Origin of the sequence: Micromonospora sp. NPDC023888 (assembly GCF_040639415.1) — a bacterium.
GTDB lineage: Bacteria > Actinomycetota > Actinomycetes > Mycobacteriales > Micromonosporaceae > Micromonospora.
In genome coordinates this window covers 1-56,642 of sequence record NZ_JBEZZW010000022.1, presented here as the reverse complement: position 1 = coordinate 56,642, position 56,642 = coordinate 1, and the positions used below count along the sequence as shown (strand labels likewise).

Genomic DNA, 56,642 nt, shown 5'->3' with positions numbered 1-56,642 from the left:
TCGCCGAGCACGTCCGGCGGACGGATCACCGACAGCACGGCCCGCTCGCCGGTGGGCGCGGTGCGGAACACGGCCACCGCGCCGCGGCGCAACACGATGAGCGACTCACCCGGGTCGTTCTCCACGAAGAGCAACTGGCCCTTGCGGTAGGTGCGCGGGACGGCGGCGGCGATGACGCGCTGCCGCACCTCGGGCTCCAAACCAGCGAACATCTCGACACCCGTGAGCGCGTCACCCGGCTCTGGCAGGCGCATCTCCACGGCCCAACCCCTCCCCGGTCATGGACCACAAACTCGCTCACCGGGTGAACCTGATGGCCCTGACAAGGTGAACTGACACCGATTCGGCATCCGGTAGCGGTACACATCAGATCATGACGGTCCGGTCGCTTGCTGTACACCCCTCGAAGCACTTCCGTGACCGTCGCGAGCTGCCGCGTACCGTCGTTGAAGTGCCGATGTGGCTCGTCACCAGCGGTGCGGCGGCCCCGCCGGGTGCGGCCGGACGGCGGTGGGCGAGGATGGCCGGAATGGTCTACCGCTATTTCTACGACTGTGAGTTCATCGAGGACGGCACGACCGTCGACCTCGTCTCGATCGGTGTCGTCGACGAGTACGGCCGCGAGTTCTACGCGGTCTCCACGGAGTTCGACGACTCCCGTGCCGTGCCCTGGGTCCGGCGCAACGTACTGGACAAGCTGCCGTCCCCGGCGGACCGGGCCTGGCGGTCGCGCGAGCGCATCCGCGACGACCTGTACGACTTCCTGGTCGAGCCGATCCGGGACCGGCCGGGGGAGCAGTTGGAGCTGTGGGCCTGGTACGCCGCGTACGACCACGTGGTGCTCGCCCAGCTCTGGGGTGCGATGCCGGCGCTGCCCCGGGAGATTCCCCGCTACACCAAGGAGCTGCGGCAGCTCTGGGACGACAGTGGTCGGCCGGCCCTGCCGGACGCCGACGCGGCCCGGCACGACGCGCTGGTCGATGCCCGGCACAACCTGGCCCGCTGGCGGGCGATGACGGCTGGCGGACGATGACGATCCGGCCAGCGGTGGTCGTACCGTCGTAGGTTTGACCGGTTCTGTCCCGGGCATCGGTTCGACCAGCCGAGCCGAGGGAGAGTGCAATGAGCAACCAGCCGACCAGCGCCGCCGAGGCGCGGGCCCGGGTCACCGAGCTGGCCCGGGCCGCGCGGATCTGCATGCTCACCACCACCGCTCTGGACGGGCGGCAGGTGAGCCGGCCGATGGGGCTCCAGGAGGCCGAGTTCGACGGCGAGCTGTGGTTCTTCGCCGACGCCGAATCGGCAAAGATCCGCCAGCTCCGGGTCAATCCGGAGGTCAACGTCGCCTTCTCCGACCAGAAGCACAACGCCTGGGTGTCGATCTCCGGCACCGCCACCGAGGGGTTCGACCGGGCGCGGGCCGAGCGGCTGTGGAACCCGCTGCTCAAGGCGTGGTTCCCCGACGGGCTGGACACCCCCGGGCTCACCTTGATCAAGGTGCACGCCAGCTCCGCCGAGTACTGGGACTCGGCCAACAGCGCCGTGGTCAACCTGCTCGGCTACGCGAAGGCAGCCGTCACCGGGCGGCCACCGAAGGCGGGCGAGAACCACGAGGTGACGTTCTGAGCAGCGCGTCCCGGCCCGTCGGCCCGGGGCGCGCTGTCGTCGCACCGGCGGGCCGACTACAGTGCGCAGTGACGGCCCGCCCCGGGCCGGCAACGGCGCCGATGGTCTGATCTGACACATACCCTGGGGCAATTCGGGCTTTACCTGATGCTCCAGGAGGATGAGCGGATCATGCGTATCGGCGTGCTCACCGGCGGCGGCGACTGTCCAGGTCTCAACGCGGTCATCCGGGCGGTGGTCCGCAAGGGCGTCGCCACCTACGGTCACGAGTTCGTGGGCTTCCGGGACGGCTGGAAGGGCCCGCTGGAGGGTCTGTCCCGGCCCCTCGGCATCGCTGACGTCCGTGGCATCCTGCCCCGCGGCGGCACCATCCTCGGCTCGTCCCGGACCAACCCGTTCAAGATCGAGAACGGCGTCGAGCGGATCAAGGACAACCTCGCCACCCAGGGTGTCGACGCGCTGATCGCGATCGGCGGCGAGGACACCCTCGGCGTGGCCACCAAGCTCTACGAGCTGGGCGTGCACGTGGTCGGCGTGCCGAAGACGATCGACAACGACCTCGGCGCCACCGACTACACCTTCGGCTTCGACACCGCTGTCAACATCGCGATGGAGGCCATCGACCGCCTGCACACCACCGCGGAGAGCCACCACCGCACCCTGGTCGTCGAGGTGATGGGCCGGCACGCCGGCTGGATCGCCCTGCACGCCGGCCTGGCCGGCGGCGCCAACGTGATCCTGCTCCCGGAGCGGCAGTTCGACGTCGACCAGGTGGCCGGCTACGTCGAGAAGCGCTTCCAGCACCAGTACGCCCCGATCGTCGTGGTCGCCGAGGGCGCCCAGCCACTGGACGGCCAGATGGTCCTCGCCAACCAGGAGCTGGACTCGTTCGGCCACGTCCGCCTCGGCGGCATCGGCCAGTGGCTCGCCGAGCAACTGGAGGCCAAGACCGGCAAGGAGGCCCGCACCGTGGTGCTGGGCCACATCCAGCGCGGTGGCACCCCGACCGCCTTCGACCGGGTGCTCGCCACCCGCCTGGGTCTGCAGGCCATCGACGCGGTCAACGACGGCGACTGGGGCAAGATGGTCGCCATGCAGAGCACCGACATCGTCCGGGTGCCCCTCGCGGAGGCCACCCGCGAGCTGAAGACCGTGCCGCTGGAGCGGTACGCCGAGGCCGAGGTCTTCTTCGGTAGCTGATCGACGGTTGGCGGCACGGCGGGCCCGCGGGTCCGCCGTGCCGCGACCAGACGTTCGGCGGCGTGGCGGGCCGATGCCCGCCGCGCCGCTACCCGACGCGAGGGGGTACGGGCCGACATGTCAGCCGGGGTGCACACGGTCGCGGTCATTGGCGCGGGCAAGATCGGTGAGCTGATGCTCTCCGGGCTGCTGCGCTCGGGATGGCCGGTGGACCGGCTGCTGGCCACCGCCCGCCGGCCGGCCCGCGCCGACGAACTGACCGCCCGCTACGGCGTACGGGTCGTCGACAACCTGACCGCTGTGGACGAGGCGGCGGTGCTCGCGGTCTCCGTGAAGCCGCAGGACGCCGCCGCGCTGCTCGACGAGATCGGCCCCAAGGTGCCGGCCGACAAGCTCGTCATCTCGCTCTGCGCCGGCCTGCCCACCAGCTTCTTCAACCGTCGGCTGCCCGAGGGCACCCCGGTGGTCCGGGTGATGACCAACACCCCGGCGCTTGTCGACGAGGCGATGACGGCGATCTCGGCGGGCGCGTACGCCACCGGGGCGCACCTGGCGCTGGCCGAGGAGATGTTCAAGCCCCTCGGCCAGACGATCCGGGTGCCCGAGTCACAGCAGGACGCGGTCACCGCGCTCTCCGGCTCCGGGCCGGCCTACTTCTACCTGCTGGTCGAGGCCATGATCGACGCGGGAATCCTGCTCGGCCTGCCCCGGCAGGTGGCGCACGAACTCATCGTGCAGACCGCCATCGGTTCCGCCGTGATGTTGCGCGACTCCGGGGAACACCCGGTCAAGCTGCGCGAGGCGGTCACCTCACCGGCCGGCACCACCATCTCCGCGATCCGGGAGTTGGAGAAGCACGGCGTACGGGCGGCGCTGCTCGCCGCGCTGGAGGCCGCCCGGGATCGCGCCCGGGAGCTGGCGGCCCAGGCCGACTGACCCGCCGGTCGTCGCGGGCTGGATGGCCGCCGGTGCGGGTGGGTGGCCGTCGGGGTGCGTCGTGGGGCCCCGGGTGCCGCATACTGGCCCGGTGTTCACACTTGCCCAGGCCCGGCACCTGGTGGCCACCCTGCAGCCGCGCGTCGACGAGTTGATCCGGGTCCGGGCCGACCTGGCTGAGCTGCGCGTAGACCTGGCCGACCACGGTGTGAGCGCGCTCGGCGGGCTGGCCGAGGTCAAGGGGCTGGAAGCTCGACTGCATGCCGTCGTCGACGAGCTGCACCAGCACGACATCCAGGTCAAGGGCATCGCCCCGGTCCTGCTCGACTTTCCCGGCGAGCGCGCCGGCCGCGCCGTGCTCTGGTGCTGGCTGGAGGGCGACTCCGACGTGCGCTGGTACCACCGCGCCGAGTGCGGCTTCGCCGGCCGCCGCCCAATCTAACGCCGCCCTCAGGATGCCGGGGTTGAGCGCTTGATCCACTCGGAGTCCTGGAAGTCGCGGCATCAGGGCGTGCCGGACACCGCGACCTCCGTGAAACCGAGTTGATCAAGCCGGGCGGCGGGCGGTGGCCCGTGCGGCGGGTGGCGGGTGGCGGCCCGTGCGGCGGGGTCAGCCTGCGGCGGAGTTCGGCAGGACCGGGCTGGCGGCCTCGGTCACCGCGAATACCACGACGTTGTCCCGGTAGTGCCCGCTGCGCCTGTCGAAGTCGCCCCCGCAGGTGACCAGCCGCAGCTCCGCGCCGGGCGTCGGCCCGTAGACCGCCTCCGTCGGAAAGCGGTCCTTGCGGGTACGCAGCGAGCCCGTCACCCGGAACGGCAGCCGCTGCCCGCCGCGCCACACCTCCACCCGGTCACCGGGGCGCAGCTCCCCGAGCCGGGCGAACACCGCCGGTCCGCGCCGCGAGTCCAGGTGCCCGGCGAGCACGGCGGGGCCGGTGTCGCCGGGGGCCGGGCCACCGCCGTACCAGCCGGCGGTGCCGAAGTCGGTAGGTGGGATCAGCGCACCGGCACGGTCCAGGCCGAGCACGGTGAGGGTGGAGTCGACACCGATGCGCGGTACGCGTACCCGCGTGGGTGGACCGTGTGGCGCGGGCGCGGCGGCCGTCGGTGGGCAGCCGTCGGCGCAGCCGGGGTGCCAGGTCGCCACCGCCGTCGGCGGCGGGTCGGCGTCGGCCAGCCCGACTCCGGCGCCGGCGGCCAGGCAGACCGCCGCGCCGGCCGCGACAAGCGCGGCCGGCGGTATCCGGCGGTCACGATGCCGCCGGATCGACGGGTCGGACCCGGTGTTCACCAGGTGGTGCGCCGCCGCCGGCGCCACAGCAGCACGGTCACCGCGACGGCAGCCGCGGCCAACCCACCGGCCACCAGGGGGTACGCGTCGAGTCCGGCATCGGCGGTGCCGCCGGCGCCGGTGTCCACCCCGCCGGCGGGAACGACGGTGCCGCCCTCGGCGTCGCGGCGCAGCTCGGCGGTCAGCCCGCCCTGCTTGGCGTCGAGCACCAGCAGCGAGTAGACCGCACCGCCGGTGAGCCGCACCTCGGCGTTGGTGCTCGGCCCGTCGGCGCCCGCCAGCCGCAGCCGCCAACTGCCCGGCTCGACCTGCTCGTACTCGGTGGTGGTCGCGAACTGCACGTCGTCGGCGATCATCGGGCCGTCGGCGGCGGCCACGTCCAGCACCGGGGTGCGCACGGAGGCCTGCACGACACGCACCTTGGCGCGGCCCTGCGCGGGCGCGCTGAGGTCATCGTTGAGCACCCGCAGACCCAGGTCCGCGTGTCGGCCGACCCCGGCGACCGTGAACGCGTCGCCGCTGGTGACCGCGACTTCGGTGGTGAGCACCGGGGGGTCGCTCGCCGGAGCGCCGGCCTCCCGCATCGCCACCGCGTACCGGCCGGGCGCCAGCTCGAGATAGTCGGAGACCACGCCGTAGCCGACCCCGGGGAAGACCCTTGGCTTCGCGGCGTCCGGCGCGGCCAGGTAGACGTCGACGGCAGGGGTGTCCGGGGACAGGTGGGCGAGCCGGACGTACCCGACGGTGTCCGCGCCGGTCGCGGCGCCGGCCGGGACGGGCGTGCCGGCGGCGGCGAGGGCGGTGCCGAGCAGGAGAGCGCCGGAGCCGGCCAGCAGCCGGCGGGGGGCGGTACGGAGCGTGTACATCTCGCCTCCGGGAGCACGTTTGGTGAGCGGGCGGCAACCCAGAGAACAGGGTCCCGTGCGCGGGACTGCAACGCAAGTTGCCGACGCGATGTTTCTTGACGTGTCCGCGCCGCGGTCCCCGCCCCCCCTCGCAAGATCCGCGCAACTTCGGCGAAACTGCTGCCTCGTTCTGCGCTGAGGCAGCAACTTCAGCGAACCTGCGCGGATCTTGGCGTTTCGACGTGGGCGCGGGACGGGCGAGTTTCGCTACCGCTCCCGGACGGCGAGGAGGCCGAACAGGTCCGGGACTCCGCCCGGGCCTGCCTCGGCCACCCGGACCAGCCGCAGACCGGCGGCCGTGGTCGCGTTGACCAGGTCGGCGAGGGGGATGTGCCAGGCACCCACCCGGACCCGCACGCCGCCGGTGTTCCAACTGTCGAAACTGCGTGACCGGTCGGCGTACCGCTCGTCGACGACCACCCTCGGGTGCTGACCCCAGTCGGCGAACGCACCCACGAAACACGGGTGCACGCCCACGTGCACGAAACGCCCGCCGGGGCGCAGCACCCGGGCGACCTCGCGCAGCAGGGCCGGGTAGTCGGGCATGTCGGTGCTTGACAGCACGCACATCGCGGCCGGCAGCGACGCGGCGACGAACGGCAGGGCTGTCGCGTCGCCCCGGGTCACCGGCAACCGCCCGCTGGCGTGCCGCAACTGCCCGCCGGACAGGTCCACGCCCACCGGAGTCCAACCCAGACCGGCAGGTACGACCGCGTGCGCGCCGGTACCGCAGCAGATGTCGAGGCAGACACCCTCACCCGCGCCGAGCAGGTCCGCCACTGCCGCGTGCACCCGGCGGAGATAGTCACCCCCACCCGAGATGAAGCAGTCGTACCAGTCCGCGTGGGCGTCGTACGCCGGCGTGCTCGTGGTGCCCATGCACCGATGCTAGGAATCGGAGCCGCTGACGCCGTGCCCGTTCTGCCGAGGGCAGAGGCGTCGCCGCCCGGTGTCTGCCGCTGCCGGGCCGCCTCGGGCGGTCGTGCTGCCTTATCCTCGATCGATGCGGGATCGCCGGGTGGCGCTGGTGTGGACGGCCTTCGTCGTCGTCGCGCTGGTGTCCTGCGTGCTCGTCCTGCGGCGCGACGACCGCCTCTCCGACCTGCACATCTACTACGGCGCGCTGTCCGATCTGCGCGCTGGTCGCCCGCTGTACGAGTTCCGGGCGGCCAACGGCGGGCCGTTCACGTACCCGCCGTTCGCCGCGCTCGTGCTCGGCCCGATCACCGCCGTGAGTGAGGGCGTACTCCAGGGGATCTGGCTGGTGGCCACGTGCGCGGCGGTCGTCGCCATCGCCGGGGCGGTCGGTGTCGCGCTGACCACCCGGCGGTCCCGGCGGCCGCTTGTCGTGGCGGTGACCGCCACGGTGCTGATGCTCTCCGCGCCGGTGCAGAGCAATCTGCGCTTCGGTCAGGTGAGCGTCTTCATCGTGCTGATGGCCCTGCTCGACGGGATGGGCGTCGTCCCGCCCCGGCTGCGCGGGGTGGTGGTGGGGGTCGCGGCGGCGATCAAGCTGACCCCGCTGCTGTTCGTTGTCTACTTCCTCGCCACGGGCCGCTACCGCGACGCCGCCCGCGCGCTGGCGACGTTCCTGGCCTGCGCGGCTCTCGCCGCGCTGGTGCTGCCCGCGGAGAGTTGGACGTACTGGACCGAGGCCGTGCGGCAGACCTCGCGGATCGGCAACCTCGCCTCGCTCGGCAACCAGTCAGTGCACGGGATGTTGCTGCGCGTCGGCGTCGACGAGGCGACGTTGCCACTGCTCTGGGCCGGTCTGGTGGCACTCGTGTGCGCGGCGGCGCTGCTGCGGGCCCGACAGTTGGCGGCGGGGGGCCGCCCGGGGCACGCGGCAGTGCTTGTCGGCTGCGCCACCGTCGCCGCGTCCCCGGTGTCCTGGACCCACCACCAGGTGTGGCCGGTGCTCGCCGCGATGCTGCTGATCGGCGCGTCGGGCGTCACCCAGCGGGCCGCCGGCGTGGCGCTGCTCGCCGCCATGGTCGTCTCGTTGGGTGCGGTCCTGAGCCCGGTGTCGACGCGGCCGGGTGTGCAGTTCCTCTTCGAGAACGCCCGCGCGATCGGGGTGAGCCTGCTGTGCCTGGTCGGCTTCGGCAGCGTCGCGGTCGCCGCCAGCCGGACGTCCCGCCGGCCGGCCGGCGGTCGGGGCTGGTTGCGGGTGGGCGTCACGGCCACTGTGGCTGTCGCGTTCTTCGCCGTGCAGCCGCTGCCCGCCGGGGCGGACCCCACCTTCAAGGCGTACGCCCTCGACGACGTGGTCAATCCGCGTTACTTCTTCGTCTGCCGTGGCCCGGACGAGTGCGCCGCCTACGGCACCGGCGCGCCTGTCACCTTCGGCACCCGCGCCGAGAAGACCAAGGTCCGGGTCAACGGCGTGGTCTCCCCGCAGGTCACCCGCCTGGAATACTATTCCGCGCCCGGCGGGTCGCCCCGGGCCATCCCGCTGCTCGACGCGTACCCGGGAAGCCGCATGTTCTCGTTCCGCTCGGCGAACATGGCGCAGGGCCGACTCGTCGCGTACGCCTCGGACGGTCAGCCGATCGCCAGCTACGACGACGAACTCGCCGCCGCCCTCCGGACGGCCACCCGGTAGGTGGTCGCGGGGAGGGCGGCGGCGTGACTCAGCGGGTCGCGGCGGCCAGGGCGGCGCGTAGCTTGTCGGCGTCGGCCGGTGCCGGGTGCTCCCAGTCGGTGGGGCTGGCGGAGTAGAGCAAGCCGTACGCCGGGGTGTCCGGCTGGTAGCGCCATCCCTCGGCGAGCGGGCCGACGTCGACCGTGTCGTAGCCGATCTGGTCCAGGAAGGCCGTCACCTCGGCCTTCGCGGCGGCGTCGTCACCGGCGATCGCGAGGGCGCTGCGGTCGGCGGCACCCGACGGCCGGGGGAGCGCGGCCAGGCCCTTGAAGTAGATGTTGTTGAAGACCTTGACCACCCGGGAGTCCGGCAGGTGCTGCTGGAGCAACTCGCTGCTTGTGGTCTCGCCCGAGTCCAGTTCCGGGAAGGCACCGTCGCGCTGCGGGTAGTAGTTGTTGGTGTCGATGACGACCTTGCCGGCCAGCGGCTCGACGGGCACGGCGCGGTACGCCTTCAGCGGCACGGTGACCACCACCAGGTCGCCGACCTGTGCCGCGTCCTGTGCCGTGCCGGCGCTGGCGTGCTCGCCCAGTTCGTCGACGAGGTCCTTCAGCGTCTCCGGGCCGCGTGAGTTGCTCAGCACCACGTCGTAGCCGGCGTCCACGGCCAGCCGCGCCACGGTGCTGCCGATGTTGCCACTGCCGATCAGTCCCACAGTTGTCATGCTCGTTCCCAACTCCGTCCAACCCACGACGTATTCCCGACCGGTTCGGTGGGTTATTTCGATCGCCCGCTGCCGGGTAGCCGCGCGGACTGCTCGCGACCTCCGCCCACCAGGGCGGGTGCCTGGTCGTGCCGCGAGCCCGTCCAGCCCAACGTAGTGCTCACGCTGGTGCGTCGACCGGCTCTCCGGGCAGGCGCCACTCTCCGGTGACGAACGGTCGCCCGCCCCCAACGTTGATCAAGAGGTTTGCGTCGGAAGCAGGCCCTGGGTTGACGCGAACCTCTTGATCGCCGCCGTCAGGCGGGGAGGGCCTTCTCGATTGCTGCGCGCAGGTCTTCGGCTTCGGGGGTGACGGTGGGGGCGAAGCGGGCGGCGACGGTGCCGTCCGGGGCCACCAGGAACTTCTCGAAGTTCCACCGGACGTCCCCGGTGTGCCCGTCGGCGTCCGGGGTGTCCACAAGCGCGGCGTAGAGCGGGTGCCGGTTCGGGCCGTTGACGTCGACCTTCTCGGTCAGCGGGAAGGTCACGCCGTAGTTGACCTGGCAGAAGTCGCTGATCTCGGCGGCGCTGCCCGGCTCCTGCCCGGCGAACTGGTTGCACGGCACGCCGAGCACCACGAGGCCGCGCTCGGCGTACGTGTCGGCGAGCGTCTGGAGGCCTGCGTACTGCGGGGTGAGACCGCAGCGGGAGGCCACGTTGACGACCAGGAGCGCCTTGCCGCGGTAGCGGGCCAGCTCGGCGGGGCCGCCGTTGAGGGCGTCGATCGGGATGTCGAAGACGGTCATGGCCCGAGGCTACGCGCCGACCGGGCAGCGGCCCGGAGGCGGGCGGAGCGGGTGCAATCCACGCATCAGGAGAAATCGAAACATGCACATCTTGACGAAGTGATGACGCCGTGAGTACCGTCTCACCATCTCTTTTGGAAAGTTTCCTAACAGTTCGGGAGACGCCTCATGAAAAGATCGCTCCGCCGGGCCCTCTGGGCCGGTGCCGTGGTCGCCGTGACCGTCGCAGCGGTACCGATGACCACCGCGTTCGGCGCCGGCAGTGTCACCACCACGTTCGCCAGGGCACAGGACTGGGGGACCGGTCACGAGACGAAGGTGACGGTCACCAACGGGTCGAGTGCCACCGTCAGCACCTGGCGCGTCGAGTTCGACCTGCCGTCGGGCACCACCATCAGCAGCGCCTGGGACGCCGACGTGACAAGCAGCGGCAACCACTACGTCGCGGTCAAGAAGAGCTGGGCCGGCGGCCTCGCCCCGGGCGCCTCGTTCAGTTGGGGTTACAACGGCACCGGCGCCTACAAGGCACCGCTGAACTGCACAGTCAACGGCGCACCCTGCGGCGGCGGCACCCCGACCAGCCCGCCGACCACGAGCGCGCCGACCACCGCCCCGCCCACCACGGCGCCGCCCACCACCGCACCACCCACCACGCCGCCTCCGACCACCACCCCGCCGAACCCGGGTGGCAAGAAGGTCGTCGGCTACTTCGCCGAGTGGGGCGTCTACGGGCGCAACTACCACGTCAAGAACATCCAGACCAGCGGCTCCGCCGCCAAGCTGACCCACATCCTGTACGCCTTCGGCAACACCACCGGCGGCCGCTGCGCCATCGGTGACAGCTACGCCGACTACGAGAAGGCGTACACGGCGGCGGAGAGCGTGGACGGCGTCGCCGACACCTGGGACCAGCCGCTGCGCGGCAGCTTCAACCAGCTCCGCAAGCTCAAGCAGTTGAACCCGCACCTCAAGGTGATCTGGTCGTTCGGTGGCTGGACCTGGTCCGGCGGCTTCACCCAGGCCGCACAGAACCCGGCCGCGTTCGCCGAGAGCTGCTACAACCTGGTCGAGGACCCCCGCTGGGCGGACGTCTTCGACGGCATCGACGTCGACTGGGAGTACCCGAACGCCTGCGGTCTGACCTGTGACACCAGCGGCCCGAACGCGTTCAAGAACGTGATCGGCGCGCTGCGGTCGAGGTTCGGGTCCAGCGCCCTGGTCACCGCGGCCATCACCGCGGACGGCAGCAACGGCGGCAAGATCGACGCCACCGACTACGCCGGCGCCATCGGCAACCTCAACTGGCTGATGCCGATGACCTACGACTACTTCGGGGCGTTCGCCGCCCAGGGTCCGACGGCGCCGCACTCGCCGCTCACCTCGTACACCGGCATCCCGCAACAGGGCTTCAACTCCGACGCGGCGATCCAGAAGCTCAAGAGCAAGGGCGTCCCGGCCAGCAAGCTGTTGCTCGGTATCGGCTTCTACGGCCGCGGCTGGACCGGTGTCACCCAGGCCGCACCGGGTGGCAGCGCCACCGGGGCGGCGCCGGGCACCTACGAGGCGGGCATCGAGGACTACAAGGTCCTCAAGAACACCTGCCCGGTCACCGGCACGGTCGCCGGCACCGCGTACGCCAAGTGCGGCAGCAACTGGTGGAGCTACGACACCCCGTCGACCATCAACGGCAAGATGACGTACGCGAAGAACCAGGGCCTCGGTGGCGCGTTCTTCTGGGAGCTCTCCGGTGACACGAGCAACGGCGAGCTCATCGGCGCCATCAAGGGCGGTCTCGGCTGAGCCGGAGGCCGGCGCACCACCCACACGGCGGGGAGGGGCCCGCACCGCTCCTCCCCGCCCGTGATCCGACGGCCCGGTCGACGCCAAGCGTCGGCCGGGCCGCCGTCGTTGGGGTCGGGTCAGCTCGATGTGGCAGACTCGCGGCTCGGCAGGTCTCGATCTCACAGTCGACGGAGGTGGTCATGCGCCCGACCCACCGCAGGCTGGCGGCAACCGTCGCCGGGCTGGTGCTGCTGCCGGTCGCCCTGGTCGGCTGCGGCATCGGCGACGGCGCCGAGGACGAGCCGCCAGCCAAACCCTCACGCGCCCCCGCCGAGGAGGCCGCCGCCCGCTCCCGGGAGCGCGTGCAGGCGTACCTCGACGCGATGACCGCGAAGGACGTCGCCGCCGGCCGCAGCCAGCTCTGCGCGCTCCTGCACGACGGCTTCGACCTGGCCGCCACCGGCCCCAACGGCGACTTCGCCGATCACTTCCAGGTGCCCGAGGCGGCCATCACCGACATCCGGTCCGGTCCGCTCGGTCAGGAGGTCAGCGTCTCGGTCTCGGTCACCGCCGGTAAGCGCACCGTCGCCCGGCCGCTGGTGTTCACGGTGACCCGGCAGGGCAGCGACTGGTGCATCGCCGGCGAGTCACCGGGCACGCCGGCCGCTCCGTCGGCATCGCCCCCACCGCGTCCTGAGGGGTCGCCCCTACCGCGTCCCAAGCAGAGCCCGGGTGTTTGATCTCCCATCTGCCGGAACCGTCCCCCTCGCCCCCCGAGCACCCCGACCGTCGCCGTAGGCTTTCTGTCATGCGCCATGAGTGGCATCAGCTGAGCCATCCCGCGGTGGGCAGCCCGGGCCTGCAGACCAGCCGACCGACAGTCGACTCCGCCGAGGACGCCGCGCTCGGCCTGGACCGATGGCGGGAGCTGCCGCGCGAGCAGGTCCCACCGTGGTCCGACCCGGCGGCCGTCGCGGCGGTCTGCAAGGTCCTCGACACCGTGCCGTCGGTCGTCGCGCCCTACGAGGTGGACCAGCTCCGGCAGAAGCTCGCCCTGGTCTGCGAGGGCAAGGCGTTCCTGCTCCAGGGCGGTGACTGCGCGGAGACGTTCGTCGACAACACCGAGAGCCACCTGCTGGCCAACGCCCGCACCCTGCTCCAGATGGCGATCGTGCTCACCTACGGCGCGTCGCTGCCGGTGGTCAAGGTCGCCCGGGTCGCCGGGCAGTACACCAAGCCCCGCTCGCTGCCCACCGACGCGCGCGGCCTGCCCGCCTACCGCGGCGACATGATCAACTCGCTGGAGGCCGACCCGGTCGCCCGGGTTGCCGACCCGCAGCGCATGATCCGGGCGTACGCCAACTCGGCGGCGGCGATGAACATGCTCCGGGCGTACCTCGCCGGTGGGCTCGCCGACCTGCACGCCGTGCACGACTGGAACAAGGGCTTCGTGAGGACCTCCCCGGCGGGGGAGCGCTACGAGGCGATCGCCCGGGAGATCGACCGGGCGCTGGCCTTCATCCGGGCCTGCGGGATGACCGACGACGAGGCGCTGCGGACCGTCACGCTCTACTGCTCCCACGAGGCGCTCGCCCTGGAGTACGACCGGGCGCTGACCCGGGTCTCCGACCGCCGGGCGTACGGGCTCTCCGGGCACTTCCTCTGGATCGGCGAGCGCACCCGGCAGATCAGCGGCGCACACATCGACTTCATCTCCCGGATCGCCAACCCGATCGGCGTCAAGCTCGGCCCGACCACCTCCCCGGACGAGGCGATCGAGCTGTGCGAGAAGCTCAACCCGGACAACATCCCCGGCCGGCTCACCCTGATCAGCCGGATGGGCAACCACCGGGTGCGCGACGCCCTGCCGCCGATCGTCGCCAAGGTCACCGCCGCTGGCGCGAAGGTGGTCTGGCAGTGCGACCCGATGCACGGCAACACGCACGAGTCGTCGAACGGCTACAAGACCCGGCACTTCGACCGCATCGTCGACGAGGTGCTCGGCTACTTCGAGGTGCACCGGGGGCTGGACACCCACCCCGGCGGCCTGCACGTCGAGTTGACCGGCGAGGACGTCACCGAGTGCCTCGGCGGCGCCCAGGGCATCGAGGACCTCGACCTGCCCGACCGGTACGAGACCGCCTGCGACCCCCGACTGAACACCCAGCAGTCGTTGGAGTTGGCGTTCCTGGTCGCGGAGATGCTCCGTGGCTGACGCGAGGAGTGAGGACGACCGTGGCTGACCTGTTCGTGGACCTGCGCTCCGACACGGTGACCCGACCCACCGCCGGGATGCGGGAGGCGATGGCCACCGCCGAGGTCGGTGACGACGTCTACGGCGAGGACCCGACAGTCAACGCGCTGGAGGCCGAGGTCGCCGCGCTGTTCGGCCACGAGGCGGCGCTGTTCGCCCCGAGCGGGTCGATGGCCAACCAGATCGCCCTGCAACTGCTGGTGTCGCCCGGCGACGAGCTGCTCTGCGACGCCGACGCGCACGTGGTCACGTACGAGATCGGCGCCGCTGCCGCGTACGGCGGCATCTCCTCCCGGACCTGGCCCGCGGTCGGCGCGGACATCGACCCGGAGAGGGTGGCCGCGATGATCCGGCCGGACGGCTACTTCGCCGTCCCCACCCGCGCGATCGCCGTCGAACAGACCCACAATCGCGGCGGTGGTGGGGTGATCCCGCTGGACACGCTGCGGGATCTGCGCGAAGTCGCCGACGACGCGGGTGTCGCGTTGCACTGCGACGGCGCCCGGATCTGGCACGCGCACGTCGCCGACGGGGTGCCCCTGATCGAGTACGGCCGGCTCTTCGACACGCTGTCGGTGTGTCTCTCCAAGGGCCTCGGCGCTCCGGTCGGCTCGCTGGTGGTGGGCAGCGCGGAGAAGATCGAGCGGGCCCGGATGATCCGTAAGCGGATGGGCGGCGGCATGCGGCAGGCCGGCATCCTCGCCGCCGCCGGCCGGTACGCGCTCGCGCACCACATCGACCGGCTGGCCGACGACCACGCGAGGGCGGCCCGGCTCGCCGAGGCCGTCGCGCCGTTCGGCGTGCTGGCGACCACGGTCCGCACCAACCTGGTCGCACTGGACCTGACCAAGCACGTCCTTGACGCGCGTGCCCTGGCCGTCGCCGCGCGGGCCGAGGGCGTCCTCGTCTCGGTGCTCGGCCCGCGCACCGCCCGCCTGGTGACCCACCTGGGCGTCAGCGACGCGGACATCGACCGCGCGGTCGCGACCCTGCCCCGCATCCTCGCCGCGTCCTGACCCCCAGCCGGCACCCGTCCACCACCGGCTGATCCGGCGTCCTCCCACGACCCGGTGATCAAGAGGTTCGCGTCAGATTCCGGCCTCCGGATGACGCAAACCTCTTGATCACCGAGGTGGGTCAGGGGTGGGGGGTCAGGGGGCCGGGGTCAGGCGGGTGAGGGTGGTTATGTCGGCGGTGTGGCCCAACTGCTTCTCGCTCGGGGTCTCCACCACGATCGGGACGCCGGCGGTGGCGGGGTGGGCCATCAGCTCGGCGAAGGCGGGCTCGCCGATGGTGCCCTTGCCGATGTTCTCGTGCCGGTCCCGGGTGGAGCCGCACAGATCCTTCGAGTCGTTGGCGTGGACCAGCCGCAGCCGGTCCGCGCCGACCGTGGCCACCAGGGTGTCCAGGGTCGCCGTCATGCCACCCTCGGCGGCTAGGTCGTGGCCGGCGGCCCAGGCGTGGCAGGTGTCGAAGCAGACCCCGAGCATGGGGTGCCGGTCCACCGCGTCCAGGTAGGGCCCGAGCTGCTCCACCCGGGAGGCGAGGGACCGACCGCCGCCGGCGCTCGGTTCGACGAGCAGCATGGGCCCGCCGGCGTCGGCGGCCCAGTCGAGCAGCGGCAGCAACTCCCGGCGGACCTGTCGCATCGCCGCCTCGGCGTACCCCTCGTCCACCGAACTGCCCGCGTGGAACACCACCGCCCGCGCGCCGATCGCCACGCCCCGGCGAAGGGCATGGGCCAGGGTCTGCGCCGACTTCTCGACAGTGGCCGGGGTGGGCGAGCCGAGGTTGACAAGCAGCGAGGCGTGGATGAACGCCGGAATGCCCCGCTCGGCGCAGCCGTCGCGGAACAGGGCGTCCTGGGCCGGGTCACCGCTGGGCAGCGCCCAGCCCCGCGAGTTGGAGACGTAGACCTGCACCACCTGGGCGCCTGTCGCGTCGGCGTACGGCAGGGCGGCCTTGGCCAGCCCACCCGAGGTCGGAGTGTGCGCGCCCACCGGACGCGAGGTGACCGCCGGCATCAGAAGCACGTGAGGGTGACCTGGGTGCCCGGCGGCACCTGCGAATTCTCGCCCGGGATCTGGATCCGGACCACGGCGTTCGGGTTGATCGCGACCGTCACCGGGAAGCCCTGGCTCTCCAACGCCTGCTTGGCCTGCTGACAGGGCAGGTCGATCACCCGGGGCACGACGATCGCCGCCGGGCCCTTGCTGACGTCCACCTTGACCTGGGTGCCCTTCTCCACGCCGGCCCCGTCGGCCGGGCTCTGCCCGAGGATCTCGTCCCTGGGCTTGTCGGAGTCCTTGTACGTCTCCACCAGCACCAGGTTGAGCTGGGCCAGGGTGGCGCGAGCCTCGTTGAGGTTCTTACCGACCAGGTTCGGCACCGTCACCGGCGCCCTGCCCCGGCTCAGAATGAGGGTGATCTTCGCGCCCGGTTTGACCTCGGCGCCCACCTTGGGGGAGGTGTCCAGCACGACGCCGGCCGGCAGGCTGTCGTCGTAGCGGGGTGCTCCCTTCGCCACCACCAGCTTCACGTTCACCAGGTCCGCCTCGGCGAGTTCGAACTCCTTGCCGATCACGTCCGGCACGGGGAAGCGCTCCGGGCCGAGCGAGAGGGTCAGGGTGATCGTGCCACCCTTGACGATCCTGGTGGCGGACGCCGGGCTCTGCCCCAGCACGCTGTCCTTCGGGGCCTGCTCGTCGAAGCGTGGCTCACCGTACTTCAGGGTGAGCCCGGCGCGGTCGGCCTGTGCCTGCGCCTCGGCCTTGCTCAGGCTCACCAGTTGCGGGGCGTCCGTGTAGCGGCCGACGCCGAACCACCAGCCCCCGATCGCCGCCACCAAGCCCAGCGTCACCACCACCGCCGCGACGGTCAGCCGGCCGCGCGGGCTCGCCATCAGCGTGCCGCGCAGCGCAGCGAGTCGGGGCCCCAGGCCCTCCGCGGGCTCCGGGGCGGCCCGCCGTCGACCCGGCCCCTGGCTGCTGGCCCCCTCGGGCAGCCGCGCCCAGGCCGGGCGGTCGGACGGGCGGACCGTCGCCACCACCATGGTCGGCTGGGAGAGTGGCTCGCCGCTCACCGGGCGGAGCACCGCCGTGTGGCTGTTGGCGTCACCCAGGCGATCCCGGGCGACCTGCACCTCGGCCAGCAGCGCGCCGGCGTCGGCGGGCCGCGCGTCGGGATCGCGCCGAGTGGCCCGCTGCACCAGCTCGTCGAGGACCGGCGGCAGGCCGGGCACCAGCGTCGAGGGTGCCGGCACGTCCCGGTCGACGTGCTGCCAGGCGACGTCCACCGGGCGGTCCCCGTCGTACGGCACCCGGCCGGCGAGCATCTCGAACAGCACGATGCCGGCCGAGTAGACGTCGGTGCGGGGATCGGCGCGACCCTCGGTGACCAGTTCCGGGGCGACGTACGCCACGGTGGCCATGAGCTGGTTGCCCTGTTCCTCGTCGGCGCTCGCCTCGACGGCCCGGGCCAGCCCGAAGTCGGCCACCTTGACGACGCTGTCGACCAGATTGGCGACACCGCCGGTGGGGGCCTCGGCGACAAGCACGTTCTCCGGTTTGACGTCGCGGTGCACGAGCCCGGACCGGTGCGCGGCGGCGATCGCGGCGAGCATCTGCTCGGCGATGGCCAGCGCCTCGTCCGGGTTGAGCCGGCGTCGCTCGGCCAGCACGTCGCGCAGCGTACGGCCGCGCACGTACTCCATCACCAGGTACGGCAGACCGGCGTGTGTGCCCTGGTCGTAGACGGCCACCACGTTCGGGTGGGTCAGCCGGGCGATGGTCTTCGCCTCGTCGGTGAACCGAGCCACGAAGTTGGTGATCCGGGCCCGGGCCTCGGGGGCCTGGGTCGGATGAATGATCTTGACGGCGACGGTGCGCTCAAGGCGTTCGTCGGTGGCGGTGTACACGGTCGCCATGCCACCACGGGCCACGCGACCGCGAATGCGGTAGCGCCCGTCGATCAGCGAGCCCAGCAACGTGTCGGCGACCTGAGTGTCCATCGGCAGCGAGTCTATGTGTCCAGGAGGTGAAGGTTGAACAGGATGCTACAGCCGGACGCCGAACGGGTCCGTCCCGCTGCGCTCAGCGTTGCCTCACCCGCAGGTCAGCGACGCTCGGGAAGCGGGCTCCGCTCGGTCGTCCGGGGTGCCGGTGGCCCGTCGCGACGGTGGCGTGGCAGGGTGGTCGGGTGACCGAACCCGTACCCGACCAGGCCGTGCCCAGCCTGGAGCTCGCCGGACCCGCCGACCCGGCCGGCTGGCTGACCCTGCCCGACGTCGCCGAGCGCCTCGACGTGTCGATCAGCAAGGTGCACCAGATGATCCGTGACCGGGAGTTGCTGGCGGTCCGCCGCGACGGCGTCCGGCGCATCCCGGCGGACCTGGTCGCCAACCAGACAGTGCTCAAGCACCTGCCCGGCGTGCTCAACCTGCTCACCGACAACGGCTACGACGACGAGGCCGCCCTGCGCTGGCTGTACGAGCCGGACGACACCCTGCCCGGCGGCACCCCGGCCACAGCCCTCTCCGGCGACCAGGCCCGCGAGGTGAAACGCCGAGCCCAAGCCCTGGGCTTCTAACCCCCCAGGCCCCCCCAGGCCCCCCTCTCTCCGTTGATCATGAGGTTGGCGACGCGACACGCCGACGCGGAACGCCGCCAACCTCATGATCAACGCGTAGGGGGGTGGGGGAGGGGGGTGGGGTGGGGTTAGTCGGCTCGGCGGGTTGCGGCTATGGCCAGGTCTACCAGGGCCTGGCGGGCCTCGGTGTCGAGGTCGACGGCGGCCAGCGCCGCCAGCGCGGCGTCGGTGAGCGTGATGATCCGCTGCTCGGTGCGGGCGAGCGCCCCGCTCGCGGTGATCAGTTCGCGGAGCCGAGCCACCCCCTGCTCGTCCAGCTCAGGGTCGCCGAGTTGGCTGAGCAGCAGCTCGCGGCCGGCGTCGTCGGTGGTCTCCACGGCCGCCGCCACCAGGTAGGTGCGCTTGCCCTCGCGCAGGTCGTCCCCGGCCGGCTTGCCGGTCAGCGCCGGGTCACCGAAGACACCAAGCACGTCGTCACGGAGCTGGAACGCCTCACCCAGCGGCAGCCCGTACGCCGAGTAGGCCGCCCGGACGTCGGCCGTCGCGTCGGCAAGCGCGGCGCCGAGCAGCAGCGGACGCTCGACGGTGTACTTCGCCGACTTGTACCGGGCGACCTTGCTTGCCCGTTCCACCGAGGTGTCGCCGGTGACCTGCGTCAGCACGTCGAGGTACTGCCCGACGGTGACCTCGGTGCGCATCTCGTCGAAGACCGGTCGGGCCCGCGCCAACGACCACAGGTCCAGCCCCGCGGAGTGCAGCAGCTCGTCGGACCAGACCAGGCACAGGTCGCCGAGCAGGATCGCGGCGGCGTCACCGAAGCCGTCCGGGTCACCGCCCCAGCCGGCCTCCCGGTGCCGGGCGGCGAACCGCCGGTGCACCGCGGGCTCGCCGCGCCGGGTGTCGGAGCGGTCCATCAGGTCGTCATGGATCAGGGCGCTGGCCTGGACGAACTCCAGCGCGGCAAGGGCCGTGAGCACCTGGTCGCCGTCGAGCCCGCCCGCGCCCCGGAACCCCCAGTACGCGAATGCCGGGCGGAGCCGCTTGCCGCCGCCGAGCACGAAAGCCTCGATCGCCTCGGCCACCGGAGCCAGGGCGTCGTCCACGGCGGCGAGCCGAACCCGTTGGCCGGTCAGGAACTCGCTGAGGGCTTTGTCGACCCGCTGCCGTAGGCCGGCACGGTCGACGGGAGAGACGGGGGCAGCGTGGGTCACGCACCGACGCTAGCGGGTCGGCGCGGTCCGCGCCCTACCGCCACGCGTGGTCCCGTCGGCGCGGCCGGGACCGGTGCGCCCCGCCGGTCGCGTGCCGACCGCCGCCGTGCGGCCCGGTCCGGGGGCTCGCGTCGAGCCGGCCCGGCGGGTGGCCGCGGCGGCCTCGGCGAGCGCCACCAGCGGCACGTCCAGGACGACGGCGAGCCAGCCGAGCCAGAACCCGCCGGGAACACGACGCTGTCGTTCCCACCGGGACACCTCGTGCCGGCTCACCGTCGGCACCCCGGCGGCGGCGCACAACTCGGCGGCGGCGCGTTGCTGGCTCCAGCCACGGGCCAGCCGGCGCCGGGCCAGCAGTGGGCCGAGCTGCGCCGGGCGCGGCGATCGGGGCGGGGTCATGGGTCCTCCTGGCGGGCGTCGGCGCGGTGTCGCCCCGCCCGCCCACAACCCGGGTGGGACCGGCGTCACCGCGTGCTGCTGACCCCCGCGCGGACCCGGGCGCCGCCCCCGCCGCCCCTCCCACGCCACCCATTCCTACCTCCGGGGTACGACGCCTTCCGCCCGCCGGAACCGGCAGGCGGTGCGGTAGGTGACCGCGAGGTGGAAAGCTCCTGGGCCGTGGTGGCGTCGCCCGCTAGAGTCGGGTCGTGGCGCTCGGTCTTCCCTCGGTACTCCCCAATCCGCAGCCGGCGATCGGGGAGCTCATCCGTGAGCGCCAACCGACCTTCTCGTTCGAGTTCTTCCCGCCCAAGACCGAGGCGGGCGAGACGCTGCTCTGGCAGGCCATCCGCGAGCTGGAGTCGCTGCGCCCGTCGTTCGTGTCGATCACCTACGGTGCGGGCGGTTCGACCCGGGACACCACAGTGGCGGTGACCGAACGGATCGCCACCGACACCACCCTGCTGCCGATGGCCCACCTGACCGCGGTCAACCACTCCGTCGCCGAGCTGCGGCACGTGATCGGCCGGCTCGCCGGGGTGGGGGTGCGCAACGTGCTGGCGGTGCGCGGTGACCCGCCGGGCAACCCGGGCGGTGAGTGGATCCGCCACGCCGAGGGCGTGGACTACGCCGAGGACCTGGTCCGCCTGGTCCGCGACGCCGGTGACTTCAGCGTGGGCGTGGCGGCCTTCCCGTACAAGCACCCCCGCTCACCCGACGTGGCAAGTGACACCGCGCACTTCGTCCGCAAGTGCCGGGCCGGCGCCGAGTTCGCGATCACGCAGATGTTCTTCGACGCCGACGACTACCTGCGGCTACGGGACCGGGTGGCCGCCGCCGGCTGCGACACCCCGATCCTGGCCGGGGTGATGCCGGTGACCCAGATCGGCACCATCGAGCGGTCCGTGCAGCTCTCCGGTGCGCCCTTCCCGCCGGCGCTGGCGGCCCGCTTCGAGCGGGTCGCCGACGACCCGGAGGCCGTCCGCCGGCTCGGTGTCGAGCAGGCCAGCGAGATGAGCCGCCGACTGCTGGACGAGGGCGTGCCGGGCATCCACTTCATCACCCTCAACCGGTCCACCGCGACCCGCGAGGTCTGGCAGAACCTGAAGGCCGGCGCGCGGGTGTGAATGCCCAGCCCGCGACACCTGATGCCCGGCACGACGGTTGATCCGTGGTGGGCACACAGCTGAACTGGGACCAGTACGCCACGGCATGGGCACGGCTGCACGGCGGGTTCGACCCCCGGGTCGCGGCGCCGGTGGTCCGCGCCTGGCTGCGGTTCGCGTACCACGTCGGGTACGTGCTGGGGAGGCTGCGGGTCAGCCCCACCGCGGTCACCGTGGTCGGGGTGCTGCTCTGTTTCTGCGTACCGTTGCTTGTCACCCGGCCGGGAGACGGGCCGTTCCTCGGCGCGTTGTTCGTGCTGCTCGCCGCCGTGGCGGACAGCGTGGACGGTGCGGTGGCGGTGTCCACCGGCCGCACCACCCGGCTCGGCTACGTCTACGACTCGGTCGCCGACCGGCTCGGTGAGGTGGCCTGGTTGCTGGCGTTCTGGCTGGTCGGCGCGCCGGGCGCGCTTGTCGTCGCGGGCGGTGCGCTGTCCTGGCTGCACGAGTACGTGCGGGCCCGGGCGGTCGCCGCCGGCATGCGCGACATCGGCGCGGTCACCGTCGGGGAACGCCCCACCCGGGTCTCGGTGGCGCTGGCCGGCCTGGTGGTCGCCGGGCTGGCCGGGCTGATCGAGGCGGACCTGGCCGCCGGCACCATCACCATGGCGACCGCGGTGTGGGTGCTGCTGGCCGGCTTCGGCCTCGGGCAACTGCTCTCCAGCATCCGGCGCGCGCTGCTCGACGCAGGCTGAGCGGCGGGCCCTACCAGGCGGGGCCGATCTCGTCGGCGACGATCTGCGCGGACAGGGTCACCATCGGCAACCCGCCGCCCGGATGGGTGGAGCCGCCCACCAGCCACAGCCCGTTCGCCGGGCCCCGGTTGGCGGGGCGGAGCAGCCCGCCGGCGGTGCCGTAGATCGAGCCGCCCGGCGCGCCGGTCGCCGCGCCCAGGTCGGCGGGGGTGCGGATCTCGCGGAACAGCAGCCGGTCGCGCACGTCCACGCCGCGCCGCGCCAGCACCTCCAGGACCCGGTCGGCGTACGCGTCGGCCAGCCCCGGGCGTCGCCAGTCGACAGCGCCCGCCGCGTTGCCGTGGCGGGGCGCGTTGACCAGCACGAACCACGCCTCGTGTCCGGCCGGACGGACCATCGGGTCGTCGGCCACGGTGACGAACACCGTCGGGTCGACCGCCGGCCGGGCCCGTACGCCGCGCCCGGGGTTTCCGAAGACCGCGTCGAACTCCGCGTCGTAGTCGTCGGGGAAGAAGACGGTGTGGTGGGCCAGCCCGGTGCTGCCGGAGACACCGAGCAGCAGCACGAAACCGGCGAGGCTGCGGTCGGTCAGCGCGGCCAGCCGACGCGGATGCGGCAGCAGGTCACGGTAGACGGTGAGCGCGTCCACGTTCGCCACCACCACGTCGGCGGGCACCGGCGCGGTGACGCCGGCGAGGCGCACCCCGTGCACCCGGCCGCCGGTGGCGTCGATCCGGGTGACAGTGGCGTCGGTCTGCACCACCACGCCGAGGTCCAGGCAGCGGGTGAGCAGCGCGTCGGCGAGTGTGCCAAGCCCACCGCGCAGGTACCAGCCGCCGAAGGCCAGCTCGGCGTACGGGACCGCGACAAGCGCCGCCGGCGCCCGGCGGGGGTCGGCGCCGGTGTAGGTGGCGTACCGGTCCAGCAGCATCCGCAGCCGCGGGTCGGACAGGCGTCCGCGGCCCAACCCGCGCAGGGTGCGACCCGGGGCGATGGCGGCCAGGTCGCCGAGCCGCCAGGCCAGCGACGCGAGATCGCGGGGGGAGTCGACGCTACGGCGCAGAATGTCGCGCTCGGAGGCCCGCCACACCCGTTCGGCGCGGCGCCACAGCCGCTGCCAGTCGGCCGCCGCCCGGTCGCCGAGGGCGGCACCGATCCGGGTGGTGAACTCCACCGGGTCGGCGCAGGAGTCCAGGGTGGGGCCGCCGCCGGGAAAGACGTGCCTGACGATCGGGTCCAGCGGGACCAGGTCCAGGTATTCGTCGAGCTTCGCCCCGGTCGCCTCGAACAGGTCGTGGAACACCTCGGGCAGGGTGAGCAGGCTCGGCCCGGTGTCGAAGTGGAACGGGCCGGCCGGGGTGTCGTGCGCGTACCGACCGAGCTTGCCGCCGACCGTGTCGGCGGCCTCGAAGACGGTCACCTGGTGCCCGGTGGCGGCCAGCCGGGCGGCGGTGGCGAGGCCACCCACCCCGGCGCCGACGACCACGATCCGCGCCATGCCGCGCCCTCCTAGCTGACCGGGCGGCCCCGCCAGGTCAGGCGGCGTCGCTTTCGCAGATGGTACGACCGCAGAGTCAACCAACCGAGGACCACGACCGACACGGGGTGTGCGAGCGCGTCGGGCCACCACCGGCCTCCGGTCGCGCGGGCGGTGAGCACCCGTCCGGCCACCCCGAGCAGGTAACCGGCCAGGCCCACGGCGGCCACCCCCGGCGCGCCGGCCGCCACACCCCCGAGCGCGATCAGCGGTGGGGCGGTGTACAGCAGCAGCAGCGCGGCCACCACGACCGCCGCGGCGCCCGGATGCCCGAACGACGCCCAGAGCGACTTCGAGTACCCGTCGCGTAGCTGCGGCCAGTCGTCGTACATCCGGCAGGTGGCCAGCCGTGAGCCGTCGGCCAGGGCGATCCGCCCACCGGCCCGCTTGACCGCCCGGGCCAGCTCGACGTCCTCCAGGACCCTGTCGGCGACCGCCGCGTGCCCGCCGGCGGCGGTGTAGCCGGCCCGGTCCAGCACCAGGAACTGGCCGCCCGCCGCGGCCAGCGACGGCCGCGACGAGCGCTCCATCGCGCGCAGCGGCAGGAAGGTCAGCCAGAGCCACTGCAACAGCGGCTGCACCAGCCGGTCGGCCGCCGTCGCCACCACGATCCGGGGGTACGGCGACAGCAGCGTCACGCGGGCGGCGCGCAGCTCGGTGACGGCCGCCGCGACCGCGTGCGGGGCGAGCACCACGTCGGCGTCGACGAAGACCAGCGCTGTGGCGTCCGGGTCGGCCCGGGTGGCGAGCTGCCAGCAGGCGTGCGGCTTGCCCAGCCAGCCCGGCGGCGGGGCGACCCCGGTGAGCAGCGTGACCCGGGGGTCGTCGCCGGCCACCGCGCGGACCACGTCTGCGGTGCCGTCGGTGGACCCGTCGTCGAGGACCACGACGCGCAGCCCCGGCACGCCACGCTGGGCGAGCAGGGCGCGCAGGCAGGGCGTGACCCGGGCGGCCTCGTCGCGCAGCGGCAGCAGCACGGCCACCGGCTCGTCGACGTCATCCGGCCGGTTGGTGGGTCGGCGCAGCCATCCGGCGGCGTTGACCCAGGTGTGCCCGGTGAGCGCGGCGACGACGAGCAGCAGGGCGAGCAGGACGGTCATCGGGTCGCGTCGACGCCGGGGCGGTGCGGCTGGTGGTCCTCCCGGCGGGTGTCCCGGCCCCGGTGGGCGCGCAGCAGGGTCACCGTCAGCGGGACGGCGGTCACCGACATGCCGGCGGCCCCCCAGAGCGCCGACGCGGGCAGGTCCAGGAAGACCGCGTGGGCCAGGATGCTGGAGAAGTACGTCCACAGGTAGAGCCCGACCATCGGGTCGTCCCGCCGGTCGGTGTGCTCGGCGGCCGGCCCGGCCAGCGGGCGCAGCGCGCTCATCATCAGCACCGCGAAGAGCAGCCAGCCCAGGTAGTTGCTGACCGGAACGCCGGCCAGGCCGGGCAACGCGGGGGTGGCGTCCCGCCACAGCCAGTAACCCTCGGCCACCATCTGCGGGTCGAGGAAGAGGTCCCAGGCGGCCAGCCCCACGGTGGCCAGCGCGATCCTCCCCACCCAGCGGCCGGCGCTCGCCCCACCGCCGGCCGGTGCGCTGCCGCCGGTCAGCCGGACCGCCGCCAGCCAGGCCGGCCAGGCCATCCAGGTCCAGGCCAGCGGAATGATCAGCGGCACTCCGGCCAGCTTGGGGCCCAGCTCGCCGGAGTAGTCGTAGCTGCCGAACGGCACACCGGTGGCGACCCCGATCGCCTCGATCGCGAACCCACCGCCGGTGGCCACGGTGACCAGCGCCGCCGCGACCCGTGGACCCCGGCTGAGCAGCGCGTGGCCCACCGAGAGCAGCCACCCGAGCACGACGGTGGCGACGGTGAGCCCGGCCCTGGTGGCGCCGGTGGTGAGCGGGTAGCAGATCTGGGCGAGCACCAGGACGGCGAGCAGCGTCCAGGAGATCCGCCGGGTCATGACGCCGGTGGCTCGAGTGGCAGATCCCGACCGAGTACGCCGAACGGTCGCTCGTCGCCGGGGAAGTGGAAGTTGCGCAGCACGTCGACGAAGCCGAAGCGCCGGTACAACCGCCAGGCCCGCGAGGTCTGCTCGTCGGCCTCCGGGGTGGACAACAGCGTGGTCTCGCCCTCGGCCATGCCGAGCAGCGCGCGCAGTTGGCCGGTGCCCAGGCCGTGGCCCTGCGCCGGTGGCCGGACGTGCAGCTCGACCACCTCGAAGCAGTGGGTGAGCCAGCGTTCGCGGGTCGGGGCGTCCAGTGCCCGGTGCACCTGGTCGTGCCACCACTGACCGGAGGCGCCCAGGTAGCCGTAGCCGAAGCCGGCGAGGTGCCCCTCGCTGGTCAGGCTGGCGACCGCCCGGAAACCCGGCCGGCGGACGTGGGTGGCGATGTAGCCGCGCCGGGCCTCCAGCAGGTCGGTGCGGTATCCCATCGCCTCGCCGTAGACGGCCACCACGTCGTCCAGCCGCCGGACGAGATCGTCCGGCGTCCAGCGCACCAACCTCATGCCCGTCCACCCTTCACCGTTTCGGGGCGACCGTCGGCCACCCAGCCGAGCACCGTCCGGTCGCCGACCACGTCGCGCACCTCGAACCGGGCGAACAGTTCCTCGGCGTACCAGCCCGCGGCGGGGGTTCGCATGATCGCCGCCCGATGCTCCGGGTGACGGTACGCGAACGCCACCAGGTCTGTCGGGTCGCGCCACACGCTCACCGTGCCCTGCCAACCCAGCGGTGCCTCCCCGACCCCGAACCGGGCCAGCAACCCGGGCGCGTCGCGCAGGGCGGCGGCCACCGGTGGGATCGCCCGCCAGAAGGTGGCCGCCCGGCGGACCCGCAACCGGGCCCGGGTCAGCGCCAGCACCGGGCCGGTGACCCGACCGCCCGCGGGCTCGCCGAACGGTCGTTGGCCGGACCACTCGCCCCGGCTGGTCAGCGGACGCAGGTCGACCCGGGCCTGGGCGCGGGCGATGCGGGCCCAGGCGCGGCCGACCGGCGAGTCGTCGAAGCCGGCCGCCGCGGCGGGGGAGTCCCAGACGGTCAGCGCCGCCCACCGGGTCAGGTCGGCGTCGCCGGGCCCGAAGCCGGTGCCGGTCCCGGTGCCCAGCAGCTTGCCGAACCGGGCGCCCGGGAGGGCCCGCAGCCGGCGCGGGTCCACCGCCATCCGGGTCAGCGCCCGGGGCAGCGTGCCGGGGGAGGTCCGCCAGACGTGCAGGGTGACCAGCTCCGGCGCTGTGCTCACGTCACCGCTTCGCGGCGGGGGCGCCTCGCTGCTGTCCCTGCTCGTCGGCTCGTTCACGCCACCTCGGCCGGGCTGCCGGCGGTGACCCGCAGCAGCTCGGCGTAGGTGGTCGGGAAGACCGCCTGCGGTACGCCGCCCGCGGCCCAGATCTCGGGGTACGTCGCCAGCGCCGTGTCCACCAGGGTGCGCAGCGGGTGCGGGTGCCCGAGCGGGGCGACCCCGCCGATCGGCTGCCCGGTGTGCGCCTGGACGAACGTCGGGGTGGCCCGGCGCAGTCGGGTGACCCCGATCGACGCGGCCAGGCCGGCGGTGTCCACCCGGTGCGCGCCGGAGGTGAGCACGAGCAGCGGCGTGTCGTCCGCGTCGAAGATCAACGAGTTGGCGATCTGGCCGACCTCGACGCCGAGCGCCTCGGCGGCGGCTGCCGCGGTGGGCACCGCGTGGGGCAGCAGGCGGATCGTGCTGGGCTCACCGGCGCCGTCGAGCGTGCCGGCGGCGGTGAGCGCGTCCTGCACCGCCCGTACGTTCGGGTGTGGCTGCATCCCGCCATTCTTCCCGGTCCGCTGGGGCCCGGTTCAGCCGGCCGGCACGGCCGGCGCGTCACACGTTGCATTTTCGTCGGTGGGGAGGTGTACTGTCAGCAGCAGTTAGAACGAGTGTTCGATTGCCTCGAACGCCCGTTCCAACCAGCCGGAGCGCGGCGTTTCGCGGCGCCAGCTCTGGGCGGTGCGGCTCCGCGGGCCGCACCTGGGTTTCCGGGCAGTCGCGAGCCTGGTCCCGACAGGCAGGAGCGTCGCCCGCCGCCCACGACCCCCGGGCAGCGGGCGACGCACCCGCCGGTACGCCGGCCGGGTGTGGTGTGGGGAAGCGTCCACACCCGGCCGGCCACACCCGGTGCGTCTTCCTCCGCACCACCCGACCTCGGCGTCTCGTCGGCGGCACCAATGCGCCGAGGCGACGCCCGGCCACGTGGAGGAGACACCCATGCCGACCAACCCGGCCCAGGCACCGACGGTGCCGGCGCACGTGCTGCCGCACCGCACCCCCGCCCAGCTCCTCATGTTGGCTCGGCGCGGGCTGGTCGAGGCCGGCCAGACCCGACCTGACGGTCTGCGCTACGCGGCTGCCCACCTGGCGGCGCTGCGCGCGGCGGCCGCCCTGCTCGCCGCCCGGGCCCGGCCCGCGCCGAGCCGGCGCAACCGGATCACCAGCGTCTGGGTCCTCCTCTGCGCCGTCGCTCCGGAGCTCGACGAGTGGTCCCGATTCTTCGCCGCCGGGGCCAGCAAGCGCGCCGCCGCCGAGGCCGGCATCCCCCGGGTGGTCAGCGCCCGGGAGGCCGACGACCTGCTCCGCGCCGCCGAACAGTTCGTCACGGTGGTGGAGACCGCGCTGGGTATGGCCCACCAACCGGCCCTGGACGGCCTCGCCGCATGATCCCGCCGTGCCACCGACCGCCCCGCGGGGGGAGCCGGGCGGCCGGTGGCACGGCGTGCCGGTCCTGAATGTGATCCACAGCAACGACGGGGGGTTGGTCCAATGGCGGGCCGCATGGTGGTCGGTTCCGCCGCACTTGCCGATCTGGTGCGCCCGGCGAGCGCACCCGACCCGGTCGGTGGCCATCGGGTGCTGCCGGTGGCACCCGAGCTGACCGGTCTGCTGCCCAACCGCGGCCTGCGCCGGGGGAGCACCATCGCGGTTGCCGCCGGCCAGCCCCAGCGCAGCGGCGGCACCTCGCTGATGCTGGCCCTGCTCGCCGAGGCGTCCCGGGCCGGCTCGTGGTGCGCCGTGGTCGGTGTGCCGACGTTCGGTGCGGGTGCGGCCGCCGAGCTGGGCATCGCCCTGGACCGGTTGGCCCTGGTGCCGAATCCCGGCCCGGAGTGGGCCACCGTGGTCGCCGCGCTTATCGACGGGGTGGACGTCGTGGTCACCACAGTGCCGGCCACGGTCTCCGCCTCGGTCGCCACCCGGTTGGCCGCGCGGGCCCGGCAGCGCGGCAGCGTGCTCGTCCCGTATGGCCGGTGGGACGGCGCGGACGTGACACTGCAGGTGGTCCGTGGAGTGTGGGAAGGGCTCGGTCAGGGCCGGGGGCGGCTGCGCCGCCGGGAGGTCACCGTCTCGGCGCGTGGGCGCGGTGCGGCCGCCCGACCCAAGGAGATCAAGGTCTGGCTCCCGGGTGACGAGCTGACCCGGGTCATTCCCCGCTCGGTGCCCTCGACCGTGGGCCGACCGGCCACGCCGCTCGCCCTGGTCGGTCGGGGGTGACCGGTTCTCCGGCACGCACTCTGTTGTTGTGGTGCCCAGACTGGCCGGTGCTCGCCGCCGAGATCGTCGACGGGGTGCCGGCGACCGGCCCGGTCGCCGTGCTGCACGCCAACCGGGTGGTCGCCTGCTCCGAGCGGGCCCGCGCCGAGGGGGTACGCCGAGGGCTGCGTAAGCGGGAGGCGCAGGGTCGTTGCCCGCAACTCACAGTCGTGGAGTACGACCCAGGCCGGGACGCCCGGGCGTTCGAGCCGGTGGTCGCCGCGGTGGAGGAGTTGGTCGCCGGCGTGGAGGTGGTCCGTCCGGGCGCCTGCGCGGTGGCCGCCCGGGGGCCGGGCCGTTACCTCGGCGGCGAGGAGGCGGCCGCCGAGCGGATCATCGAGCATGTCGCCCAGTCGTGCCTGGTGGAGAGCCAGGTCGGCATCGCCGACGGGGTGTTCGCGGCCGGGTTGGCCGCCCGCGCCGGCCGGGTGGTGGCACCGGGCGGGACACCGGAGTTCCTGGCCGGGTTGCCGGTCGAGGCGCTCGGCCGGTCGGCGCTGGCCGACCTGCTGCGCCGGCTGGGGGTGCGTACCCTCGGCGACTTCGCCGCGTTGCCGGCCGGCGACGTGTTGGCCCGGTTCGGGTTCGACGGAGCGTTGGCCCACCGGCTCGCGGCCGGGCGTGACCACCGCCCGCTCGCGGTCCGGCAGCCACCGGCCGACCTGACGGTGACCGCTGGGTACGACGAACCGATCGACCGGGTCGACGCGGCGGCGTTCGCGGCCCGCGCGCTGGCCGAGCAGTTGCACGAGGGGCTGGCCGGGCACGGGCTGGCCTGCACCCGGCTCGGCATCGAGGCGGTCACCGAGCACGGTCAGGAGTTGCACCGGGTGTGGCGGCACGACGGCCTGCTCACCGCCGCGGCCATCGCCGACCGGGTGCGCTGGCAGCTCGACGGTTGGCTCTCCGGCAGCAACGGTCGTACCGGGGCCCGACCGGCCCGGCCGACGGCCGGCATCATCCGGTTGCGGCTGGTCCCGGCCGGGGTGATCGCCCAGGCCGGTCTCCAGGCCGGCCTGTGGGGGGAGGCCGGCGAGGAGCGGGAACGGGCACACCGGGCGTTGAGCCGCGTGCAGGGCATCCTCGGCCCGGAGGCGGTGGTCACCGCGGTGCTCGGCGGTGGTCGCTCCCCGGCCGACCAGGTGCGACTGGTGCCGTGGGGCGACGAACGCCTCCCCACCCGTCCCGGCCCGGCGCGGCTGCCCGGCGAGCCGATCCCGCGTCCCGGCCCGGCGCGGCTGCCCGGCGAGCCGATCCCGCGTCCCGGCCCGGCGCGGCTGCCCGGCGAGTCGATCGCCAGCGGCGGTGGCCGGGCCGTCGGTGCCGGTCGGCCTGCCGACCGCGGTGCGGGCGGGGTGCCGCCGTGGCCCGGCCGGCTGCCGGCGCCCGCACCGGCGGTGGTGCTGCCCAGCCCGCTCGCCGCGACGGTGCACGACGCCGCCGGCGAGCCGGTGGTGATCAGCGCGCGGTTGGCGGTGAGCGCCCCACCGGCCCGGCTGGTGGTCGGTGCCGGCCGGCCGGCGGAGATCGTGGGCTGGGTCGGCCCGTGGCCGGTGGACGAGCGGTGGTGGGCCCCGGCCGAGGCGCGGCGGCGGGCCCGGTTCCAGGTCTGCCTGGCCGACGGCGCCGCCCTGCTGCTCGCCGTCGAGGCCGGGCAGTGGCTGGTGGAGGCGATCTATGACTGAGCGTCCAGCCGGGCTTGATCGACTCGGCATTCCGGAAGTCGGGGTGTCCCGCCGCCCCGGACAGCCCGACTTCCCGGAGGTCGAGTCGATCAGGGCGGGGGTGCGGGAATGAGCTTCCACAACCCGAAGATGCCCTGGTCGGAGCTGGAGCGGGTGCTCTCCGGGCGGGCCGGCGGCGGCTCCGGCGGGTCGGGCGGCTCCGGCGGCGGGCGGTCGCGCGAGGAGCGGCACCTGCACGTGGTGGACCCGCTCGCCGTGGACGCCGACGGGGGCGACTCCCCGGCCTGGAGCCGTCGGCGCGAGCAGTACCAGCCACCGGAGCTGACCCGCCCGGACGAGGTGGTGCCCTACGCGGAGCTGCACGCGCACACCAACTTCAGCTTCCTCGACGGTGCCAGTCACCCGGAGGAGCTGGCCGAGGAGGCGGCCCGGCTGGGGCTCACCGCGCTCGCCGTCACCGACCACGACGGCTTCTACGGGGTGGTCCGGTTCGCCGAGGCGGCTCGCACCTTGGGCCTGCCGACCATCTTCGGCGCGGAGCTGTCCCTCGGACTGCCCGGCCCGCAGAACGGCGAACCCGACCCGCACGGCGCGCACCTGCTGGTGCTCGCGCACGGCCACGAGGGGTACGCCCGGCTGGCGACCACCATCGCCCGCGCCCAGTTGCGCGGCGGGGAGAAGGGCCGCCCGGTCTACGGAGACCTGGAGGAGGTCGCCGCCGAGCTGCGCGACCACGTGCTGGTGTTGACCGGCTGCCGCAAGGGGCACGTGCCGGGGGCGCTGCTCACCGAGGGGGTGGACGCGGCGGCCCGCGAGCTGGACCGGCTGACCGCGCTCTTCGGCGCGGAGACGGTCGCGGTGGAGCTGACCGACCACGGTCATCCCATCGACGCCGACCGCAACGACGCGCTCGCCGGGCTGGCCGCCGCGGCCGGGTTGCCGACGGTGGCCAGCAACAACGTGCACTACGCCAGCCCTGGCCGGCGTCGGCTGGCCACCACCGTCGCCGCCGTCCGGGCCCGCCGCAGCCTGGACGAGATCGACGGGTGGCTGCCCGCCGCGGCCACCGCCCACCTGCGCAGCGGCGCGGAGATGGCGGCCCGGTTCGCCACGTACCCGGGTGCGGTGGCTCGGGCCGCCGAGTTCGGCGCCGAGTTGGCCTTCGACCTCCAGCTCGTCGCGCCGCAGTTGCCGGCGTACCCGGTGCCGCCGGGGCACACCGAGATGAGCTGGCTGCGCAAGCTGACCGCCGACGGTGCGCACGAGCGCTACGGGCCGCCGCAGGCGCACCCGGCGGCGTACGCGCAACTCGACCACGAGCTGAACATGATCGAGGAGTTGGGCTTCCCCGGCTACTTCCTGGTGGTCTACGACATCGTCACGTTCTGCCGTGAGCAGGACATCTACTGCCAGGGTCGGGGTTCGGCGGCCAACTCGGCGGTCTGCTACGCGTTGCGGATCACCAATGTGGACGCGGTCCGGCACCGGCTGCTCTTCGAGCGGTTCCTCGCCCCGGAACGCGACGGCCCACCGGACATCGACGTGGACATCGAGTCCGACCGCCGGGAGGAGGTGATCCAGCACGTCTACACCCGCTACGGCCGGGAACACGCCGCCCAGGTCGCCAACGTCATCTCCTACCGGCCCCGGTCGGCGGTGCGGGACGTGGCCAAGGCGTTCGGCTTCTCACCCGGGCAGCAGGACGCCTGGAGCAAGCAGATCGACAGGTGGGGCTCGGTCGCCACGGTCGACGTCGAGAACATCCCCGAGCAGGTGGTGGAGTACGCCAACGAGTTGCAGACGTTCCCCCGGCACCTGGGCATCCACTCCGGCGGCATGGTGATCTGCGACCGGCCGGTGATCGAGGTCTGCCCGGTGGAGTGGGGGCGGATGCCCGGGCGCAGCGTGCTCCAGTGGGACAAGGACGACTGCGCCGCGGTCGGCCTGGTCAAGTTCGACCTGCTCGGCCTCGGCATGCTCTCCGCCCTGCACTACGGCTACGACATGATCGGCGAGAGCCTCGACCTGGGTGACATGACCCTGGACGACCCGGAGGTCTACGACATGCTCTGCCGGGCCGACTCGGTCGGGGTGTTCCAGGTGGAGAGCCGCGCCCAGATGGCCACCCTGCCCCGGCTCAAGCCCCGCGAGTTCTACGACCTGGTGGTCGAGGTGGCGCTGATCCGGCCCGGCCCGATCCAGGGCGGTTCGGTGCACCCGTTCATCAGGCGCAAGAACGGCCAGGAGCCGGTGACGTTCGCGCACCCGCTGATGCGCAACGCCCTGGAGAAGACCCTGGGTGTGCCGCTGTTCCAGGAGCAGTTGATGCAGCTCGCCATCGACCTGGCCGGCTTCGACGCGGCCGAGGCCGACCAGCTTCGCCGGGCGATGGGCGCCAAACGCTCGGTCGAGCGGATGACCCGCATCGCCGACCGGCTCTACGCCGGGATGGCCGAGCGGGGCATCACCGGCGAGCTGGCCGACGACGTCTACCGCAAGCTCACCGCGTTCGCCAGCTACGGCTTCCCGGAGAGCCACGCGATGAGCTTCGCCTACCTGGTCTACGCCAGTTCCTGGCTCAAGCGCTACCACCCGGCGCCGTTCCTGGCGGCGCTGCTCAACGCCCAGCCGATGGGCTTCTACTCGCCGCAGACCCTTGTCGACGACGCCCGCCGGCACGGGGTGGAGGTCCGCCGCCCGGACATCAACGCCAGCGGGGCTCTGGCGGTGCTGGAGTCCACCCCGGACACCCGGTGGGGCAGCGGGCCGGGGGAGCCGCCGCACGCCTGGGGGCTGGGCGGCCCGGCCGTCCGACTCGGCCTGTCCAGCGTACGGACCCTCGGCGCCGACGTGGCCGAGCGGATCGCGGCCGAGCGGGACGCCGGTGGGCCGTACCGGGACATGCCGGATCTGGCCCGGCGGGTCGGTCTCACCGCCGCGCAACTGGAGGCGCTCGCCACCGCGGACGCCTTCGCCTGTTTCGGGCTGACCCGGCGGGAGGCGCTCTGGGCTGCCGGCGCGGCGGCCCAGGACCGGCCGGGCCGGCTGCCCGGCACGGTGACCGGCGCGGCGGCGCCCACGTTGCCCGGGATGGAGGCGGTGGACCGGCTGGTCGCCGACGTGTGGGCCACCGGGCTGTCCCCGGAGAGCCATCCGGCCCGGTTCATCAGGGGTCAGCTCGACGTGCTCGGCGCGGTGCCGATCGCCCGGCTGGGCCGGGTGGAGCCGGGGCAACGGATCCGGGTCGGCGGCATCGTCACCCACCGGCAACGTCCGGCGACCGCGGGCGGGGTCACCTTCCTCAACCTGGAGGACGAGACGGGGATGCTCAACGTCACCTGCTCGCCCGGGCTGTGGCAGCGCTACCGGCGGGTGGCCCGGACCAGCGCCGCGCTCGTGGTGCGGGGGCGGTTGCAGCGGCACGAGGGGGTGACCAACCTGGTCGCCGACCGACTGGACGCCATCGAGCCACCGGTCAGCCCCGCCTCCCGTGACTTCCGGTGACCGCGCGCCTACCCAAATATCACGTTTGAGGTTCGCGTAATGAGGAGAAGTGCAGGTCACGCGGGCGATGTGGCGCGCGTGGACTCGGGAGGACGCATGGCACGGACACTGCGGGCGACCGCGTTCGCCGGGGTGCTCACCCTGGCGCTCGCCGGCTGCGGAGGAGTCGGCGGCGGTGGCGGCGACACGGGAGGCGGCACCGCCACCAAGGGCGCGCTCAGCACCATGGGTTTCGGCTTCTCCGACGAGATCGCCACCACCCGGGTCGACGCGTTCAAGCGGGACCATCCCGACGTCGACCTGAAGGTCACCGAGGGGGCCTTCGACGAGCAGCAGTTCCTCTCCGCAGTCGCCTCCGGAAACCCGCCGGACCTGGTCTACATGGACCGCAAGCTGATCGGCACGTACGCCAAGCGCGGCTCGATCCAGCCGCTCACCGACTGTGTCAAGAAGCAGGACATCAACCTGGACCAGTACCGCCCGGCGGCCCGCGCCCAGGTCACCCTCGACGACACCGTCTACGGCATTCCGGAGTTCTCCACCGTCCGGGTGGTCTACCTCAACGAGGGGTTGCTCAGGCAGGCCGGCCTGACCGCCGACCAGGTCAACCTGGCCGACTGGGCGGCGCTGCCCGCGCTCAACGCCCGGTTGGCCGCGGTCTCCGGGGGTCGGCTCTCCCGGATCGGCATCGACCCGAAGGTCCCGGAGTTCCTCCCGATGTGGGCCAAGGCCAACGGTGTCGACATGCTCTCCGCCGACGGCCGCACCGCCAGGCTGGACGACCCCAAGGTGATCGAGGCGCTGACCACCGGGGTCAACCTCATCCAGCAGCAGGGCGGCTGGGGCAAATTCAAGTCCTTCCGGGACACCTTCGACTTCTTCGGCGCGCAGAACCCGCTGTCCAAGAACCAGATCGTGGCGTGGCCGATGGAGGAGTGGTTCCTCAACCAGGCCGCCAAGAACAGCCCGAACGCCGAGTTGGTGGTCAAGCCGTTCACCGACCGGCAGGGCAAGCCGCTGACCCAGTCCGGTGGGCAGGCCTGGGTGATCACCAAGGGTGCGAAGAACCCGGACGCGGCGTGCGCGTTCGTCAAGCAGATGACCGCCACCGACACCTGGGTGGCCGCCGCGAAGGCCCGGGTGCAGGCCCGCAAGGCCGCCGGCCAGCCGTTCACCGGCGTCTACACCGCCAACGCCGAGGCCGACAAGAAGATCTTCGACGAGCTGTACCAGCCGACCGGCAACAAGCGCTTCGACGACGCGGTGGCGACCATCCGCTCGGTGCAGGACGTCGCGTTCGCGCTGCCCGCCTCACCGGCCGGCGCCGAGTTCGACAAGGCGTACTACGACGCGGTCAACCGGGTGCTCGCCGGCCAGGCCCAGCCCGCGCAGGCGTTGCAGCGAGCCCAGCAGGAGGCCACCGCGGCCCTCGACAAGGCCGCGAAGTAGCCAAAGATGGCCACCGTCACCGCTCCTGCCCCGGGCCGGCGTCGTCGTACGCCGCTGGCCCGGCGGGAGGCCCGCTGGGCGTACCTCTTCCTGGCGCCCTGGATCATCGGGTTCCTGATCTTCTACGCCGGGCCGATGGTCGCCAGCCTCTGGTTGAGCTTCACCGAGTACGACGTGATCAACCCACCGGAGTACACCGGGCTGGACAACTACCGGGAGCTGATGAGCGACCCGGCGGTCGCCCGTAGTCTCGGCAACACCGTCTACTACACGGCTCTGCACGTGCCGCTGGTGATGCTCATCTCGCTGGGGCTGGCGCTGCTGCTCAAGCGGGTCGGCCGGCTGCAGGGCTTCTTCCGGACGGTCTTCTACCTGCCGGTGATGACCCCGGCGGTGGCGGTCGGCATCCTCTTCCTGCTGCTGCTCAACACCCAGGACGGCCTGATCAACCGGGCGCTGGGCCTGGTCGGGTTCGACGGTCCGAGTTGGACCACCGACCCGCACTGGGTGATGCCCGGCATCATCCTGATGAGTCTGTGGAGCCTCGGCTCGACGGTGATCATCTATCTGGCCGCGTTGCAGAACGTGCCCCGTGACCTGTACGAGGCGGCGGCCATCGACGGCGCCGGCCCGTGGGCGCGGTTCCGTTCGGTCACCCTGCCGATGATCTCCGGCGCGCTGTTCTTCACGCTGATCGTCAACACGATCGCGTCGCTGCAGATGTTCACCGAGGTCTACACCATGTACTTCGGCAACCGGCAGACCCAGAACTCCTTCAACAGCGACGCGGCCAGTTTCTACGTCATCCACCTGTTCCAGGAGGCGTTCCAGTTCCTGCACATGGGCTTCGCGTCGGCGATGGCGTGGCTGCTTTTCGTGATCATCTTGATCATCACTCTGATACAGGTGAAACTCAGCAACCGGTTCGTGTACTACGAGGGAGAAGACAAGTGACGGGCATGATGGGCCACAACGGCGTGGCCAACGCGCGACGCACCCGACTGACCGCCGGCTGGGTGCCCGAGCAGCACCTTGAGCCGCGCGAATACCAGGTCACCGACGGCCCGGTCGCCAACGCTCGGCGGTCCCGGGCCGAGGAGGACCCGGCGGCCGGGGCCGTGTCGTGACCACCGCCGTCGAGCGGGGCGCCGCGTCGCCGGTGTCCGGCATCTCGCCGGGCCGGCCGGCGGCGCCCCGGTCGGCGGCCGTGGAGGGCCGTCGGCCTCGCTGGCAGCGAGCGCTCTTCGTGGTGACGCTCGTGGGTGCCGCGGTGGTCTTCATGCTGCCGTTCGTCTGGCTGGTCAGCGCCTCGCTACGCCCCCGCGAGTACGTCTTCGCCCCGGGTTTCCTGCCCACCCCGTTCGCCCCGGAGAACTACGCCGAGGCGTGGCAGGCGGTGCCGCTGCTGACCTGGTTCGGCAACAGTGTGGTGGTCGGCGTGGCCGCCGCCGCGGCGGTCACCCTCTCCAGCGCCTGGGTGGCCTTCGGCTTCGCCTACTTCCGGTTCCCCGGCCGCAACCTGCTCTTCGGGCTCGTGCTGGCGACCATGATGCTGCCGTTCGCGGTGACCATGATCCCGACGTACCTGATCTGGTCGAACCTGGGCCTGACCGACACCCAGGTGCCGCTCTGGGCGGGCAACCTGTTCGGCTCGGCGTTCTACATCTTCCTGCTGCGGCAGTTCCTGCTGTCGCTGCCCCGGGAATACTTCGAGGCCGCCCGGATGGACGGGGCGAGCTACCCGCAGCTCTTCTGGAAGCTGGCCTTCCCGTTGATCCGGCCGGCGCTGCTCGTCGCCTTCGTCTTCGAGTTCAAGGCGAGCTGGACGGACCTGCTCAAACCGCTGATCTACCTGCGCAACGAGCAGCTCTACACCCTGCCGCGCGGGCTCAAGGTCGTGCTGGACCGGTTCGGTTACGGCGGCGAGCAGCAGTGGGAGATCGTGCTCGCCGGCAGCGTGCTCGCCACCATCCCGATGATCATCCTGTTCTTCCTGGCCCAGCGGCACTTCGTCGAGGGCATCGCCACCACCGGCCGTAAGGGCTGACTGGACCGGGTGACTAGGCTCGTCCGGGTGGAGCAGACCCGAGGCCGGTTCGCCGGGCCGCCGCTGACACCCCGTACCGCAGTGATCTGGTCGGTGCTCCGCGCCGAGCTGGACCGACGCGGCGACGCCGAGCTGACAGTGCTCGACGTGGGCGGCGGCACCGGCGGTTTCGCCGTCCCGCTGGCCCGCGCCGGGCACCGCGTCACAGTGGTCGACGCCAGCCCCGACGCCCTCGCGGCGCTCACCCGCCGGGCCGCCGAGGCCGGGGTGGCCGACCGGATCGCCGCCGTGCAGGGCGACGGTGACGCCCTCGCCGGGCTTGTCGAACCGGCCGGCGTCGACCTGGTGCTCTGCCACGCCGTGCTGGAGGTGGTCGACGACCCGACGCCTGTGGTGTCCGCGCTGGCCACCGCGCTGCGTCCCGGCGGCGCGGCAAGTGTGCTGGTGGCCGGCCGGGCCGCCGCCGTGCTGGGCCGGGCGATGAACGGGCACCTGGACGTGGCGACCGCCCTGGCCGCCGATCCGGCCGGCACCGCCGGGCCGCGCGACACGCTGCGCCGGCGCTACGACGCCCCCGGCGCCGCCGCGCTGCTCAGCGCCGCCGGGCTGGTCGTCGAGGAGATCCACGGGGTACGCGTGCTGGCCGACCTGCTGCCGGCCGCGGTCGCCGACGGCCAGTCCGCCGCGGTGGTCGAGCTGGAACGCGCGTTGGCCGCCCAACCGCCGTACCGGGACCTGGCCGCCCAACTGCACCTCTTCGCCCGCCGACCGGCATGAGCGACTCGCCGACCCCGGCGCCGCTGGCCGTCCTCGGGCCGGACCACGGCGGCGGCCGTCTCGCCGACGTGCTGCCCAGCGCGCTCGCCGTGCTGGGCGTGCCCGGCTCGGCCGACCCGCTCGGGCTGGCCCCCACCCTGGCCGGGGTACGCCGGATCGCCGTGCTGCTTGTCGACGGGCTCGGCTGGTACCAGGTGCCGACCGCCGCCCCGTACGCGCCGACGCTCGCCGGGCTCGCCGCGACGGTGGGCCGGCCGCTCATCGCCGGGTTCCCGTCCACCACCCCGACGAGCCTGGTGTCGCTGGGCACCGGCGTGCCGGCCGGCGCGCACGGGGTGCTCGGCTTCACCGTGCGGGTGCCCGGCGCGGACCGGGTGCTCACCCACACCGACTGGGCCGGGGATCCGTCGCCGCTGAGCTGGCAGCCGGTGACCACCCAGTTGGAGCGCGCCCGCGCCGCCGGTGTGACGACGACAGTGGTGAGTCGGCCGGAGTTCGGCGGCAGCGGGCTGACACTGGCCGCCAACCGGGGTGGCGACTTCCGGGGCGCCGCCGGCGGGGACGCGGTGGCCGCCGCCATGCTGGCCGCGCTGGCCGCTGGCTCCGGGCCGACGCTGGTCTCCGGCTACCACGCCGACCTGGACCGGCACGGCCATGTCAGCGGCGTCGACTCGGTGCCCTGGCGGGTCGCCGCCACCGAGGTGGACGCGCTTGTCGCCCGGCTGGTCGACGGGCTCCCGCCGGACGCGGCGCTGCTGGTGACAGCCGACCACGGCCAGCTCGACATCCCCGCCGCGCACCGCTTCGACCTGGACACCGACAGCCGCCTGCGCGACGGGATCCGGGTGGTCGCCGGTGAGGCCCGGGTGCGGTACCTGCACGTCGTGCCGGGCGCGCTCGACGACGTGGTGGCCGCCTGGTCGGCAGTCCTCGGCGACGCCGCGCGGGTACGCACCCGCGACGAGGTGGTGGCCACCGGCTGGTTCGGGCCGGTGCCCGAGGACCACCTGGGTCGCATCGGCGATGTGGTGGTGACCTGCAACGACACCTACGCGGTGATGGCCAGCCGCACCGAGCGGCCGATGGCGTCGAAGCTGGTGGCGTACCACGGGTCGGACACCGCCGCCGAGCTGACCGTGCCGCTGCTCGTCGTGCGCGGCTGACCGGGGTACGGCCCGGCCCGTCGGCGGCTGGTGGTGTCGTACCTCCGGGTTAACCTGCCGGGATGGGCCGCAGTCAGTCGTTGCCCCGGGGTGGCGGGGATCCGCGCTTCGGGCCGGATGCCGACGACTCGGGCAGCCCGATCCTGCACGTCGACATGGACGCCTTCTTCGCCGCCGTCGAGGTGCGCCGTCGCCCCGAGCTGCGCGGTAAGCCGGTCATCGTCGGCGGGGTAGGGCCGCGCGGGGTGGTCAGCTCGGCCAGCTACGAGGCCCGCCGGTACGGCGTCCGCAGCGCGATGCCGACCAGCCAGGCTCGGGCGCGCTGCCCGCACGCGGTCTACCTGCCACCGGAATTCGCCGCCTACACGGCCGCCTCCCGGGCGGTGATGCAGATCTTCCGGGACGTCACCCCGCTTGTCGAGCCGCTCTCCCTCGACGAGGCGTTCCTCGACGTCAGCGGCGCCCGCCGGCTCTTCGGCTCCCCGGCCACCATCGCCCGGCTGATCCGCCGACGGGTCGCCGAGGAGCAGGCGCTCACCTGTTCGGTCGGGGTGGCGCCGAGCAAGTTCGTGGCCAAGCTCGGTTCCACCCGGGCCAAGCCGGACGGCCTGCTGGTGGTGCCCCCGGGCCAGGTGCTGGAGTTCCTGCACCCGCTGCCGGTGGACGCGCTCTGGGGGGTGGGGGAGCGGGCCGCGGAGTCGCTGCGCCGGCTCGGCCTGTCCACCGTCGGCGACCTCGCCGAGGCCCCGCTGGGCATGCTCCGCAAGGCGGTCGGCGCGGCGTCGGCGGCCCACCTGCACGAGCTGGCCTGGGGACGGGACCCGCGCCGGGTCAGCCCCGAGCACGTCGACAAGTCGATCGGCGCCGAGGTGACCTTCGACGTCGACGTGGCCGACCCGCTGGAGATCCGCCGCGCGTTGCTCGCGCTCAGCGCCAAGGTCGGCGTCCGGTTGCGCGGCTCCGGGCAGGTCGGGCGCACCGTCGCCCTCAAGGTGCGGCTTGCCGACTTCCGCACCGTCAGTCGTTCCCGCACCCTCGACGTGCCCACCGACACCGCCCGCGAGATGTTCGACACGGTCTGGGCGCTCTACACCGCACTGGACCCGGGCGAGCGGATCCGGCTCGTCGGTGTCCGGGTGGAGGGGCTCGCCCCGGCGCAGGGCGCCCCCCGGCAGCTCACCCTCGGCGCGCCCGAGCGCGGCTGGCGGGAGGCGGAAGCTGCCGCCGACGCCGCCGCTGCCCGATTCGGGCGGTCCGTCATAGGTCCGGCCAGTCTGATGGGCGACCGTGACGCTCACCGAAAGGAAAAACCATCCCACCCGTAGGTCGTCCCGCTTTCCGACGCGCGAGCCCCCTCGTAGACTTGCGGGTAAGCAGCCGGTTGGCTGCCACGGTCTGTCGGCCCGAGTGGGCCCGACCAACGTGACCGGGGAGGAGTGCCGTGCCGCTCTCGGAGCACGAGCAGCGGCTGTTCGAGCAGATCGAGCGGTCGCTTGCCGAGGACCCCAAATTCGCCTCGGCCGTGCGCGCCAGCGATCCGCGCTTCCATGCGCGGCGTCGCCTGCTCGTCGCCGCCGGCGTCGTCATCGCTGGCTTGGCTCTACTGGTCTACGGGGCGGTGATCAAGACTCCACCGCTGGCGGTGGCGGGCTTTGTCGTCATGCTGGCCTCGGCCGCGTACGCGGTGCAGTCGCACCGACGGGCGCAGTCACCCGACCTGCACGTGGTGGGCGGCACGACGAGTCGTCGTCGCCCCCGCGGTGGCCGGTCCGGTCGCAAGTCGTCACTCCTGGACCGCATGGAGGACAGGTGGCGGCAGCGCCCGGAGGGGCACCGCTGAGTCGGTTCCGCCGCTGAGGCGGGCCGAACGCCGCGACGAGCGGGTCGCCGGGCACAGGCCCCGGCGACCTCGGTCGTATCCGCGCGCCCTTTTCCGCTGAGTGACCCATCGCTGCCCGCAGCTGCGCCGTTGTGCGCGTTCGCGGGCCGCTGGCACGTGCTCGCGTGCTGGGTTGCCGATGCCTTGATCAAATGACGAAAAGTAGACCTGGCGATGCTCCCCGACCTACTTCTCATCACTTGATCAAGCCGTTGGGCGGGGCGGGGCGGGCGTAGCCGGGGCGGGGTGGCGGTTGGTGGACCGCCCACCCCGCCCCGGAACGGATGTTGCTCAGCGGGCCGCTCGGTCCGCCAACAGCCGTCGAGGGTTCCAGCGCAGCAACCGATACCGGGCTCGCCCGGTCAGCGCCACCATCCGGCCGGACGTGTCCGCCATGCTGGTCCGCCACCGCAGCAGCACCGACGGCGGCAACACGGCGGCGACCAGGCGGGTGCGTCGGTCGGCCCGTGCGGCCAGCGCCCCACGGACCGCGCGTAGCGCCGGCAGCAACCGCTCACCGGTGAGCGGGTCCCGTGCGTAACGGGCTCGCTCCTCGGCCTGGCCGAGCAGCCGCGCCGACCCGGTCGCGGCGGTGTCGTCGCCGAGGGTGTCCCGGACCAGCCGGTCCGCGGTCGCCCGGGGCGTCTCGGTCAGGTCGACCGGCACCCGGAAGTCCACCATCGTGTCGAGCAGCTCCGCCCAGGCGGCGTGTGCGTCCGCGCGGGCCCGGTCGGCGTCCACACCGACCACCACCACCCGCGCCCCCGGCTCGACACCGTCGCCGAGGGCCGCCGTGGAGGCCGCCTTGGCGCTCGCCGGCTGGACACCGCGTCGGCGGCGCAGCGCCAACCGGCGCAGCGCGGGGATGGCCAACAGTGCCAGCAGGGCCAGCAGCCCCGCCGTCCACCAGGGCCAGACCGGTGGCTGCTCGGTCGGCGTGGTGCCGCCCAGGGACAGCCCGTCGTCGATGTCCCGGTCGGCGTTGTCGGGCCCGGCCGGGCCGGCCGACGCCTCGGGGCCCGTCGGGGTGTCCGTGACGCCGGTGCCCGGGGCGGTTGGTTCCGGCGCGTCAGTGTCCGGTGCCCAGGCCGATCGGGTGGCCCCCGGCACCCCGTACGTCGGGGTGGCGTCGAACGGCACCCAGCCGACCCCGGCGAAGAAGACCTCGGTCCAGGCGTGCAGGTTGAGGTTGGTGAGCGTGAACGTGTCACCGTCGCGTTTGCTGCCGTTGGTGAACCCGAACGCCACCCGGGCCGGGATGCCCGCCGCGCGGACCAGCCACGCCATCGCGGCCGCGTACTGCTGGCAGTAGCCGACCTTGTTGGTGAGGAAGTTGACGATGTCCTGCCCGCTGCTGCCGCTCTCGGTGCTCAGCCGGTAGCTGAACCCGTTGTCCGACGAGAAGTGCTGGTAGATCGCCAACACCCGGTCGTAGTCGGTGCGCTTGCCCTCGGTCAGCCCCTTGACCAGCTCCTCCACCTCGGGCACCGGCCCGGGGGTGGCGGTCATCTGCCGGTTCAGGGGGTGGTCGGCCGGCAGCGGTGGGGTGGCCCGCAGCGTCGCCGGCGAGTACGTCGAGCGGACGTAGTCGAAGGAGTACTTCCGGCCCCGGGAGTTTTCCCGGTTGGAGAAGACGACCTGCTGGTTGGGGTCGTAGAGCCAGTTGCCGCTGAGGTCGTCGGTGCGCACCGGCTCGGCGTACACCGGCATCAGCGCCATGCTCAGGCTCTTGGTGACCTCGACGGTGGCCCGGTAGGTGGTCTGCTGCACGCCGGGGCGGACCCGCTCGGCCGGGTTGGGCAGGTCCCGGTTGGCCGGCCGGCCGCTCGGGTTGCGCGCCTGGAAACCGCTCGGGCGCAGCTCGTCGGCGACCGCGTAGCGCAGGTAGAACGGGTCGGGCTCGGAGGTGGTGACCTTGACCAGGTCGGCCACCTGGGACTGGTTGAGCTGACCGGCGAGCGAGGCGAACAGGTCGATCCGACCCGACGTGCCGCCCGGACCGGACCCGTTGCCGGTGCCGTTGCCCTGACCTCGGCTGAGGGAGTCGAGGAGCCCACCGCTCATGCCGGGCACCGCCAACGGCAGCGCCACCGCCAGCACCACCCCGACCACCGCGAGCCGACGACCGGCCGACGCCAGCGGCGAGGACTCCCACACGTCGACGTCGCGGCCGTCGCCGGTGAACCGGCGCCCGAACCTGCGTACCCGGTCGACGTTGTCGGTGACCAGCAGCCAGAGGTAACCGGCGGCGCCCACCACGAACGGCGTCGCGGGCACGCTGTCCACGTAGACGGCGACCGGCACCGAGTAGATGGCGAGCATCGGCAGCCCCGCCAGCGCGGGCCGGCGCAGCCCCACCGCCAGGACGTCCACCAGTACGGCGACCGCGCCGACGCCGAGGACGGCGATGAACAGCAGCGGGTCGGTGTCCGGGACCTCGACTCCGTACGAGCGCATGTCCTGCAACGAGCCGTTGAGCAGGTCGGCGAAGTGCGCGAACGTGCCCGGCGTGGGCAGGATGCCGAGCAGTTCCTCGTTGCTGGGGAACAACCAGGTCAGGGCGAGGGCCAAGCCGGCAAGCATGCCCAGCACCTGACCCCACAGTGGTGCCCGGACGAGCCTGGTCAGCGCGGCCGCACCGGCCACCACGGCGACCGCGATGATCGACTCGACGAGCCACGTCCAGCTCTGGAAGATGGCCGACAGCGGCGCGGCGGCCAGCAGCGTGGCCGTGGCCGCGACCAGGCCGATGTTCCGACTGGCGATCATGAGGGGACCTCTCCGTTCATCGCACGCCGCCGGCGACCGTCTCCGCCAGTGCGGCGCGCAGGGCGAAGCCCTGGGAGCCCCGGCCGGCCTGCGGCCACAGCGCCGGCAGTCGGGCACCGTGGTCGACGCCGACGACGCGCCAGCCACTCTGCAACATGGCGAGGACGGCGGCGCCGTGCGCGTGTTCCGCCTCGGCCCGGGCCTTCTCCGGCAGGCTGAGCCAGGTGGAGCTGTTCAGCAGGAAACCGATGCAGGTCGCGCCGTTGCCCCGCAGCCCGGCCAGCAGCTCCGCCTCGGCCACGCTCACCGTGCCGAACAGCCCGATGATCAACCCACCGTCGGCGCGTTGGCGGACCCGCTGCACGAGACCCGTCACGTCGGCGCGCTGATCCAGGCGCACCTCCGCGAGGTGGTCGAGCAGCGCACCGTCACCGCCGGCCTCCGACGCGTCCACGTCGACGCCCGAGCCGGTGACCAGGCGCAGCTTGTAGCCGGCCTGTCGAAGGTGGACGGCGACGCTCGCGGCGGCGGACACGGCCCACTCGAAACTGGCAGTCGGCCCCTCGCCGCGGTGGCCGTACGCCCGGGTGTCCAGAACGACGGTGGCCCGGCTCTCCCACGGCTGCTCCTCGCGGCGCACCATCAGCTCACCGGTACGCGCTGTGGACTTCCAGTGCACCCGGCGCAGGTCGTCGCCGCGCCGGTACTCCCGGGTCGCCGCATCGTCCTCGCCGTGCACCGCCACCGACCGGGCGCGGCTGTCGCCGCTGCCCGCGTACTCGCCGGGAAGCCGGACCGACGGCAGGGGGGTGACCTGCGGGATGACCGTGAGGTGGTCGGTGCTGGGGAAGGACCGGGTGAGTTCGCAGAGACCGAACGGGTCGGTGATCCGGACCACCAGCGGGCCCACGTCGTACCGGCCCCGCACATCGGCCCGCACCGTGTACGCCACGGAACTGGCCTGGTGCGCGCCGAGCCGCTCCAGCACCACCCGGGGCCGGCTGCCCAGCGCGTAGGGCAGCCGGTCCTCCAGCAGGAGGGTGCCGGTCGGAAGCCGGGAGAGGTTCTGCAAGCGCAGCACCACGCGGGAATTGGCGCCGACCGGAACCCGGTGCGGGTCCAGTGACCGGTTGCAGGCCAGCTTGTAACGGCTGCGCCCGACGTAGGCCGCGGCCAGCAACGGCAGGATGGCCAGCAGCACAGCCACCCGGAGCAGGTCCTTCTCGCCGAGGATGCCGGACGAGAGCGCCGCCGCGACCGCGGCGGCGAGGAAGGAGCGCCCGCGGGTGGTCAGCCCGCGCAGCCCGGCACGCACGTCATGGCCTCCGCGGCTCGTAGGGCGCGCGGCCGTTGCCGGAAGCGGGCCGGGTGTCGTACGGGTTGCGCTGCCGGTCGTGCGGCAGCGGCAGGCGGTGCACCAGCTCGGAGACGATCGCGTCGGTGGTGCGTCGGGCGAGCTGCGCGTCGGCGGTCGGGATGATCCGGTGCGCGAGCACCGGCACCGCCAGGGCCTGGAGGTCGTCGGGGAGGACGTAGTCGCGGCCCTCCAGGGCGGCGACCGCCCGGGCGGTGCGCAGTAGCTGAAGGGTGGCTCGGGGGGAGGCGCCGAGCCGCAGGTCGGGGGCCTCGCGGGTGGCGGTGACCAGGTCGATCGCGTACTGCTTGACCGCGTCCGCGACGTGCACCTGCCGGACGGTGGCGATGAGCTGCCGGACGATGGCCGCGTCGGAGACCGCGCGCAGCTCGTTCAGCGGGTCGGTGGCACCGTGGCCGTCGAGCATGGCCAGCTCGGCGTTGGAGTCCGGGTAACCCATCGCGATGCGGGCGGTGAACCGGTCGCGCTGCGCCTCGGGCAGCGGGTAGGTCCCCTCCATCTCGATCGGGTTCTGGGTGGCGATGACCATGAACGGGGTCTGGAGCTGGTACGTCACCCCGTCGACGGTGACCTGCCGCTCCTCCATGCACTCCAGCAGCGCCGACTGGGTCTTCGGCGAGGCCCGGTTGATCTCGTCGCCGACCACCAGGTTGGCGAAGACGGCACCCGGGCGGAACTCGAAGTCGTGCGTCTCCTGGTTGTAGACGCTGACCCCGGTGACGTCGCTGGGCAGCAGGTCGGGGGTGAACTGGATCCGTCGTACCGTGCAGTCGATGGACCGCGCGAGGGCCTTGGCCAGCTTGGTCTTGCCGACACCGGGGACGTCTTCGATCAGGAGGTGACCCTCGGCGAGCAACACGGCCAGGGCGAGCCGCACGGTGGCGGTCTTACCCTCGATGACCTGCTCGATGTTGGCCACGATGGCCTCGCTGGCGGCGCGGAACTCGTCGTGCGGCAGTAGACCGCCAACCTCGTCCCAGGTCTGTTGTGTCACGGGCCTCCTCCTCGTCGCTGTCACGGCAGCTCTCTAGAGAGCACCTGGACCCGCCGTTGGGTTCGCGACGTCGAGCCTCGTTTGCCGCAGGATTCTCACTAGCCTCTCAGGCTAACCATGTTTGTCGTTATCGCCGACCCCCGCAGGTAGTCCGTCGGTTACGCCCCGATATTCGCCGCCTCGGGGGATCGTGCCCCGGCGCACCCCTGCGGCCCGCGGGCCGAACCGACGGCGAGGTACACTGCCGAACATGGCCGGAGTCTTCCTGCTTCTTACCGGGCCGTGCTGATGCGCTGAACGCGCGACAGCACGGCGGCCCCTCCTGTGCGAGGGGCATTTTTGTGCCCGCTGCCGGCCCGGCCCGGCGACGCCGAGACGAAGCGAAGCGAAGCGAGGAGAGACGATGAGTGAGGCAGCCGCACCGGCGGGCGACATCCCCCCGTTCCGGTACACCGCGGCCCTGGCCGACGAGATCGAGATCCGTTGGCAGGACACCTGGGCGCGCGAGGGCACCTTCCACGCACCGAACCCGACCGGCCCGCTGGCCGACCCGACCCACCCCCGCGCCGGCGCGGACAAGCTGTACGTGCTGGACATGTTCCCGTACCCGTCCGGAGCCGGCCTGCACGTCGGGCACCCGCTGGGCTACATCGGCACCGACTGCTACGCCCGCTACCAGCGGATGGCCGGTCGCAACGTGCTGCACGCGATGGGCTTCGACGCCTTCGGTCTGCCCGCCGAGCAGTACGCGGTGCAGACCGGCACCCACCCCCGGACCACCACCGTGGCGAACATCGAGCGGTACAAGGCGCAGTTGCGTCGGCTGGGGCTGGCGCACGACGAGCGCCGCTCGGTGGCCACCATCGACACCGACTTCTACCGCTGGACCCAGTGGATCTTCCTGCAGATCTTCAACTCCTGGTACGACCGCGACGCCGGCCGGGCCCGCCCGATCGCCGAGCTGATCGCCGAGTTCGAGGGCGGTAACCGCCCCACCCCGGACGGTCGGGCCTGGGCCGAGCTGAGCGTCGCCGAGCGCCGCCAGGTCGTCGACGACCACCGCCTGGCGTACGTCTCCGAGGCCCCGGTCAACTGGTGCCCGGGGCTGGGCACCGTGCTGGCCAACGAGGAGGTCACCGCCGACGGTCGCTCCGACCGGGGTAACTTCCCGGTCTTCAAGCGCAACCTGAAGCAGTGGAAGATGCGGATCACCGCGTACGGTGACCGGCTGCTGGACGACCTGGACAGCCTGGACTGGCCCGAGCCGATCAAGCTGATGCAGCGCAACTGGATCGGTCGCTCGCAGGGCGCGCACATCGACTTCCCGACCGAGCGGGAGCCGATCCGGGTGTTCACCACCCGCCCGGACACCGTCTTCGGCGCCACCTACATGGTGCTGGCGCCCGAGCACGAGCTGGTCGACGCGCTGGTGCCGGCCGCCTGGCCGGACGGGACGAGGGACGCCTGGAGCGGCGGGCACGCCAGCCCCCGGGCGGCCGTCGAGGCGTACCGCAAGGCGGCGGCGGCCAAGACCGACGTCGAGCGGCAGGCCGACACCAAGGAGAAGACGGGCGTCTTCGTCGGGGCGTACGCCACCAACCCGGTCACCGGTGGGCAGATCCCGATCTTCATCGCCGACTACGTGCTGGCCGGCTACGGCACCGGCGCGATCATGGCGGTGCCGGCTCAGGACGAGCGGGACTGGGCGTTCGCGGAGGTCTTCGAGCTGCCCATCGTGCGTACCGTGCAGCCGGCGGAGGGCTTCGACGGCACGGCGTACACCGGGGACGGCCCGGCGATCAACAGCGCCGCGCCCGAGCGCGGCCTGGACCTGAACGGCCTGGGGGTCGCCGACGCCAAGGCGGCGATCATCGCCTGGCTGGAGGCGAACGGGCACGGCACCGGCGCGGTGACCTACCGGCTGCGCGACTGGCTGTTCTCCCGGCAGCGTTACTGGGGTGAGCCGTTCCCGATCGTCTACGACGAGACCGGCGCGGCCATCGCCCTGCCCGAGGAGATGCTGCCCGTCGAGCTGCCCGAGGTGGACGACTTCTCCCCGAAGACGTTCGACCCGAACGACGCGGACTCCAACCCGGAGACCCCGCTGTCGCGGCGACGGGACTGGGTCGAGGTCGAGCTGGACCTGGGTGACGGGCCGAAGCGCTACACCCGCGAGACGAACGTGATGCCGCAGTGGGCCGGCTCCTGCTGGTACGAGCTGCGCTACCTGGACCCGACGAACAGCGGGCGGTTCGTCGACGCCGAGAACGAGCGCTACTGGATGGGTCCGCGCGGCGAGGGCGACTGCGGCGGCACCGACCTGTACGTCGGCGGGGCCGAGCACGCCGTGCTGCACCTGCTGTACGCGCGGTTCTGGCACAAGGTGCTGTTCGACCTGGGCCACGTGTCGTCGTTCGAGCCGTTCCGCAAGCTGTTCAACCAGGGCATGATCCAGGCGTACGCGTACACCGACTCGCGCGGCAGCTACGTGCAGGCCGAGGAGGTCATGGAGCGCGACGGCGCGTACTACCTGGGCGACCTGGCGGTCAACCGCGAGTACGGCAAGATGGGCAAGTCGCTGAAGAACGTGGTGACACCCGACGACATGTGCGCCGCCTACGGCGCGGACACCTTCCGGGTGTACGAGATGTCGATGGGCCCGCTGGAGGTGTCCCGCCCCTGGGAGACCCGGGCGGTGGTGGGCTCGTACCGGTTCCTGCAGCGGGTCTGGCGGGCCGTCGTCGACGAGCAGACCGGCGCGCTGCGGATCACCGAGGACCCGGCCGACGAGGCGACCCGCCGGCTGCTGCACAAGGTGATCGACGGGGTCCGTGGCGACATGGACGGCATCCGGTTCAACACCGCGATCGCCAAGCTGATCGAGCTGACCAACGGGCTGACCCAACTGTCGGCCACGCCCCGCGAGGTGGCCGAGCCGCTGGTGCTGATGGTGGCGCCGTTCGCCCCGCACCTGGCCGAGGAGCTGTGGCGCAAGCTGGGCCACGACACCTCGTTGACGTACGCGGACTTCCCGACCGCCGACCCGGCGCTGCTGGTGGCCGACACGGTGACCTATCCGGTGCAGGTCAACGGCAAGGTCCGGGGCCGCATCGAGGTGCCCGCCGACGCCGCCGAGGAGACCGTCCGCGCGGCGGCCCTGGACGCGGTGACCGCGACGCTGGCCGGCAGGGAACCTCGCAAGGTCATCGTGGTGAAGGGTCGGATGGTCTCGGTCGTCGTCTGACACCGCCGGCCCCCGCCTGAGCGCGACGTCGGTCGCAGCGGACGCCGCAACGAGCGTGATGACTCTGAGGCATCGTGATGCCTCACAGTCATCACGCTCATCCGGCACCTCGCGCCCCGACCGAACACGCCCAGGCCAGGCAGCAGCCGTCCGCGCGCCCTGCCCAGTCCGGGGTGGAGCGGCCCTCAGCACGTGGGCAGGCACCCGGTCCGGCGGCCGGTGACGCGTCCCGCCCCGAGCCTGCCGCCGGTCAGGCCTCGAGCGCGGCCGCCACGACCCCGCGCTGATTGCGCAGCCACTCCTGCCAGCGGCGTATCCCGTCCACCACGCCCTGGTCGCGCAGCCGACGCATGCCCGGCTCGTCGCGGTCGGCGCCGGCGTCGATGCCCCGCCAGGTGCTCTCGATCTGGTCGAGCATCACGCCCACCAGCTCGGCCCGCGCCAGCGTGGCCGGTGCGGTCGCGGTCGACGCCGCGTCGTAGGCGTCGCAGAGGAGCCGGCAGCGCCTACCCAGCTCGGCCGGGTCGGCGCCCTCGCCCAACGCGGCCCAGTGCCAGCCGGCGAACGCGACGTCCTCGATCCGGCGGCCCGGGCCGGCCAGGTCCCAGTCGAGGAAGGCCACCGGCAGCGGCCCGGCGGGGGAGTCCCGGTACACCGTGTTCTTGGGCGACAGGTCGCGGTGGCACACCGTCTCGGCGTCGCCCGCCAGCGCGGTGCCCGCGCACGCGTCGTGCAGCCGCCGGATCAGCTCGGCCAGCCGCGCCAGCGCCGCGTCGGTGAAGAACGCCGGATCCTCCCGGACCCGCCACGGCACCCGCCCCGCGACAAAGCTGAGCACCTGCCGACCCTGGGCGTCGACGCCCAGGTGCCGGGGCGCGAGGTCCGCGCCCACCCCGGCCAGGTGGCGAAGCAGCGCGCCGACGAAGTCCAGGTTGGCGGGCGGGGTACGTCGTACCGTGTCGCCGATCCGGACCACGTCGGCGACGAACCCGCCGGACAGCGACTCCTCGGCCGGGCTGGCGGTCGGCTCGGACACCGTCATACCGGCATGGTGCGGCGACGTCGCTCGGCGCGCCACCATCGGTGGACCAGCACCAGACTGGCGATCAGGCCGAGGCTGGACGGGGCGGCGGCGTACCAGTTGATGTGGCCGGGTGAGCTGACCGACGCACCGATCGCCGCGTAGCCGAAGGCGGTCGGCGCGGACGCGATCACGCTTCCGGCCAGGAACGGCAGCACCCGGGCGCCGGTCGTGCCGTAGCCGTAGCTGACCAGCCCGAAGCCGGCGATCGGTAGCAGCCGGACGGTGATCACACCGACCACGCTCTGCCGGGCGAACCAGCCGTCGAGGCGGGCCAGGCGGCCACGCACCCGTTCGGCCACGAACTCCCGGCCGAGCAGCCGGCCGACAGTGAACCCGATCGCCGCGGCCACCAGCGCGGCGCCGAGGGCGTACGCGGCGCCCTCCAGCGGGCCGAAGATCGCGCCCGCGGCGAGCGTGATGAAGGTCCGGGGGACCAGGGCGACAAGCAGCAGCGCGCCGCCGAGGATGGCCGCCACCGGGGCGAGGTCGCCCAGCCGGTCGGCCAGCAGCGGAAGCTGCTCCGGATCGGGTCGGGGCACCAGGAACAGCAGCAGCCCGCAGCCGCCGATCAGCAGCACGAGCAGGGCGAACCGGGCGGCCGACGGCTGCCGGAGCAGCCGCCGGACGGCACGGATCATGCCCGGGCGGCGGCCACTGCGGAGCGGCGCTCGTTGCGGAGCCGGTCGGCCCAGGTGTCGTCCAACGGCGGGAGCTGGTGTGCCCCGGTGGCCCAGCGCAGCAGCAGGTCGGCCAGGGCGGGGTTGCGGGCCAGCGCCGGCCCGTGCGAGTAGGTGCCCAGCAGCTTCCCGCGCCACGCGCCCTCGGTGGCGCCGTTGTTGCCCACCCCGGCGGTGACCCGGGCCAGCGGGGAGACCTCCGGACCGAGGTGGGTGCGGCCGCCGTGGTTCTCGAAACCGGTGAGTGGGGGCAGGCCCAGCCGGGGGTCGATCTCACCGGCCAGTTCGCCCACGGCCCGGCTCTCGCCCCGGTCGGACTGCAGGTCGAGCAGCTCCAGCCCGCGGCACTGCACGCCCTTGGCGAAGAACGACGTGCCGAGCAATTGGTAGCCGGCGCAGACGCCGAACACCACCGAACCCTGCGCGACGGCGCGGTGCAGGCCGCCGTCGGCGAGCAGCCGCTGGGCGCCGAGCGCCTGTGGGCCGTCCTCGCCGCCGCCGACCAGGTAGATGTCGGCTGTCGCGGGCAGCCGCTCGTCGGAGCGGACCTCCAGCACCTCGACGGGCATGCCGCGTTGGCGGGCCCGGCGGGCGAGGATCAGGGCGTTGCCCCGGTCGCCGTAGGTGGAGAGCAGGTCGGGGTAGATCCAGACGATGCGCAGGCTCTCAGTTGACACGGTCCAACTCCGCTCGGATGTCCTGGAACGCGGTGTAGTTCGCGATGACCTCCAGCCGCCCGGGCGGGACCGACCGGAGCGCGTCGTCGAACGTGCGGACGTGCTGGAACGGCACGTCGTTGACGTCCAGTCGGACGGCCAGGTCGTATGCCCGGTCACCGGTGATCAACACCTGCCGGCCCCGGAGCGGGGCGAAGTCGACGTCGTAGAGCCAGGAGGTGTCGAGGCCGTCGGGGTCGCGCGCGTTGATGGAGAGCAGGGTCGGGGCCTCGTCGGCCATGTCGAACGCCTCCAGCCAACTGGCCGGGTTCTTGGCGAGCAGCAGCCGGATGTTGCGCCCGTCCTTGTCGACCTGCGCGTAGCGGCCGGCGACCGAGGTGACGATGCCGAGGCGGGACACCGCGTCGACCGGGCGGACGCCGAACTCGGCGGCCACCGCCAGCGCGGTCGCCGCGTTGCCGAGGTTGACCTTGCCGGGCAGTTGGAGGGAGACCTTGTGCCAGGCGCCGGTGGGGTCGAGCACGCCCTCGTCCTCGACGACCCAGTGCGGCTCCGGTCGGCGCAGCGGGCAGCCGGTGCACCACCACTGCTCGCCGGAGCGCTGGATGGTGGAACCGCACTCCGGGCAGACCCAGGAGTCGTCGTGCCAGCGCTGGCCGGCGCTGAACCAGGTCACGTGCGGCGGGTTGATGCCCCGGGCGGGGTCGCCCGGCGGGGTGGCGGCCCAGACCACAAGTGGGTCGTCGGCGTTGGCCACCACCCGGACGTTCGTGTGCCGGACCAGTGCCGCACGCCAGAGCTGCGCCATCATGGCGACCTCCTTGGCGCGGTCGAGCTGGTCGCGGGAGAGGTTGAGCAGCGCGACCACGTGCGGCTCGGTCGCCTCCAGCACCTGGGCGAGGTAGTGCTCGTCCACCTCCAGCACCGCGTACGGGGTGCTGCCGGCCTTGGCCAGTGCCGAGGTGTGCCCGCTTGGCATGTTGGCGCCGAACGAGTTGGTGGCGACCCGGCCGAGCACGCCGACCGCGGCGGAGGTCAACCGGGTGGTGGTGGTCTTGCCGTTGGTGCCGGAGACGAGCGCGATCGCACGCCCGGCCGACAGGTGGGCCAGCAGGTCCGGGTCGATCTTCAGGCCGATCCAGCCGCCGATCACCGAACCGTCGCCACGGCCGGCGGCCCGGGAGAGCGCCGCGGCGGTCCGTGACACGGAGCTGGCCACCTTGGCCCGTAGGGGCATTTTCGCGTCCGTCACGCGAGCGAGGTTACCGGACCGTCCGTCCCGCCAGATCGCCGCCGACGGTGAACCGTTCGGCCGTGGCGGCGGCGCGGGCGGCCGGGAGGGCCTCCACCGGACGGAGTCGATCTATGTCGGAAAGCGGACCACGCCGGCCGACCGCTGCGGCCCTCCACTCCGCTCCACCCCTTGTGACGTGCTGTTTTGCCGCCCGATCGGACACGCCACGCGGGCCAATCTGGTTGCAGGTGGAGGGAAGTGGAGTAGAGTGGGGGCCAATGGTGAGGCCGGGAGGGCTCACCGGCCCGGGGGGTCAGCGGCGCCGCGAACGCCGCTCAGGGGCGAGGGGGTTGGGCCGGTGTTTCTCGGCACCCACACTCCACGCCTGGACGAAAAGGGCCGGTTGATCCTTCCGGCCAAGTTTCGGGATGAGCTGGCGGGGGGTGTCGTGGTCACCAAAGGGCAGGAGCGCTGCCTCTACGTCTTCCCGACTCCTGAGTTCCAGCGGATCGCGGACCAGTTGCGGGCGCAGCCCATGACGCACAAGGCGGCCCGGGCCTACAGCCGGGTCTTCTTCGCCAGCGCGCACGACGAGGTTCCGGACAAGCAGGGTCGGGTAACCATTCCGGCCCACCTGCGGGCGTACGCCGCGCTGGACCGCGACCTCGTGGTGATCGGCGCGAGCACGCGGGTGGAGATCTGGGACAAGGCCGCCTGGGAGACGTACCTCGCCGACAGTGAGGACGACTTCGCCGACATCTCGGAGGGGGTGCTGCCCGGCGGTCTGTAGGGCGGAACGGCGCCCGACGTACTGCGAGATCTCCAGCCGCTTTCGAGTTCCTGGCACCCCTTCCCCGGTGCCAGGCGCACGATCCAGTCATCGGGCGACGGTCCGGTGCCCGGCGGGAGCGGATGGGGATCTGGCGGTACGACGGCAGCGCCGTCCGACGACAGGCGCACGAGGAGAACGGACGTTTCAACCAGTGGGGGTCAACATGGGGGAGTTGCGCGGCACGCACGTGCCGGTGCTGCTCGAGCGGTGTCTTGAGCTGCTGGCCCCCGCGCTGGGTCGAGGCGGCCGGACGGTCCACGTCGACGCGACGCTCGGCCTGGCCGGGCACGCGGAGGCGGTGCTCGAGGCGCACCCGGAGACGGTCCTGATCGGGCTCGACCGGGACACCGAGGCGCTCGCCCACGCGCGGGTCAGGCTGGCCCGGTTCGCCGATCGGGTGCATCTGGAGCACGCCGTCTACGACGAGCTGCCCGAGGTGTTGGACCGGCTGGGCTATCCGGGCATCGACGGCGTCCTGTTCGACCTGGGTGTGTCGTCGTTGCAGTTGGACGCGCCCGACCGCGGGTTCGCGTACGCCCAGGACGCGCCGCTGGACATGCGGATGGACCAGACCCGGGGGGTGACCGCCGAGGAGGTGGTCAACACCTACGCCCATCCGGACCTGGCCCGGGTGCTGCGGGTCTACGGCGAGGAGAAGTTCGCCGGCCGGATCGCCTCGGCGATCCTGCGGGAGCGGGAACGCGGCCGGATCACCTCGTCCGCGCGGTTGGCGGAGCTGGTCCGGGAGTCCATTCCGGCACCAGCCCGACGAACGGGCGGTCACCCGGCAAAGAGAACGTTTCAGGCTTTACGGATCGAGGTAAACAGAGAGCTGGCGGCGCTGGAGTCAGCGCTGCCATCCGCGCTCGACGCACTGACCGTGGGCGGTCGCATGGTGGTCCTGTCCTACCACTCCCTGGAGGACAGGCTCACCAAGGTGGCGCTCGCGGACCGGGTCCGCAGTAAGGGCCCGGTCGACCTCCCGGTCGAGCTTCCCGGGTCGGGTCCGACGTTCCGGCTGCTCAGCCGGGGCGCCGAACTCCCCGGGGAGGCGGAGGTCGCCGCGAACCCGCGGGCCGCCTCGGTGCGGCTGCGGGCCGCGGAGCGACTCGACCCGAACGCGACAGAGCAAGGGCGGACCGACCGCGAACGGTCTCGCCGACGGGTGAAGGGAATGCACCAACCGGGCACGGGGTCCGCCTGATCCGTGGGGGGTCAGGGGCACCGGGACGGCAGAGGGACGGACGTTGAGGGGGAGGGACATGAACATTGACAAGCGCGGCCGCCGGGACGTCACCGGCGGCGGGCAGCGCGCACCGCGGTCGGGGGGCCGGACCGCGGCGGAGCGGGCTCCGCGCCTCGGAAACGGTACGCCACGCATCGATCGAGTGAACCGGCAGGGGGAGGCTCGCGCCCGGGGGGCGCGCGAGTTCCCGACCCAGGGCGCTGCCGCGCTGCGGCCGGTCGAGAAGGCCGGCAGCGCCGCCAGCGGCCGACCGCCGCGACTGCGGGTGGCGCCGCCGCCGCCGATCTCGGTGCCGCGTGCGCCGTTCGCGGCGCTGATCGTGGTGCTCGTGGTCGGTGGGGTGCTGGGCATCCTGGCGGTCAACACCAAGATCAATGAGAACGCGTTCCGGTTGGAGCGGTTGCAGCAGCAGCAGGCTCGACTGGACCTGGAGAAGCAGCAACTGGACAAGCAGATCGCCGAGTACGAGGCGCCGGGCAACCTGACCGCCGAGGCGCGGCGGCTGGGTCTGGTGGACGCGGGCGAGCCGGGCTACATCCGGCTGCCGGACGGCAAGACCATCGGCGTACCGCAGCCGGCCACCGGTAAGCCGTCGGTGACCAGCCAGGGTGCGGGAGGCTGACCGGTGCCACGACAGTCCGACGAGCCGCGCCGGGACACAACCGGGTCGTGAAGACCTTCGGCGCGCCGCCGGTGATCGACAAGGTCCGCGACCACGTGGAGTTGAGCCGCGCGTTGGGCCTTGTCGACTACG

At 73.0% G+C, this 56,642-nt stretch carries 51 protein-coding genes and 1 pseudogene (1 of these 52 running past the window's edge); 29 read left to right on the top strand and 23 right to left on the bottom strand.

Annotated elements, in window-relative coordinates; all coding sequences use genetic code 11:
* On the bottom strand, positions 1-260 hold the beginning of the coding sequence (locus AB0F61_RS20375; RefSeq protein ID WP_007463121.1) for a Crp/Fnr family transcriptional regulator. It extends 433 nt beyond the left edge of the window; the window shows 260 of its 693 coding nt (coding positions 1-260); the start codon lies at positions 258-260; the stop codon falls past the left edge of the window.
* 269 nt (positions 261-529) lie between these two features.
* Here AB0F61_RS20375 and AB0F61_RS20370 point away from each other — a divergent pair, with 269 nt between their 5' ends.
* The 5 genes from AB0F61_RS20370 (at position 530) to AB0F61_RS20350 (ending at position 4,204) form a co-directional block, all read left to right on the top strand.
* The gene (locus AB0F61_RS20370) at positions 530-1,033 is read left to right on the top strand and encodes a polyadenylate-specific 3'-exoribonuclease AS (protein WP_357811951.1); all 504 of its coding nucleotides are present in this window, start codon (positions 530-532) and stop codon (positions 1,031-1,033) included.
* An 89-nt stretch (positions 1,034-1,122) separates the two neighbouring features.
* The gene (locus AB0F61_RS20365) at positions 1,123-1,626 is read left to right on the top strand and encodes a pyridoxamine 5'-phosphate oxidase family protein (RefSeq protein ID WP_357811863.1); all 504 of its coding nucleotides are present in this window, start codon (positions 1,123-1,125) and stop codon (positions 1,624-1,626) included.
* Positions 1,627-1,797: 171 nt separating this feature from the next.
* Positions 1,798-2,826: a 6-phosphofructokinase gene (locus AB0F61_RS20360; protein WP_357811949.1), complete on the top strand. Its 1,029-nt coding sequence runs from the start codon at positions 1,798-1,800 to the stop codon at positions 2,824-2,826.
* Positions 2,827-2,943: 117 nt separating this feature from the next.
* Positions 2,944-3,762: a pyrroline-5-carboxylate reductase gene (gene proC, locus AB0F61_RS20355; protein ID WP_357811861.1), complete on the top strand. Its 819-nt coding sequence runs from the start codon at positions 2,944-2,946 to the stop codon at positions 3,760-3,762.
* Positions 3,763-3,853: 91 nt separating this feature from the next.
* On the top strand, positions 3,854-4,204 hold the full coding sequence (locus tag AB0F61_RS20350; protein WP_139584495.1) for a DUF2203 domain-containing protein: 351 nt from the start codon (positions 3,854-3,856) through the stop codon (positions 4,202-4,204).
* Positions 4,205-4,372: 168 nt separating this feature from the next.
* On the opposite strand, the gene AB0F61_RS20345 is transcribed toward AB0F61_RS20350, so the two are convergent.
* From AB0F61_RS20345 to AB0F61_RS20335, 3 genes are all read right to left on the bottom strand, one after another.
* Positions 4,373-5,080, bottom strand: coding sequence for a class F sortase (locus AB0F61_RS20345; protein WP_357811859.1), 708 nt, complete (start codon positions 5,078-5,080; stop codon positions 4,373-4,375).
* Positions 5,050-5,919 (bottom strand): DUF4397 domain-containing protein, encoded by an 870-nt coding sequence (locus AB0F61_RS20340; RefSeq protein ID WP_357811858.1) that lies wholly within the window; start codon positions 5,917-5,919, stop codon positions 5,050-5,052. Before AB0F61_RS20340 ends, AB0F61_RS20345 begins: the two co-directional genes overlap by 31 nt.
* A 246-nt stretch (positions 5,920-6,165) precedes the next feature.
* Positions 6,166-6,837, bottom strand: a complete 672-nt coding sequence (locus AB0F61_RS20335; RefSeq protein ID WP_357811856.1) for a methyltransferase domain-containing protein — start codon at positions 6,835-6,837, stop codon at positions 6,166-6,168.
* Between the two features lie 124 nt (positions 6,838-6,961).
* Between AB0F61_RS20335 and AB0F61_RS20330 the strand changes: the two genes are divergently transcribed.
* Positions 6,962-8,563 carry a glycosyltransferase 87 family protein gene (locus AB0F61_RS20330; protein WP_357811854.1) on the top strand — a complete coding sequence of 534 codons (1,602 nt, stop codon included), beginning with the start codon at positions 6,962-6,964 and terminating at the stop codon, positions 8,561-8,563.
* Positions 8,564-8,591: 28 nt separating this feature from the next.
* On the opposite strand, the gene AB0F61_RS20325 is transcribed toward AB0F61_RS20330, so the two are convergent.
* Complete coding sequence (locus AB0F61_RS20325) at positions 8,592-9,266, bottom strand: NADPH-dependent F420 reductase (protein WP_357811852.1); 675 nt, start codon at positions 9,264-9,266, stop codon at positions 8,592-8,594.
* A gap of 296 nt (positions 9,267-9,562) precedes the next feature.
* Positions 9,563-10,051, bottom strand: coding sequence for a glutathione peroxidase (locus tag AB0F61_RS20320; protein WP_357811849.1), 489 nt, complete (start codon positions 10,049-10,051; stop codon positions 9,563-9,565).
* 168 nt (positions 10,052-10,219) lie between these two features.
* On the opposite strand from AB0F61_RS20320, the gene AB0F61_RS20315 reads away from it, so the two are divergent.
* The 4 genes from AB0F61_RS20315 to AB0F61_RS20300 all read left to right on the top strand — a co-directional run bounded on the left by AB0F61_RS20315 (position 10,220) and on the right by AB0F61_RS20300 (position 15,103).
* On the top strand, positions 10,220-11,851 hold the full coding sequence (locus tag AB0F61_RS20315; RefSeq protein ID WP_357811847.1) for a glycosyl hydrolase family 18 protein: 1,632 nt from the start codon (positions 10,220-10,222) through the stop codon (positions 11,849-11,851).
* 182 nt (positions 11,852-12,033) lie between these two features.
* Positions 12,034-12,573, top strand: a complete 540-nt coding sequence (locus AB0F61_RS20310; RefSeq protein ID WP_357811845.1) for a nuclear transport factor 2 family protein — start codon at positions 12,034-12,036, stop codon at positions 12,571-12,573.
* Positions 12,574-12,641: 68 nt separating this feature from the next.
* A complete protein-coding gene (locus AB0F61_RS20305) occupies positions 12,642-14,048 on the top strand; it encodes a class II 3-deoxy-7-phosphoheptulonate synthase (protein WP_357811842.1) in 1,407 nt (468 codons plus the stop codon).
* A gap of 20 nt (positions 14,049-14,068) precedes the next feature.
* Positions 14,069-15,103, top strand: a complete 1,035-nt coding sequence (locus tag AB0F61_RS20300) for a GntG family PLP-dependent aldolase (RefSeq protein ID WP_357811840.1) — start codon at positions 14,069-14,071, stop codon at positions 15,101-15,103.
* A gap of 135 nt (positions 15,104-15,238) precedes the next feature.
* On the opposite strand, the gene AB0F61_RS20295 is transcribed toward AB0F61_RS20300, so the two are convergent.
* A complete protein-coding gene (locus AB0F61_RS20295) occupies positions 15,239-16,111 on the bottom strand; it encodes a deoxyribonuclease IV (protein ID WP_357811947.1) in 873 nt (290 codons plus the stop codon).
* Complete coding sequence (gene pknB / locus AB0F61_RS20290) at positions 16,111-18,096, bottom strand: Stk1 family PASTA domain-containing Ser/Thr kinase (RefSeq protein WP_357811838.1); 1,986 nt, start codon at positions 18,094-18,096, stop codon at positions 16,111-16,113. The genes AB0F61_RS20295 and pknB overlap by 1 nt, the downstream gene beginning before the upstream one ends.
* Positions 18,097-18,284: 188 nt before the next feature.
* On the opposite strand from pknB, the gene AB0F61_RS20285 reads away from it, so the two are divergent.
* The gene (locus AB0F61_RS20285; protein ID WP_357811836.1) at positions 18,285-18,674 is read left to right on the top strand and encodes an Rv2175c family DNA-binding protein; all 390 of its coding nucleotides are present in this window, start codon (positions 18,285-18,287) and stop codon (positions 18,672-18,674) included.
* Positions 18,675-18,802: 128 nt separating this feature from the next.
* Here AB0F61_RS20285 and AB0F61_RS20280 read toward each other — a convergent pair whose 3' ends face one another.
* A complete protein-coding gene (locus AB0F61_RS20280) occupies positions 18,803-19,885 on the bottom strand; it encodes a polyprenyl synthetase family protein (RefSeq protein ID WP_357811834.1) in 1,083 nt (360 codons plus the stop codon).
* Positions 19,886-19,894: 9 nt separating this feature from the next.
* Complete coding sequence (locus AB0F61_RS20275; RefSeq protein ID WP_357811831.1) at positions 19,895-20,284, bottom strand: helix-turn-helix domain-containing protein; 390 nt, start codon at positions 20,282-20,284, stop codon at positions 19,895-19,897.
* Between the two features lie 248 nt (positions 20,285-20,532).
* On the opposite strand from AB0F61_RS20275, the gene metF reads away from it, so the two are divergent.
* Together metF and AB0F61_RS20265 are read left to right on the top strand one after the other, a co-directional pair.
* Positions 20,533-21,450, top strand: a complete 918-nt coding sequence (metF, locus tag AB0F61_RS20270) for a methylenetetrahydrofolate reductase [NAD(P)H] (protein WP_357811829.1) — start codon at positions 20,533-20,535, stop codon at positions 21,448-21,450.
* Positions 21,451-21,494: 44 nt separating this feature from the next.
* Positions 21,495-22,184 carry a CDP-alcohol phosphatidyltransferase family protein gene (locus AB0F61_RS20265; RefSeq protein ID WP_357811826.1) on the top strand — a complete coding sequence of 230 codons (690 nt, stop codon included), beginning with the start codon at positions 21,495-21,497 and terminating at the stop codon, positions 22,182-22,184.
* Positions 22,185-22,194: 10 nt separating this feature from the next.
* Here AB0F61_RS20265 and crtI read toward each other — a convergent pair whose 3' ends face one another.
* The 6 genes from crtI to AB0F61_RS20235 are packed head-to-tail and all read right to left on the bottom strand — an operon-like array spanning position 22,195 to position 27,493.
* Positions 22,195-23,682 carry a phytoene desaturase family protein gene (crtI, locus tag AB0F61_RS20260; protein ID WP_357811824.1) on the bottom strand — a complete coding sequence of 496 codons (1,488 nt, stop codon included), beginning with the start codon at positions 23,680-23,682 and terminating at the stop codon, positions 22,195-22,197.
* 11 nt (positions 23,683-23,693) lie between these two features.
* Complete coding sequence (locus AB0F61_RS20255) at positions 23,694-24,821, bottom strand: glycosyltransferase (protein ID WP_357811822.1); 1,128 nt, start codon at positions 24,819-24,821, stop codon at positions 23,694-23,696.
* Positions 24,818-25,669, bottom strand: a complete 852-nt coding sequence (locus tag AB0F61_RS20250; protein ID WP_357811820.1) for a carotenoid biosynthesis protein — start codon at positions 25,667-25,669, stop codon at positions 24,818-24,820. The genes AB0F61_RS20255 and AB0F61_RS20250 overlap by 4 nt, the downstream gene beginning before the upstream one ends.
* Complete coding sequence (locus AB0F61_RS20245; protein ID WP_357811818.1) at positions 25,666-26,217, bottom strand: GNAT family N-acetyltransferase; 552 nt, start codon at positions 26,215-26,217, stop codon at positions 25,666-25,668. Before AB0F61_RS20245 ends, AB0F61_RS20250 begins: the two co-directional genes overlap by 4 nt.
* Entirely contained in the window at positions 26,214-26,951 is a 738-nt protein-coding gene (locus tag AB0F61_RS20240) for a monooxygenase (protein WP_357811816.1), read from the bottom strand. Before AB0F61_RS20240 ends, AB0F61_RS20245 begins: the two co-directional genes overlap by 4 nt.
* A gap of 53 nt (positions 26,952-27,004) precedes the next feature.
* A complete protein-coding gene (locus AB0F61_RS20235) occupies positions 27,005-27,493 on the bottom strand; it encodes a YbaK/EbsC family protein (protein ID WP_357811814.1) in 489 nt (162 codons plus the stop codon).
* 442 nt (positions 27,494-27,935) lie between these two features.
* Here AB0F61_RS20235 and AB0F61_RS20230 point away from each other — a divergent pair, with 442 nt between their 5' ends.
* The 12 genes from AB0F61_RS20230 (at position 27,936) to AB0F61_RS20175 (ending at position 41,717) form a co-directional block, all read left to right on the top strand.
* Positions 27,936-28,385, top strand: coding sequence for an SAV_6107 family HEPN domain-containing protein (locus AB0F61_RS20230; RefSeq protein ID WP_357811812.1), 450 nt, complete (start codon positions 27,936-27,938; stop codon positions 28,383-28,385).
* 102 nt (positions 28,386-28,487) lie between these two features.
* Positions 28,488-29,213, top strand: a complete 726-nt coding sequence (locus AB0F61_RS20225; protein ID WP_357811810.1) for a hypothetical protein — start codon at positions 28,488-28,490, stop codon at positions 29,211-29,213.
* Entirely contained in the window at positions 29,210-30,937 is a 1,728-nt protein-coding gene (locus AB0F61_RS20220) for a DNA polymerase Y family protein (protein ID WP_357811808.1), read from the top strand. Before AB0F61_RS20225 ends, AB0F61_RS20220 begins: the two co-directional genes overlap by 4 nt.
* Before the next feature lie 108 nt (positions 30,938-31,045).
* The gene (locus tag AB0F61_RS20215; RefSeq protein ID WP_357811806.1) at positions 31,046-34,441 is read left to right on the top strand and encodes an error-prone DNA polymerase; all 3,396 of its coding nucleotides are present in this window, start codon (positions 31,046-31,048) and stop codon (positions 34,439-34,441) included.
* Positions 34,442-34,537: 96 nt separating this feature from the next.
* A complete protein-coding gene (locus AB0F61_RS20210) occupies positions 34,538-35,890 on the top strand; it encodes an extracellular solute-binding protein (protein WP_357811804.1) in 1,353 nt (450 codons plus the stop codon).
* A 6-nt stretch (positions 35,891-35,896) separates the two neighbouring features.
* A complete protein-coding gene (locus AB0F61_RS20205) occupies positions 35,897-36,844 on the top strand; it encodes a sugar ABC transporter permease (protein WP_357811802.1) in 948 nt (315 codons plus the stop codon).
* Entirely contained in the window at positions 36,841-37,017 is a 177-nt protein-coding gene (locus tag AB0F61_RS20200) for a hypothetical protein (protein ID WP_357811799.1), read from the top strand. The genes AB0F61_RS20205 and AB0F61_RS20200 overlap by 4 nt, the downstream gene beginning before the upstream one ends.
* Positions 37,014-37,937, top strand: coding sequence for a carbohydrate ABC transporter permease (locus AB0F61_RS20195; protein WP_357811797.1), 924 nt, complete (start codon positions 37,014-37,016; stop codon positions 37,935-37,937). Before AB0F61_RS20200 ends, AB0F61_RS20195 begins: the two co-directional genes overlap by 4 nt.
* 9 nt (positions 37,938-37,946) lie before the next feature.
* Entirely contained in the window at positions 37,947-38,714 is a 768-nt protein-coding gene (locus AB0F61_RS20190) for a methyltransferase domain-containing protein (RefSeq protein ID WP_357811795.1), read from the top strand.
* The gene (locus AB0F61_RS20185; RefSeq protein ID WP_357811793.1) at positions 38,711-39,877 is read left to right on the top strand and encodes a nucleotide pyrophosphatase/phosphodiesterase family protein; all 1,167 of its coding nucleotides are present in this window, start codon (positions 38,711-38,713) and stop codon (positions 39,875-39,877) included. The genes AB0F61_RS20190 and AB0F61_RS20185 overlap by 4 nt, the downstream gene beginning before the upstream one ends.
* Before the next feature lie 62 nt (positions 39,878-39,939).
* Entirely contained in the window at positions 39,940-41,202 is a 1,263-nt protein-coding gene (locus AB0F61_RS20180) for a DNA polymerase IV (protein WP_357811791.1), read from the top strand.
* Positions 41,203-41,318: 116 nt separating this feature from the next.
* Positions 41,319-41,717 carry a DUF3040 domain-containing protein gene (locus AB0F61_RS20175; protein WP_357811789.1) on the top strand — a complete coding sequence of 133 codons (399 nt, stop codon included), beginning with the start codon at positions 41,319-41,321 and terminating at the stop codon, positions 41,715-41,717.
* Positions 41,718-42,047: 330 nt separating this feature from the next.
* Here AB0F61_RS20175 and AB0F61_RS20170 read toward each other — a convergent pair whose 3' ends face one another.
* From AB0F61_RS20170 to AB0F61_RS20160, 3 genes are read right to left on the bottom strand one after another with little or no spacing between them, the layout of a single operon-like run.
* Positions 42,048-44,525, bottom strand: a complete 2,478-nt coding sequence (locus AB0F61_RS20170; protein ID WP_357811787.1) for a DUF3488 and transglutaminase-like domain-containing protein — start codon at positions 44,523-44,525, stop codon at positions 42,048-42,050.
* 16 nt (positions 44,526-44,541) lie between these two features.
* The gene (locus tag AB0F61_RS20165) at positions 44,542-45,840 is read right to left on the bottom strand and encodes a DUF58 domain-containing protein (RefSeq protein ID WP_357811785.1); all 1,299 of its coding nucleotides are present in this window, start codon (positions 45,838-45,840) and stop codon (positions 44,542-44,544) included.
* A 1-nt stretch (position 45,841) separates the two neighbouring features.
* Positions 45,842-46,894 (bottom strand): MoxR family ATPase, encoded by a 1,053-nt coding sequence (locus AB0F61_RS20160; RefSeq protein ID WP_357251025.1) that lies wholly within the window; start codon positions 46,892-46,894, stop codon positions 45,842-45,844.
* 403 nt (positions 46,895-47,297) lie between these two features.
* Here AB0F61_RS20160 and leuS point away from each other — a divergent pair, with 403 nt between their 5' ends.
* Positions 47,298-50,138 (top strand): leucine--tRNA ligase, encoded by a 2,841-nt coding sequence (gene leuS / locus AB0F61_RS20155; RefSeq protein WP_357811783.1) that lies wholly within the window; start codon positions 47,298-47,300, stop codon positions 50,136-50,138.
* A gap of 250 nt (positions 50,139-50,388) precedes the next feature.
* Here leuS and AB0F61_RS20150 read toward each other — a convergent pair whose 3' ends face one another.
* The 4 genes from AB0F61_RS20150 to AB0F61_RS20135 are packed head-to-tail and all read right to left on the bottom strand — an operon-like array spanning position 50,389 to position 53,813.
* Positions 50,389-51,180: an aminoglycoside phosphotransferase family protein gene (locus tag AB0F61_RS20150; RefSeq protein WP_357811780.1), complete on the bottom strand. Its 792-nt coding sequence runs from the start codon at positions 51,178-51,180 to the stop codon at positions 50,389-50,391.
* A complete protein-coding gene (locus AB0F61_RS20145; RefSeq protein ID WP_357811778.1) occupies positions 51,177-51,860 on the bottom strand; it encodes a VTT domain-containing protein in 684 nt (227 codons plus the stop codon). The genes AB0F61_RS20150 and AB0F61_RS20145 overlap by 4 nt, the downstream gene beginning before the upstream one ends.
* A complete protein-coding gene (locus tag AB0F61_RS20140) occupies positions 51,857-52,576 on the bottom strand; it encodes a glutamine amidotransferase (RefSeq protein ID WP_357811776.1) in 720 nt (239 codons plus the stop codon). The genes AB0F61_RS20145 and AB0F61_RS20140 overlap by 4 nt, the downstream gene beginning before the upstream one ends.
* Positions 52,566-53,813: a MurT ligase domain-containing protein gene (locus AB0F61_RS20135; RefSeq protein WP_357811945.1), complete on the bottom strand. Its 1,248-nt coding sequence runs from the start codon at positions 53,811-53,813 to the stop codon at positions 52,566-52,568. The genes AB0F61_RS20140 and AB0F61_RS20135 overlap by 11 nt, the downstream gene beginning before the upstream one ends.
* Positions 53,814-54,168: 355 nt before the next feature.
* Between AB0F61_RS20135 and mraZ the strand changes: the two genes are divergently transcribed.
* The 3 genes and pseudogenes from mraZ (at position 54,169) to AB0F61_RS20120 (ending at position 56,510) form a co-directional block, all read left to right on the top strand.
* Positions 54,169-54,600: a division/cell wall cluster transcriptional repressor MraZ gene (gene mraZ, locus AB0F61_RS20130; protein WP_357408453.1), complete on the top strand. Its 432-nt coding sequence runs from the start codon at positions 54,169-54,171 to the stop codon at positions 54,598-54,600.
* A 205-nt stretch (positions 54,601-54,805) separates the two neighbouring features.
* Positions 54,806-55,915: pseudogene (gene rsmH / locus AB0F61_RS20125) on the top strand (16S rRNA (cytosine(1402)-N(4))-methyltransferase RsmH).
* Entirely contained in the window at positions 55,905-56,510 is a 606-nt protein-coding gene (locus tag AB0F61_RS20120) for a hypothetical protein (RefSeq protein ID WP_357811774.1), read from the top strand. The pseudogene rsmH and the gene AB0F61_RS20120 overlap by 11 nt, the downstream one beginning before the upstream one ends.
* The last annotated feature ends 132 nt before the right edge of the window (positions 56,511-56,642 follow it).

Coding starts and splice junctions, on each gene's coding strand:
- AB0F61_RS20370 (WP_357811951.1), top strand. CDS start 530: ATGGTCTACCGCTATTTCTACGACTGTGAGTTCATCGAGGACGGCACG.
- AB0F61_RS20365 (WP_357811863.1), top strand. CDS start 1,123: ATGAGCAACCAGCCGACCAGCGCCGCCGAGGCGCGGGCCCGGGTCACC.
- AB0F61_RS20360 (WP_357811949.1), top strand. CDS start 1,798: ATGCGTATCGGCGTGCTCACCGGCGGCGGCGACTGTCCAGGTCTCAAC.
- proC (WP_357811861.1), top strand. CDS start 2,944: ATGTCAGCCGGGGTGCACACGGTCGCGGTCATTGGCGCGGGCAAGATC.
- AB0F61_RS20340 (WP_357811858.1), bottom strand. CDS start 5,919: ATGTACACGCTCCGTACCGCCCCCCGCCGGCTGCTGGCCGGCTCCGGC.
- AB0F61_RS20335 (WP_357811856.1), bottom strand. CDS start 6,837: ATGGGCACCACGAGCACGCCGGCGTACGACGCCCACGCGGACTGGTAC.
- AB0F61_RS20330 (WP_357811854.1), top strand. CDS start 6,962: ATGCGGGATCGCCGGGTGGCGCTGGTGTGGACGGCCTTCGTCGTCGTC.
- AB0F61_RS20325 (WP_357811852.1), bottom strand. CDS start 9,266: ATGACAACTGTGGGACTGATCGGCAGTGGCAACATCGGCAGCACCGTG.
- AB0F61_RS20320 (WP_357811849.1), bottom strand. CDS start 10,051: ATGACCGTCTTCGACATCCCGATCGACGCCCTCAACGGCGGCCCCGCC.
- AB0F61_RS20315 (WP_357811847.1), top strand. CDS start 10,220: ATGAAAAGATCGCTCCGCCGGGCCCTCTGGGCCGGTGCCGTGGTCGCC.
- AB0F61_RS20310 (WP_357811845.1), top strand. CDS start 12,034: ATGCGCCCGACCCACCGCAGGCTGGCGGCAACCGTCGCCGGGCTGGTG.
- AB0F61_RS20305 (WP_357811842.1), top strand. CDS start 12,642: ATGCGCCATGAGTGGCATCAGCTGAGCCATCCCGCGGTGGGCAGCCCG.
- AB0F61_RS20295 (WP_357811947.1), bottom strand. CDS start 16,111: ATGCCGGCGGTCACCTCGCGTCCGGTGGGCGCGCACACTCCGACCTCG.
- pknB (WP_357811838.1), bottom strand. CDS start 18,096: ATGGACACTCAGGTCGCCGACACGTTGCTGGGCTCGCTGATCGACGGG.
- AB0F61_RS20275 (WP_357811831.1), bottom strand. CDS start 20,284: ATGACCCCGCCCCGATCGCCGCGCCCGGCGCAGCTCGGCCCACTGCTG.
- crtI (WP_357811824.1), bottom strand. CDS start 23,682: ATGGCGCGGATCGTGGTCGTCGGCGCCGGGGTGGGTGGCCTCGCCACC.
- AB0F61_RS20255 (WP_357811822.1), bottom strand. CDS start 24,821: ATGACCGTCCTGCTCGCCCTGCTGCTCGTCGTCGCCGCGCTCACCGGG.
- AB0F61_RS20250 (WP_357811820.1), bottom strand. CDS start 25,669: ATGACCCGGCGGATCTCCTGGACGCTGCTCGCCGTCCTGGTGCTCGCC.
- AB0F61_RS20245 (WP_357811818.1), bottom strand. CDS start 26,217: ATGAGGTTGGTGCGCTGGACGCCGGACGATCTCGTCCGGCGGCTGGAC.
- AB0F61_RS20235 (WP_357811814.1), bottom strand. CDS start 27,493: ATGCAGCCACACCCGAACGTACGGGCGGTGCAGGACGCGCTCACCGCC.
- AB0F61_RS20230 (WP_357811812.1), top strand. CDS start 27,936: ATGCCGACCAACCCGGCCCAGGCACCGACGGTGCCGGCGCACGTGCTG.
- AB0F61_RS20225 (WP_357811810.1), top strand. CDS start 28,488: ATGGCGGGCCGCATGGTGGTCGGTTCCGCCGCACTTGCCGATCTGGTG.
- AB0F61_RS20215 (WP_357811806.1), top strand. CDS start 31,046: ATGAGCTTCCACAACCCGAAGATGCCCTGGTCGGAGCTGGAGCGGGTG.
- AB0F61_RS20210 (WP_357811804.1), top strand. CDS start 34,538: ATGGCACGGACACTGCGGGCGACCGCGTTCGCCGGGGTGCTCACCCTG.
- AB0F61_RS20205 (WP_357811802.1), top strand. CDS start 35,897: ATGGCCACCGTCACCGCTCCTGCCCCGGGCCGGCGTCGTCGTACGCCG.
- AB0F61_RS20185 (WP_357811793.1), top strand. CDS start 38,711: ATGAGCGACTCGCCGACCCCGGCGCCGCTGGCCGTCCTCGGGCCGGAC.
- AB0F61_RS20180 (WP_357811791.1), top strand. CDS start 39,940: ATGGGCCGCAGTCAGTCGTTGCCCCGGGGTGGCGGGGATCCGCGCTTC.
- AB0F61_RS20170 (WP_357811787.1), bottom strand. CDS start 44,525: ATGATCGCCAGTCGGAACATCGGCCTGGTCGCGGCCACGGCCACGCTG.
- leuS (WP_357811783.1), top strand. CDS start 47,298: ATGAGTGAGGCAGCCGCACCGGCGGGCGACATCCCCCCGTTCCGGTAC.
- AB0F61_RS20150 (WP_357811780.1), bottom strand. CDS start 51,180: ATGACGGTGTCCGAGCCGACCGCCAGCCCGGCCGAGGAGTCGCTGTCC.
- AB0F61_RS20145 (WP_357811778.1), bottom strand. CDS start 51,860: ATGATCCGTGCCGTCCGGCGGCTGCTCCGGCAGCCGTCGGCCGCCCGG.
- AB0F61_RS20135 (WP_357811945.1), bottom strand. CDS start 53,813: ATGCCCCTACGGGCCAAGGTGGCCAGCTCCGTGTCACGGACCGCCGCG.
- AB0F61_RS20120 (WP_357811774.1), top strand. CDS start 55,905: ATGAACATTGACAAGCGCGGCCGCCGGGACGTCACCGGCGGCGGGCAG.